Origin of the sequence: Dyella sp. (genome assembly GCF_035508675.1) — a bacterium.
GTDB lineage: Bacteria > Pseudomonadota > Gammaproteobacteria > Xanthomonadales > Rhodanobacteraceae > Dyella_B.
Genome location: NZ_DATJMN010000364.1, coordinates 1 through 50,684 on the forward strand (window position 1 = coordinate 1; position 50,684 = coordinate 50,684).

Consider the following 50,684-nt stretch of genomic DNA (forward strand, 5'->3'; position numbering starts at 1 on the left):
ACGACAAGCTGTACGACCAGGACATCTGGCTCACCAACTCCGTGCAACAGACCAGCAGCCGCGAGATCAGACACCGGCTGATCAGTTGGGACCGCACAAGCATTCAATATCCGCTGCACATGATCTACAGCATCGCCACCACCGTCATCGACGCAGGAGGATGGAACACTGAATATCGGCGCACCAACGTGACGGTTGCGCAGGAGCGCGCGGTCGACGGCGATCATTACCAATTTGGCCGCGGCTACTTCAGCACGCATGCGGACAGCCATTTCTATTCCGTGCGCAAAGGCGGCGACCAGCAGCCCGATCCGCGCTCGATGAGTTCGACCTCACGCGATTACCGCGATAATTTCGGCAGCTGCTATCGCGCGGGAATGACCTCCAACAACGGAACGATCACCGGACTCTCCAAGGGCGAAGGCTGCCGCGATGATCACAACGGGGTGGTGTGGTTCGCACATCCCGATGGGTCGCCCGACAACCTCGATTGGGAGCACTGAGCAACCAGCCCATCGCACCTTGGTCGAATACATGCCCAAGCTGCGATGCGTGCAGGAGAGGGATTGCGTAGGCTGGGATGAAATCCCAGCTTTTTGTGTGCAGGTGATGCTGGGATTTCATCCCAGCCTACGCTGGCTGTTCGCTGATCGCGGCTCCATTCGCATCCGGCAATCGCTGAAACAGCAACTCCCGCAGCCTGCGCGCCAGGTCCGCGTGGCGATACGGTTTGGCGAGTATGGGAAATTCCAGGTTTTCCTCTTCGTTGAGCTGCGCGTAGCCGGTGACGAGCAGTACCTTGAGGCTGGGATCTTGCCCGGTGGCCTGGCGTGCCAGTGCAATGCCATCCATCGTCCCAGGCATCACCACGTCAGACAGCAGCAACGCGTAGCTGTTCTGCTTGAGCATCTGCAGTGCCGATTCCGCATCATTGGCAACGCTGGCCTGATAACCGAGCAATTCCAGTATCTGCTGGGTGGTGGTGGCGACGTCGACGCGGTCTTCCACCAGCAGGATGCGTGGCTGCGCGGCGGGTGCGGGAGTTTCAACCTGATTTTCCCGCAACGGCGCCTCGGTATAGGGCAGCAGCAAGTGGACGGCGGCACCGCTGCCCTCCTTGCTTTCCACATAGACGGTGCCGCCGGATTGGCGCGCGAAGCCGTAGGCCACCGACAAGCCCAGCCCCACGCCCTTGCCTTCGGTCTTGGTGGTGAAGAACGGATCGAGCACGCGGTTGACGATGTCGTGGGGAATGCCGGGGCCGTTGTCGGCCAGGACGATTTCCACGTAACGCCCCGGCTCCACGCTGCGCAGCACGGCTTCCTTGTAGGCCAGTTCGCGGTTGAACGTGCTGATGTCCAGGCGCTGGTCCGCAGCGCCCCGCATCGCGTCGCGCGCGTTGATGGCGATGTTGACGATGATCGGCTCCAGCTGTGCGGGATCGGCAGCGCAATGCCATGGTGTCGGCTGCAAGTGCAGGCTTACCTGGATCTGTTCGCCCAAAGCTTGCGTCAGCACGCTGCTAAGCCGATGCAGCACCTCGTTGATATCGAGCGGCCGGGAGGCGAAGGTTTGCCGCTTGGAAAACACCATCAGCTGCTTGGTGAGCGTGCTGGCGCGATCGATGGCGTGGCGGCAGGTGTCGATCGTGCGTGCGGTGCGCCGCGCGATGTCCTCGTTGGCCGCTACGCTCAGCTCGATCACTTCCAGCGCGGACTGGATCACTTGCAGCAGGTTGTTGTAGTCGTGCGCGACGCCGCCGGTGAGCTTGCCGAGGGCCTCCAGCCGCATCGCCTGCTGCAAGGCTTCCTCGGTTTCCTTGCGTTGCGAGATGTCGCGCTGATAGCCGAAGTAGTACGCCACTCGCCCGCTTTCGTCGCGGACCGGGCAGATGTACAGCAGGTTCCAGAACGTGCTGCCGTCCTTGCGATAGTTGAGCAGCTCGCTCGATACATCGCGCTGCTCCCGCAGGGCATCGGCAATCTCGCGCACCGCTTCCCGGTCGGTATCGGCCCCTTGCAGGAACCGGCAGTTGCGCCCGAGCACTTCTTCACGCGCGTAACCGGTCATGTGCACGAACGCATCGTTGGCGTAGACGATGGCCTGCTCCGGCGACGCGTCGGTCACGATGATGCCCACGCTGCTGGCCTCGATGCCCTTGGCCAGCGTCGCCGCGTCGAGCGGTCGTTTCTTGTTCGAGGAAAACTCCATCCCTGCCACGCCGCTCTTCAGACCTGCGTGCGAGTTCATAGATGCCTCCTGTTCGTGCCTCGTTGTACGCTCGCCAACATCGCGAATGCGTGAAGAGCCGTCAGACTTTTTCGCCACGATGTTTAGACGAAATTTGTAGCTTGCTGTGAAACCGACGCATGGAAACAGCTCACTTTGCACCACGTCGACGCATGCATTGGCGCCTGCTTCACCCTCCCGTGACGGTTTTGCAACGTGGGCCGACACGACAGTGCGATGCTGCGGCGAATGGGTGCGCCGACGCGGCAGTGGGCCGGCGGCATGCCTCTTGCTATTGCACTGCGCCATGCGCGGCGCACTGGACAACTGCTAGGGTGGCCGGATATAGATCGATTTAAACAGGGTGCGCGGCGCTGCTCTTGCGGCGCGGCGCAGCGGGTATCCACATCCTAGTCACGGCTCAGCAGCATGCTTGAATCCATTCGCTTGTCCGCGGGCGCCTCACGGCCTTTCTCGAAACTCGTGCTGCTGTTGCTGTTGCCGCTGGCAGCCTGCCACGTCGCCGCACAGACCACCTCGCAGAGCATCGACAGCGGCTGGCGCTTTCGCCTGCTGCAAGGCGATGCGCAAGCGCCGAGGCATCACGATGCCACGCGCTGGCATACCGCCAGTGTGCCCGGCACGGTGCAAACCGATCTGATGGCGGCAAAGCTGCTGCCCGATCCGTTCTACCGCGACAACGAAGCGCGCGTGCAATGGGTCGGCCTGAGCGACTGGCAGTACGAAACCACCTTTACCGTCGACAAGGCCACGCTCGCGCGCGATCACGTGGAGCTGGTGTTCGACGGCTTGGACACCTTTGCCGACGTCTATCTCAACGGACAGAAACTGGCCGCCGCGGACAACATGTTCCGCCGCTGGCGCGTGCCGGTGAAAGCCACCCTGCATGCAGGCAGCAATACGCTGGAGGTGCGGCTGTATTCGCCGATCAAGCGTGTACTGCCGTGGCTGCTCAAGCAACCCTATGCGCTGCCGGGCGAGTTCGATTCCGCTTTTGGCGACGAACCCAAGGGCAAGCAGACCGCCAATTACGTGCGCAAGGCGGCTTATCAATATGGCTGGGACTGGGGCCCGCGCATCGTCACCGAAGGCATCTGGCAACCGGTGCATCTGGACAGCTGGAATGCCTTGCGCGTGGATGGTTTCCATGTGCAGCAGAACTATGTGGGTGCCGAGGCGGCACACGTCACGGCGCAATGGGACGTACTTGCCGACGCCAGCAAGACGGTACACGTGAGCGTGGATGCGATCGGCCCGGATGGGCAAGTCGCAGCGCACGTGGAGCAGGACGTCACCGTCGATCCTGGCAGCAACACGGTAAGCCTGCCGCTGCGCATTGCCGATCCGAAGCGCTGGTATCCGGCCGGTTACGGTGCGCAGAACATGTACACGTTCAAGGCCAGCATGCGCGATGGCGACCATGAGCTGTACAGCGTGCAGCGCGCGATCGGCCTGCGCAGCATCGAACTGCGGCGCGAAAAGGATGCCTGGGGCAAGAGCTTCGCCTTCGTGATCAACGGCATTCCGGTGTTCGCCAAAGGCGCCGACATGATCCCGTTCGACAGTTTCCCGCCCCGCGCCACCGATGTGCAGATGGAACGCGTGCTGCAATCCGCGCGCGACGCGAACATGAATGTCGTGCGCATCTGGGGCGGTGGCTATTACATGCCCGATGCGTTCTACGAGATGACCGACCGGCTCGGTCTGATGGTGTGGCAGGATTTCATGTTCGGCGGCGCGATTCCGCCGAGCGACGTCGCCTTTGTCGACAACACCAGGCAAGAGGCGATCGAGCAGGTGAAGCGCCTGCGCGACCACCCCAGCATCGTGCTCTGGTGCGGCAATAACGAAGTGCAGACCGGCTGGGATTCATGGGGCGACCGCCTGGCATTGAAAAAGGCCATCTCGGGCGATGAGCGCGAGAAACTGGTGATCGGCATGGTCAACCTGTTCAGCAATACGCTGCGCAACGTGGTCACGCAATACGATCCCAGCGTGCCGTACTGGGCCAGCTCGCCCAGCACGGATTACGACGGCCCGGCGAACGTGCTGTACGACGGCGATTATCACTACTGGAACGTGTGGTCCGGCGAGGCGAAGCCGGTGACGGAATACCTCAATGTCACGCCGCGCTTCCAGTCCGAATATGGCCTGCAATCGTTCCCCGAGATGCGCACCATCCGCGCCTTTGCCGACGCGGGCGATCTGCAGCCGGAATCGCCGGTGATGCGCGCGCACCAGAAGTTCGACAGCGGCAACGGCAACAAGCGCCTGCTGTTGTACATCACGCGCAGCTACGGCGAGCCGAAGGATTTCGAGTCGTTCGTGTATTTAAGCCAGGTGATGCAGGCCGAGGGCATCCAACTGGCTGCCGAGCACCTGCGTGCGTCGCGGCCGCAGGCGATGGGTTCCATGTATTGGCAGCTCAACGACGTGTGGCCGGGGGCATCGTGGTCCAGCATCGATTATTTCGGGCGCTGGAAGGCGTTGCAGTTCCATGCGCGGCGATTCTATGCGCCCTTGCTGGTTGCAGCCTTGCGCAATAACGGTACGACGACGGTGTCGCTGGTCTCCGACAGCACCGCGCCCACCACGCTGCATTGGCGCATGCGCACGATGGATTTTTCGGGCAAGGTGTTGAGCCAACATGAGACGTCTGTCGAGCTGCCCCCCTTGAGCAGCACCAAGGTGGCTACGTATACCGATGCGCAATTGCTCAACGGCGCCGATCCGCACGCGACGTTTGCGGTGTTCGAGCTGGTGGATGGCGACAAAGTAGTGTCGAGGAACCTGGTGTTCTTCGATGAGGCCAAGACGCTGGCATTGCCGACGCCGCAGATTCACACCTCGCTGGCGGCGGATGGCGATGGCTATGCGTTGACCGTATCCAGCGACAAGCTTGCGCGGGATATATGGGTTTCATTCGGCGATCTGGACGCCGATGTTTCCGATAACTCGTTCGATCTGCTGCCGGGGCAAAGCATTACGCTGACGGTGCATGGCAAGGCGGGGCTGGATAAGTTGCGGCACGCGTTGCGGGTGCAGGATCTGGCGGGTGTGATGCAGAAGTCCCCATGAGCTGTGTCCCCTCCCCTGCTCGCAGGGGAGGGTTAGGGTGGGGTGCGAGCGTAGCGAGCAGCAGGAGCCCGCCACGTGCTACTTGCTAGTGGAAGTTGCCGCGGCGTTTGGCTCTACGCTAAAGCCCAAGCGACCCCACCCCGACCCTCCCCTACTTCGCAGGGGAGGGAGCTCATCGCGGTAAATACGCTTCCCGACGCCGGAATGACGGCGCTTTCAAAGGAGACAACGCTACGCCATGTCCACACGCCGCGATTTTCTCAGGCTGATAAGCACCGCCGCCGCCGCAGGCATGGCTGGCGTCGCGCTGCCCGCCATGGCCAACAACGCTTCGAACTACACCAGCAAACGGCCTGCGCCGGCCAAGCGCAAATTCCTCAGCCATGCCGTCGAACAGCAGCTGGCCCGCGTCAAGGCATCCATTGCCGATCCCAAGCTCGCCTGGATGTTCGAGAATTGCTATCCGAATACGCTCGATACCACGGTGGAACTCGGCACGCTGGACGGCAAGCCGGATACCTTCGTGATCACCGGCGACATCGATGCGATGTGGTTGCGCGATTCCTCCGCGCAAGTCGTGCCCTACATGCCGCTGGCGAAACACGACAAGGCGCTGCAGCGTCTGTTTCGCGGCCTGATCCGCCGCCAGGCGCGCTGCATCCGCATCGATCCGTACGCCAATGCCTTCATGCCCGATCCGCACGCCAAGCCGCTGGACTGGTCGGTGCACGACGATACCGACATGAAACCCGGCGTCGGCGAGCGCAAATGGGAAGTGGATTCCTTGTGCTATCCCATCCGCCTAGCCCATGGCTATTGGCAAGCCAGCGGCGATGCCGAGCCGTTCGACGACGACTGGCGCGCGGCCATGCAGCTGGTGCTCAAGACCTTCCGCGAGCAGCAACGCAAGCACGGCCACGGCCCGTATCATTTCCAGCGCACCTCCAAGATACCCACCGAAACGCTGATGCTCGGCGGCTACGGTAATCCCACGCGGCCGAACGGCATGATCCATTCCATGTTCCGGCCCTCCGACGATGCCTGTCTGTATCCACTGTCCGTGCCGTCCAACCTGTTTGCGGTGTTGTCGCTGCGCCAGCTTGCGCAGATGAGCCGCGCCCTGCATAACGATGCCAGGTTTGCGGCGGAATGCGAGACGCTGGCGAGCGAAGTGGAACAGGCCGTGCAGAAGGACGGCCACCTGCACGATGAGCAAGGCCAGGCGTTCTGGGCGTATGAAATCGACGGCTTCGGCAACCAGCTGTTCATGGACGACGCCAATGTCCCGAGCCTGCTCGGCCTGCCCTACCTGGGCTGCTGCGACCGCAACGATCCGGTGTATCGCCGCACGCGTGAGCGGGTGTGGAGCAGCCACAATCCGTATTTCTTCCGCGGCAAGGCCGCCGAAGGCATTGGTGGTCCGCACGAAGGCCTGCGCATGATCTGGCCGATGTCGATCATGATGTACGCGCAGACCAGCCTGGACATGGCGGAAGTTCGCCAATGCTTGACATGGTTGCGCGATACCGATGCGGGCAGCGGCTTCATGCATGAGTCGTTCGATCAGGACGATCCTGCGACGTTCACGCGTAGCTGGTTCGCGTGGGCAAATACCTTGTTTGGCGAGTTGATCATCGATATGCAGCAGAGGTATCCCGCCCTGCTGCGCAGCGAGCTTTGAATAGCGCGCAAATTGGGTGAGGCATAGCCGAGCCCCAACATCGGGAGATACACGACGATGACGGCGCGCGCGGGACGCGCGCTTCACTCGCGTACTTCACGCCGGCTTTCGTCTGCAAGCAGAGGATGGCAACAGCCCGTCGCACCAGCTTGCCAAGGCTGTGATGAGCATCCCAACGGCGGGTAGGTCCCCGATGTTGGGATTTCAGCCCGGCCTATGACGCGACAAGGGTGCGACGTCTTCACGCGGTCTTCACGTGATCGCTATCAGATCGATGCAAAAAGCTGCCAGGCGCCCATGAGCATTCACAACGCCCCTACATCGCTCCCGATAAGGGATAACATCCTCTCCGGCTGGCGTTGCTGCGCCATCCCGCGTAGAGGGACATCACCGTGCGGGTAAAGAGGGGATCAAGCCTGATGAAGCGACCTACTCCGGCCGATGCGGCCAAGTTCGTGGGAGCCGTGCTCCTGTTCGTTGCCCTGCCCTTGTTTGCGCAGTCTTCCGCGGCCGGCGCAGCCGCGCAGATCGACCCGGCGGACAGCGACTACCTGATCGGCACGCTGGTGCTGTTGCTGGTGGTGATGGGCACGTGGCTGGTGCTGCTTTACCGGCGCTTTCTTGCCATGCGCAAGGAAATGGGCGCCAACGTGCGTTTGCTGGATGACTTCTTCCAGCACTCCAACGTGGCGATGAAGGTGAAGGACAAGGACGGCCATATCCTGCGCATCAACGACATGGCCGCCGGCCTGATGGGGCGGCCGGCCAAGGACTTGGTGGGCAAGACAGTGGACGTGGTGGCCACGCCGGAGACGGCGGAGCTGATACGTACGCACGATCACGAAGTGCTCGATGGACAGGGCGTGACGGCCTATGAGGAGCGCCTCAACTATCTTGGCGGTTCCTACGCCTTGCTCACGCGGCGCTTCCCGGTGACCGACGAGCACGGTGCCGTCGCCGGCGTGGGCGTGATCTCGATGGACATCACGCAGCGCATGCACACCGAGCAGGAGCTGCGCATCGCCAAGATGGAGGCCGATTCGGCCAACCGCGCCAAGTCGCTGTTCCTCGCCAACATGAGCCACGAGCTGCGCACGCCGCTCAACAGCATCATTGGCCTGAGCGAGCTGACCTTCGAACAGGCCGAGGAACGCGAGGATCGTGAAACCGCCGAGATCATGCAGCGCGTGGTCAACGCCGGCCGGCATCTGCTCTCGCTGATCAACGACATCCTGGATATTTCCCGCATCGAATCCGGACGCATCGAACTGCACACCGAAGTGGTCCACGTGCAGACCTTGCTCGAAAGCATCATCCATTCGATGCAACCGCTGGCCAGGGCCAATGGCAACAAGCTGCTGCTGGAAGTAGCGCCCGGCGTGGATCTGGCCTGCATCGACGTCACGCGGCTGCGCCAGGTGATCCTCAACCTCATCGGCAACGCCATCAAGTTCACCCGCAACGGCGAGGTGAAGGTGGCGCTTTCCTGCCAGGCGGAACACTTGCAGATTGTCGTGGCCGATACCGGCATCGGCATGACGCCGGACCAATTGCAGCGCATTTTCGAACCGTTCGAGCAAGCCGACCGTTCCATCGCGCGCCGCTTCGGCGGCTCTGGCCTTGGCCTGACCATCTCGCGGCAATTGCTGGGCCTGATGGATGGCAATATCGGCGTAACCAGCGATATTCAATCCGGCAGCGTGTTTACCGTGACCTTGCCGGTCGGCGACGTCAGCAACGCCGAAGCGCGCCCTTTCCTGCCGGCCAACGAAGTCCAGCCGATGCACGGACGCAACCAGGTGGTGCTGGTGGTGGACGACGACGAGGACGCCTGCGAGCTGGTCCGCAATGCACTGGAGCGCGACGGCATCAACGTGGTCAGCGCATCGTCCGGCGAACAGGCGCTGGCCCTCACGCGTTCGTTGCGGCCGGCGGTGATGGTGCTGGACATCCTGCTGGGCGACATGACCGGATGGGACGTGCTCGCCGCCATCCGCGCCGATCCCGAGCACGCCGAGTTGCCGGTCATTCTTTGCACGGTCACCGATCCGGATCAGCGCACCGGCGTGCTTGGCGTGGTGGAGCACCTCACCAAGCCGTTCGACCGCGATCATCTGGGCCATCTGGTGCAACGCTTCGTCGGCAGCGGCAAGAACAGCTCGCTGCTGGTGGTGGACGACGACGATTTCTACCGCGACTCGATCGCCAACGTGCTGCGCCAGGAAGGCCATCAGGTGGACACCGCACCCAACGGCGAGCACGCCCTGGCGATCATGCGCAACCGCCGACCCGATCTGCTGCTGTTGGACATGGTCATGCCCGGCATGGACGGCCTGGCGGTGATCGAGGCAATGCGCACCGATCCGCTATTGGCGCCAGTGCCGATCATGCTGGTGACGGCGGCGGATATTTCGCCGGAAGTGACGCGGAATTTGTATGAACGCGCCGTGCTGCTGGTCCGCAAGGGCGAGACCGATCATGCCGACGTGGTCTATCACGTGCATCGCCTGCTGGACCGCTTGCAGATACCGACGAGCGGCAGCGAGGCGAGGGCAGCCACATGACCACCGTGCTCTACGTCGAGGACGACGAAGACAATGCCTTCATGCTCGGCCGCCGGCTGCAGCGGCACGGCATCCAGATCCGTCACGTCGAGGATGGCGAAAAGGCGCTGATCGCGGCGGTCTGGAAGCGTCCCGACGCCGTGCTGCTGGATATCAACCTGCCCGGCATCAACGGCCTGGAAGTGTTGCAAAAGCTGCGCGCCAATGCGCTCACCAACGACGTGCCGGTGATCGTTCTCTCGGCGCATGTGATGGAGGACGACATCCTGCGCGCCATGCAGGCGGGTGCGAATGCCTTCGTGCCCAAGCCGATCGATTTTCCGAAGCTGCTCGATGCCTTGCAGCGCGTCATTCAGCACGATAATCCAGACTTGGAGGACAGCGCATCGTGAGCCCGGACGCTCGAATACTGATCGTGGACGATGACGAAAACAGCCGATTCATGCTGCGCAAACGGCTCAAGCAGCTGGGTTTTCAGCATGTGGCCGAGGCGCGCGACGGCGAGACCGGGCTGGCCGAAGCGCTGCGCCAGCCGCCCGACATCATGCTGCTGGACGTGATGATGCCCGGTTCCGACGGTGTCACGGTGTTGCGCGCCATGCGCGAGGACGAACAGCTGCGCGGCATCTCCGTGCTGATGATCTCCGCCCACGAGACCTTGGAGATGGCCGCGCAATGTATCGAGCTGGGCGCGGAGGATTACCTGGCCAAGCCGGTGCTGATGCCGTTGTTGCGCGCACGCATTACCGCCGTGCTGGAGCGGCGCCGCTTGCGTGCCGTCGAACATGCTTTCCTGTCGCACTTCGACGCGCAGACCGAACTGCCCAATCGCACCGCGCTGGTGGAACGCACCGAGCGCCTGATCGCCTCCGGCCGACCGCTGGCGCTGGTCGCGGTAGCCTGTAACAACCATGCCAACATCGCGCTCGGCACCGACGAGCATCACGCCGCCGCCTTTTTGCGCACGCTGGCCGCGCACGTGCAGGCCCAGTGGGAACAGGTCGACACCGTTGCGCGCATCGCCGAAGGCATGCTGGGCTGGCTGGTACCCGACGCGCAGGTCGACCAGCAATTGATCTTGAAGGTCCAAGCGGTGCTGGGCATCACCCACACTGCATCGTCGCCAGCACTCAGTTCGATGCATGCCCTGACCGCCAGCATTGCCGTGTGGCCCGCCACCGACGAGGCATGCGTCGAGGCGGCTGAACTGTTGCGGCTGGCGATGAATGAAGCGGCCCGTACCGATCCCTTGGGCGATGAGCGCGTGACGCTGGCCGACCCGGCGCTGCGCACCCGTACCCGCACGGCACTGGTCATTCACCAGGAACTGGAAGAAGGGCTGCAGCGCGGGGAGCTGGAACTGTATTTCCAGCCGATTTTCGCGGTGCAGAATGACCCTCGCCCGGTCGGCGCCGAAGCCCTGTTGCGCTGGAATCATCCGCAACACGGTGTGCTCGTCCCCGGCGATTTCCTGGCGGCGGTCGAGCACACGCCGTTGATGAGCCGTATCGATGTGTGGGTGATGGAACATGCCATTGCCAGTCTCGAGACCTGGAGCCCAGGCCTGCCGCCCACTTTTCGTCTGCATGTGAACGTCACCGCGCGCAGCCTTGCGTCCGGCCGGCTGATGGATATCCTCACCACCGGCCTGCCGGAATCGGTGCGCCGTCATCTGGCTATCGAATTGACCGAGCGCCTGTATGTCTCGGACATGCTCTCGTGCAGCGCCACCTTGCAGTCGTTGCGTACACTCGGCATCCACGTCGCGCTGGACGATTTCGGTACCGGCTTTTCATCGTTGAGCCACGTGAGCTTGCTGCCCTGCGACACCATGAAGATCGATCGCAGTTTCGTCAGCGGCATCGATGTGGACGCACAGACGCGCCGGTTGCTCGAATCCATGATCGGCATGGCCCGCTCGCTCGGCTTGACGGTGATCGTAGAAGGCGTGGAAAACGATGGCCAACTAGCCGTGCTGCGCGAACTCGGCTGTTCATTCGTGCAGGGGTTCCTGCTCGGGCAACCGCGGCCGGAGCTGGATTTTTTGACGCATCTGCATTGATGCCGCGTCAGTGCCACAGCACGACATGGAGCCGCCGTGCCGCCAAGCGCTTACGATGCGCCCGGGTACACTCGATGGATAAGCCAAGCCCACTACCAGCACAGAAGTGACACGCGGCGGTACTCCTGGCATCCTGGGGGGCGCAGGCTAGCAGCCTTTTCTGCTGCCGCGGAAGGCTGGAAGTACCAGCCTGCTGGCGTTGCAACCGGCCATGGTCGGCGCGTGCTGGACGCTCGCTGTTTATAAGGTGCTGCCTGTTATGAGTATGCCAAGCATCAGCAGTACGCCGTCACCATGGGTGAATGGCCTGGCTGCAAGCCGCCACGGCCACTACAAAACGCCGCCATCATCGGCGCCCGCCGTCTCGACGGCCACTCCTGCCACAGCCGCGGAACCGTTGGCTTCGGCTATTGCGGCGGCGTTGACGCAACTTGGGCTGATCCCTGATATCCGGGATGGCACCGCCACAACGAACGGTACGTCGCTCGCGCTCGATCCGCCGCAACCGCGGGCAGCGCAACAGATTCAACAATATAGGAACACGACGCCGGCATTCTCGGGCCTGGCTCAGGCGCTGAGCGCCAGTTCGAGCCATGCGCCAGCAACCTCCGGTGAGGCCAGCGGCCTGGCAACGGTGTTTCAAAGTCTCTGGACGTCGCTTGGGTCTTCATCCGGCATAGCTACCGGCACTTCAAGCAACGCCATTCCAAGTTTGCCATCGTTCCTGAACACGCTGGCGCGCAACCTTAGCGAGAGCGGCGTTACCGGCTTACGTGGCGTATTTGTCGACACGGTGGCTTGATGGCGCACGTCATCGGGGGCTCCGGTGAGGCGGCCAAACCATAGCCGCACGGCAAAACGGAATCGCATCCCTGACGGGTTTGTTCGTAGCGCGCCATGAATAGGAAAGCCGCTCCTGCGGCAGACAGCCGCACAGAAGTTATTTTGCATTGCCGCAAAATATCGAGAAAATCCTTTTATATCAGTCAATTAATCTCGACAAAGAAAAATTTGGATCGAGGCAAATTTTTCGTTTACAGTCGTTCGGTAGCTTTGGCCTGAGCGGCCAAGTGCTTGGCATATAAAAGTGAGTGCGTTTTGCACGCGATCGGGGCCGTTACCCCGCAAGCTTTGCGCTGACGCCTTCGCTTCCACGACAACGAGAAAACGGGGAGTAGCAGCATGGTGTCACGTCGAAGGTTCCTGCAGAGCTTGGGGGCGGTGGCGGCCCTGGGTGGTCCGTTGCCTGCGCTGGCGCGATTGGCGCAGGGTACGGCTGCGGCCACGCGCGCGACGGGTACCACCGCGAAAACCGGTGGTGTGTCGCGATATGTCGATGTATTCGTCGGCACTGGCGGGCATGGGCATACGTATCCCGGCGCGTCGATGCCGTTCGGCATGGTGCAGCTGAGCCCCGATACGAACGACGCCGGCTGGGATGCGTCGTCCGGTTACCACCAGGGCGACGGGTCGATCATGGGCTTCTCGCACACGCACTTGAGCGGAACCGGTGCGGCGGACATGCTCGACGTGCTGGTCATGCCCGCGCAAGGCGAGGTGTTGTTGCAGCCGGGCGCACGTGGCTTGCCCGACGTGAACTATCACTCGCGCTTCGATGGCGCCGCCGGCAGCGGGCCGCAGCTGACGGAACATAGCAAGGCGCATCCGGGACATGGTTATCGCTCGCGCTTTACCTCGGAGCACGCGCGGCCTGGCTATTACAGCGTGCATCTGACCGACCACGATATCCGCGCGGAACTGACCGCGACCATGCGTGCGGGCTTGCATCGCTACACCTTCCACGGCACCGGCAGCGGGCATCTGCTGGTGGATTGGGCGCACGGTTTCCACGACGATTACAAAGTGCCCTGCAAGGTGACCGATGCGCAGCTCAAGCTGGTCGGCAACGACACGCTGGTCGGCAGCCGTCGCGTACATCAGTGGGCGGATGGACGCTACATCCACTTCGCAATGAAAGTGTCGCGGCCGTTTTCGCAAGCCACGCTCTATTCGGAAGACGTGGCCGCTCCCAGCGGCACCGGCGAGATCAAGGGCACGCACCTGAAGGCGGCGTTGCATATCGATGATGTGGCCAAGGAACCGGTGCTGGTGAAAGTCGGCATTTCCGGCGTGGACATCGAGGGTGCGTTGCGCAACCTGGATACGGAAGTGCCCGCGTGGGAATTCGACCAGGTAGCACAGGCGGCGGCCGATGCGTGGGAGCAGGAGCTGAGCCGCATCCGCGTGGAAGCGTCGTCGGAACGCACGCTGCGCGTGTTCTACAGCTCGCTGTATCACACCATGCTGGCGCCGACGTTGTTCAGCGACGTGGATGGGCGCTATCGCGGCATGGACCTGGCCATCCATCAACTGCCGCAGGGGCAGAACAACTACAGCACGTATTCGCTGTGGGATACGTACCGCGCGCTGCATCCGCTCTACACGCTGTACCAGCCCGAGCGCGTGCCGGATTTCCTCAATTGCCTGGTGCGCATGGCGGAAGAAAGCCCGCAAGGCCCCGCGGTGTGGCCGCTGCAGGGCGTGGAAACGGGCTGCATGATCGGCTATCACTCGGCCGTAGTGCTGGCCGAAGCGCAGGCGAAAGGCTTCACCGGCATCGATTACGCACGGGCGTGGCCGATCTATCGCAAGCGTGCGATGGAAGATGACTACCGCGGCCTGCCCTACTACCGCAAGCTCGGCTACATCCCCAGCGATAAGGAACCGGAAGCAGTCAGCAAGACGCTGGAATACGCCTACGACGACTGGGCGGTATCGCACATGGCCGATGCCGCCGGCGAAAAGCAGCTTGCCGAGGCACTGCGCCAGCGCTCGCGCAACTATCGCCACGTGTTCGACACCAAGCTCAACTTCATGCGCCCGCGCGGCGAGAATGGCGAATGGCTGGAGCCGTTCGATCCGCGCGGCATGGGTCATTCGAAGGAATGGCGCGATTTCACCGAATCGAACGCCTGGCAGGCCACCTTTCTCAACCAGCACGACCTGTACGCGTACATGGGCCTGTTCGGCGGCCCAGACGTGTTCGAGCGCAAGCTGGACGAATTGTTCACCACCAGCTCCAAGCTGCCGCCGGATGCGCCGCCGGATATTGCCGGCATGGTGGGCCAATACGCGCACGGCAACGAGCCCAGCCATCACATGGCTTATCTGTATGCGTACACCGGCTCGCACTACAAGACGCAGTCGCGCGTGCGCATGCTGACGGAAACCATGTATCCGCCCGATCCGGATGGCCTTGCCGGCAACGAAGACTGCGGCCAGATGAGCGCGTGGTACATCCTGAGCGCGCTGGGCTTGTATGCGGTCGATCCGGTGAGCACGAACTATGTGTTCGGCAGTCCGGTGCTGGATTACGCCGAGATCAAGCTGGGTGGCGATCGCAAGCTGGTGATTCGCACGTTCAACAACGGATCGGATCGTCCATACATCCAGTCGGTGACCTGGAACGGCAAGCCTTGGACGAAAAGCTGGATCAGCTATGCGGAGCTGACGGCGGGCGGCGTGCTGGAATTCCACATGTCGGATACGCCGAACATGGCGTTCGGCGCGAAGCTGGAAGATCGGCCGCCGGCGTTTGGCATGGCGGCGAGCGAGGTGGTGGCGATCGATGCTGCCTGATCGCGGTTAGGCAGGTTTGATGTGACGAGCCCGGTGCGATTCGCGGTCGCATCGGGCTTTTTTCTTGATGCCCCGCATCTGAAGAAAATTTCATGCATTCCTTGATCCGTCGCCCCGGCGAATCTTTGCAGACTTGGATCTAAGACATTTGGACGTCCAATTGTCTGCGCAGGCCAGTTGCTTGATGTTTGGGGCCATCGACAAGCGAATGCGCTTTCGGGGGCGAACTTCGCGTCCGTCAAACACACCAAGTTCCTGCATCGCGTGTGGGGCGATGCACGGTGACGTGATCCCAGCATGTCATCATCGGGGCTGTTTCCTGCACTCCCTCCCGAAAGAGGAAATAGTCCCTTGAAGCCCCGGCAACCTGTCCCCGGTTGCCGGGGCTTCATTCTTTTCTGTATTCGCCACGCGACTGCAACGCGCGATGGCATGCCTATTGTCGATGCGGGCCAACAATTTGTGATCGCAGGCCAAACATGTAAAGCGTGAGCGCCGCACGTCATGGCGCGCGGTAATGTGAAAAAAGCATTCGCATCGCCGAACCGTTTTTCTGCACCTCCCGCTGGGCTTTGCCCGGCGTGGACCGTTATTGCTCTTTGTTGGGGAGAAACCAATGCATCGTCACGAAAACAAAAATCTTCAGTACAAGAAGATTGCCTGGGCGGTCACGCTCGCCTTCGGTATGGGGAGCGGCGCCGTGCTGGCGCAAAGCACGTCGGGTTCCATCTACGGCACCGCCGATCCGGGTGCGCAGGTATCGGTGATCAACGAAGGCAGCGGCACCACGCGCACGACGATCGTGGGCAGGGATGGCCGTTACCAGTTCAACTCGCTGCTGCCCGGCAAATACCAGGTGAATCTGCTGGAGAATGGCAAAACCGGCAATCAGGAAGTGACCGTGTTGGCCGGCCAGGGCGCCAACGTGAACCTGGCCACCGCGGCTGCGGCCAGGAACCTCAGCACGATCAGCGTCACCGCCAATGCGATGGCGGCGATCGACGTGTCATCGGTGCAGACCAATACGGTGATCACCGCCGAGCAGATGAAGGCGCTGCCGATCGAGAAAAACGTGACGGCGGTGGCGCTGCTGACACCGGGCGCGGTGAAGGGCGATGCCTATTTCGGCAACCTCGCCTCGTTCGGCGGTTCGTCCGTGGCCGAAAACGCGTACTACGTGAACGGCTTCAACGTCACCAATCAGTTCGATTCGCTGAGCTTCTCGCAGGTGCCGTTCGAAGCGATCGACCAGGAATCGGTGCAGGATGGCGGCTACGGCGCGGAATACGGCAACGCGACCGGCGGCGTGATTTCGGTGAACACCAAGCGCGGCACCAACGAATGGAAAGGCGGCGTGGACATCACCTGGAATCCCGCCGAGACGATGGCCAGCGAGCCCAACGTTTATTTGAACAACGGCAACATGTCGTATTCGGCGCGCGGCAACAAGAACGCGTCGATCGGCAATAACAGCAGTTGGAACCCGATCGACTTCACCTCGCGCTGGAATGCATGGGTCGGTGGTCCGTTGATCAAGGACAAGCTGTTCGTGTTCGCCCTGGTCAGCCAGACCAAGACGGATTCGGATTACTACAACCCGATCACGCAAGCAGGCAGTGGCGGCTACCAGCAGCAGACCGAGAAAGATCCGTATTGGTTGCTGAAGCTGGACTGGAACATCAACGACAGCAACATTCTCGAATACACCGGCTTCAACGATACGCGCAACTACAGCACGAATGTCTACAACTCGGGCTTCACCGCCGACAACACGCCGTATCACTATGATTACCAGGGCACGGTGACCACCAAGTACGGCGGCCAGAACAACATCCTGAAGTACACCAGCTACATCACCGATGATTTCACGCTGACCGCGCAATACGGCGAAAACAAGAACAAGCGTTACAACAGTGCGGTGGCCGCAGATGGTACGGTGGAAAGCTACGATGGCGTGATCACCAACGAGGCCTCCGGTTGTCCGGTGATCATCGATGACCGCAATCCGGTGCTGGCAGGCACGGTCTCGCCGTACAGCCACTGCAACTTCGTACCGGGCAGCTTTCTTACCGCCTACGACAGCCAGGACAGCCGCAAGTCGTTCCGCCTGGACCTGGAATGGAAGCTCGGCGATCACGACATCACCGCCGGCTGGTCGCGCGACGTCACCACCTCGATGTACGGCCAGGCGTACGAAGGGGGCGCCTTGTGGGAATACCTGCCGGACAGCTCCAGCTCCGGCGCCGCGGCGGACGAGAACTACGTCGAGAAGGTGGTCTACAACACTGGCGCCAAAGTCAGCATGACGCAGCGCGCCGAGTACCTGCAGGACAACTGGCACGTCACGGATAACTTCCTGGCGCGCATCGGCGTGCGCAACGACCAGTTCAACAACAAGAATGCGCTCGGCCAGACGTTCGTGCGGCAGGATCACAACCTGCAGCCGCGCCTTGGCTTCGCCTGGGACGTGCATGGCGATTCCACGCTGAAAATCTACGGCAGCGCGGGTGATTATTCGCTGCCGATCGATGCCGGCGTGGCCATTCGCGGCGCCGCCGCCTCCCTCTACAGCTACCAGACCTTCACCTATACGAGCGTGGACCCGACCACGGGCGCACCGCTCGGTTTGACCGCGACCAGCCCGGTGGGCTATGCCAATGCCGAAAGCGGCGTGGCGCCGGCGGCCTCTTCATATACGCCACAGGGCCTGAAACCATTCAAGCAGCGCGAGTTCATCCTCGGCGCACAGCAGCAGTGGAACGACTGGACCCTGGGCGTGAAGGGCATCGTGCGCCACGTGCTTACCGGCCTGGATGACGAATGCGATTTCCGTCCGATCGCCAAGTATGCCGACTCGGTCTACGGCTTTGATTACTCCACCACATCGCTGAGCCCGGTGTTGAACAGTGGCGACGCGGTCGCTTCCACCCTCAACGGCTGCTTCATCAACAACCCGGGCAGTGGTGCCACGCTGTATCTGCCGCTGGATCCGAACAACCCGAACAAGCTGTACAAGGTGGTGCTGAGCGGCAACGACATCGGCGAGCCGGCGTACAAGCGCAATTACTATGCAATGGAACTGACCGCCGAGCGCAATTTCAACAACAAGTTCTACCTCAATGTGTCGTACACGCTGGCGCGTTCGTACGGCAATACCGAGGGACTGGTGGATTCCAACATCGGCCAGGCCGATACCGGCACCTCCGAGCTGTTCGACTATCCGGAGATCATGCTCGGCAACAATGGCAACCAGACCAACGATCATCGCCACACGCTGAAGGCTTACGGCGCTTGGCGCATTACGGATCAGTGGCAGGTCGGCGCCAACCTGATCGGCCAGACCGGACGTCCCGAGAACTGCTACGGCGATGCACCGATCGATGCGGAAATCGGCGGCTACGGTTCCACCGGCGGCTCGCCGTACCTGTATTGCTACATCGATGGGGTTGGCCAGTATGTGGCGCGCGGTTCGGCCGGCACCACGCCGACGCTGTGGCAGCTCGATCTTAGCGGCTCCTACCATCCGCGTTGGCTGAAGGGCCTGACCCTGCGCGCCACGGTGTTCAACGTGTTCAACAAGCACACGGTGCTGACGGTGAACGAGGACCAGAATGCCAACAGCGGAGCGTCGCTGTATACCAGCACGACGTATCTGACGGCGACCGGTTATCAGGCGCCGCGGTATCTGCAATTGAATGCGGAGTATGACTTCTGACGGTGCTTGTGCCCTCCCTGCTGTTGGCGGGGAGGGCCTTTGCATGGCGAGCCTCGCAGGAAGCTTGCGTAGGTTGGCGGCGATCCGCTCCCTCCCCTGCGACAGTAGGGGAGGGTTGGAGTGGGGTTGCATGTGCTTTAGCACGCAGCCGACTGTCACCACGACTTTGATAACAGGAAATACGCGATAGCCACGTCGGGTCCGTACAGCTCGCTGCGCTCGCACCCCACCCTAGCCCTCCCCTACTTCGCAGGGGAGGGGACGTATCCTGGCGAGCGAGAGGTGCACGCTATCGAGGCGTATAGGTTGGTGGTGAGCGTATGCGAACCCCAACGTCGCCATGCACATGGATCACGGTGTTGGGGTTCGCTGCGCTCACCGCCAACGAAAGATCACGCTACGTCCTTAAGTTCGGAGCATTGACCCTAGCCCTCCCCTACTTCGCAGGGGAGGGGACGCGTCCTGGCAAGCACGCGTTACGCGTTCAAGTACCCGTCGACAACAACCGCGCCCGATACCTGCTCGGCGACTCGCCCGTCCAACGGCGAAACGCCCGCGTGAGGTTGGCCGGATCGGCATAACCCATGCGCACGGCGATTTCGTCCATGCGCAATACGGGATTCAATACGTCGCGCAACACCGCGTCCTTGCGCGCATCGTCCACCAGGCCGCGAAAGTTGAGGCCGAGGCGTTGCAGTTTGCGCTTGAGCGTGCGGCTGGACATGCACAGCATCCGCGCAGCCACCTCGATGCTGGGATAGCCCGTGCGCTCGTGGCCTTGCAGCAGATCCATCACGCGCACGACCAGATCGTCGGAACGGCGCAGGCGCACGCGTTCGCGTTCGCACTGGGCTTTGATGTAGCGCAGCGTGGAGGCGTTGGCGCTGGCCAACGGGGTGTCCAGATCGGCGAGCGGCAGGCGGATCAGGCTGAGGTTGGTGTCGAAACGCGTGGCGACCACCCGCTTGCGGTAGCGAGCGTAATGCAGCGGTTCGGGACCGCGGTGCCAGACTTCCATGTTGGGCAGCAGGCGTTGCGCGAGTTGTTCGCACAGGCGCGTGGTCATGCTCATGATGCGATCGACCGCGCAGAAGCGCATCGGCGCGCGCGCGGCCAGGTCGTGCACGATCAGTTCGGCAAAACCATCGCGCTCGGTAAGGCGCAGATTGAAGGTGGTGGTGCGCAAGTCGAGAAAGCTGGCCCAAAGCTCGAGTGCGTCGCGCAAGGTGGCGCAGCTCATCAAGCCGTAGCCGAGCATGCCGTGCCAGGTGACGGTGCTGTGCAAGCCGATCTGGTAACCGATGCCGGGGTCGTTGGTGAGCCGCACCGCGCTGGTGAGCAGGAGTGCATCCTGCTGCGTGCTCAGGCGGCCGCTATCTTCCAGTTGCTCCGGGCGGATGCCGGTGCCGGCCAGCGCCTGGTCCCGGGAAATGCCCTGCTGCTCCAGCAGCTGCAGCAAGGCCACGGCGTAATCGACGTGAACGTCGTCTTTGTACAGCTTGTGCATACGGCTACCTCACCCGCTTGAATTGTCTGTCCGCACCGCAAGCGGCGCTACGTAGGCCAAGCTTTGGGCAGGACTGTGCAGGAAATTTGGAGATTCCATGGAATCATCCGCCTGCGCTTGAAACGGTCGGGCCAAACGGCGCTAATGGCGGCAGGGACCACACCCACACGATCTTTCACCATGCGCCCTGGGCTCACCGCCAAGCTATTTCTTGCGATGCTCGCCGTCGCCGTGTTCGCCGTGCTGGCGATGGGCGTGGCTGCGCGCTTGAGTTTCAATCGCGGTTTTCTCGGCTATCTCGCCACCCAGGAGACCGAGCGCATGCAGAGCGTGGCCGCGTCGCTGGCCACGGCGTACCGCACGCACGGCAGCTGGGATTTCCTGCGCAACAATCCGCACGCGTGGCTGGACGCGATGCGTCCGGGTCATTTTTCCGGCCTGCCGCCGCCGCACGCATTCGGCGACTCCAACCCGCCCGACCAACCGCCGCCCGATGATGGCGATGGACAGCCGTCGCCAGGCGGGCACGATCATGGTCCGCCCGACCCCCAGGAACCGCCGCCCGGCTTGATGCACATGGATGCCCCCGGTTCGGTCTCCATGCTCACCGGCACCGATTTCCGCTTTGCCTTGCTGGATGCGCAGAACCAGCTGCTGTTCGGCAATGCCGCAGCAGTCACCGCTGCGCATGCGGTGAAACAGGCGATCGTGGTGAATGGCCGCACGGTTGGCTGGCTGATGATGCTGCCCTTGCGCGACGTCACCGCCACCGGCGACCTGCGTTTTCAGCACGGGCAATATCAGGCCAGCTGGATCATCGGCGGTTCGGCGCTGCTACTGGCTGCCCTGCTGGCGATCTGGCTGGCGCGTACGCTGCTGACGCCGGTGCACCGCATCGCCAAGGCCACGCACGCGCTGGCGGAAGGCAATTACGCTACGCGTGTGGAAACCACTTCGCACGACGAGTTGGGCCAGCTGGCGCGCGATTTCAACCAGCTGGCCGTGGCGCTGGAAAAAACCCAGCGCGCGCGGCGCCAATTCGTGGCCGATATCTCACACGAACTGCGCACGCCGCTGGCGATCATGCGCGGCGAACTCGAAGCGCTGGAGGATGGCGTACGCCGCTTCGACAAGGATGCGATCGTGTCCCTGCAAAGCGAAGTGGGCATGCTGAGCAAGCTGATCGACGATCTGTACCAGCTCACGCTGGCCGACGTCGGCACCATGCTTTACCGCAAGGTGGAGGTGGACCTGCCCAAGCTGCTGGAAGGCATCGCCGATACGTTCCGCGACCGCTTCCGCCGCGCCGAGGTCAGCTTGCAATGGAACCTGCCGTCGACACCCGTGCTGGTGAATGCCGACGAAGGCCGCTTGCAGCAGCTGTTCGTGAACCTGTTCGAAAACAGCGCGCGCTACACCGATGCCGGCGGCGTGCTGCGCGTCAGCTGCCGGGTGATGGCCGATAGTGCGGTGGTCGATCTGATGGATTCGGCGCCGGGCGTGGACGAGACTAGCTTGCCGCGCCTGTTCGAGCGCTTCTACCGCGAGGAAGGCTCGCGCAATCGCGCCAGCGGCGGCGCCGGCCTGGGACTGGCGATCTCGCGCGCCATCGTGGAAGCGCATCACGGCGCGATCGACGCGCATCCTTCGCCGCTCGGCGGCCTGTGGCTAACGGTGCGTCTTCCGTTGGAGAAGGCGTGACATGCACAGCACACCGACGGACAACCGAATACCCACGCTCGCGCATATCCTGATCGTGGAGGACGAACCCAAGCTGGCCGCACTGGTGGGCGATTACCTGCGTGCCGGCGGCTACGACGCCAGCTGGGTAGCCGATGGCCGCGAAGCGATTCCCGCCATCAAGGCAAAGCTGCCAGACCTGGTGCTGCTCGACCTGATGCTGCCGGGACGCGACGGCCTGGACATCTGCCGCGAGCTGCGCAGCTTCAGCGACGTGCCGGTGATCATGCTCACCGCGCGCGTGGAAGAGATCGATCGCTTGCTGGGTCTGGAGTTGGGCGCGGACGATTACATCTGCAAACCCTTCAGTCCGCGCGAAGTGGTGGCACGGGTGAAGACCATCCTGCGGCGCGTGCGCCACAGCGGTGAACAACCTGGCAACCCGGCGCTGCGCATCGATGAAGCCACGCATAGCGCGGCGTTCCATGGCGTGCCGCTGGAACTCACGCCGGTGGAATTCCGTTTGCTGAAGACGCTGGCTGCCAACCCCGGCCGCGTGTTTTCGCGCGATCGGCTGCTGGACAATCTGTATCTGGATCATCGCGTGGTGACGGACCGCACCGTCGACAGCCATATCAAGAACCTGCGTCGCAAATTGGAACAGGCAGCACCTGGACAGGATCCGATCCGCTCGATCTATGGAGTAGGCTACAAGCTGGAAATCGAGTGACGGTTGGCGCGGTTCGCGCTGTTGGATCCCCGCACGAGGTGTACATGATGCGCAGCGACGTGCTGATCATCGGAGCAGGTCCGACCGGGCTGTGGCTGCGCGATGCGCAGGCCAGACCGGAAGCCGTAGACGTTTATTTTACGAGTCGCGGCATTAGGGCAACACTGAATAAGTATCGCCGTCGTCATGATGTCTGGAAGGCTCGCAGGGTGTGCCGCGTGGCGCCGGGAAGACTGGCCGTCTTGCCAAGCCGCGCGGCGCAGCATGCGGGCCTTCCAGACATCACCCCATCATTTAGCATGTGGGGCCCGCCCTGTCTGTCCACATGCCTTCGGTCCGTCGTCTCGACAGACAGCCAGTCTGCCTTCCTCGCTCCTCAAAGCCGGGCACATCCATGTGCCCTCCCCGCGTACGCCGACGGCCCTGCGGCCTGCGAACAGACAGGGCGGGTGACGACGGCGATACTTATTCAGTGTTGCCTTAAGCTCGGACCCGCGCGCGCGGTCCTTTCCGCCCCACCCGGTAACGTTGCGCACACAGGGGATCTCCATGAATCCTGAAGAATCCATGCGCACCAAGCGGTCCGCATCGGCAAGCGACGATGCCATCGGCACCTCCACCAAGATCGCCAGTGTCGCGGTAGCGATCGGCGGCTGGGCCGCGGGCATGTATGCAGGCTTCAACCTGCTGCCGCCGCTGGTGGCCACGACAGTGGTGTGGCTGGCCGGCCGGAAGCTTTTCAGCGCGTCGAAGCAGATCATGCTGCCCGCGTTCTGCGTGCAGGCCGGGCACCTGGTGTGGTTCGTGCTGATAACGGTGATGGGCCGCCAGCTGGCCAGCCCCAACCTGATCGACATCGTATGGCTGGCGATCGGGCTGGCGTGGCTGGCGCTGCGTCCGGGCAAGGCGGCGCTATGCGTGCTGGCGGTGTATCAACTGCTGGCGCTGCCCTACAACCTGCTGCAGTTTACGCAGGCGGATTTCGGTACGCCGGCAAACAAGGTCTTGCTCGTCCACATCATCTGGCGTTGCCTGGCGCTGTTCTACATGGCGCGCATGTTTTACCGGATGGGCAAGCCGGCTGGGGTGGACGAACGGAAAGCGCCCTGAGAAATTGCCTAGCGTGACGCCGAGTGCATGCACCGATTACAGAGTGGCCAGCACGCGGCCGACAGCGGCCAACACGGCACTGCGGCCAACGCTGTCCAGCGCAGCGTTGTCGTAATACACCGCTGCCAGCAAGGGCTTGCGCGCTGGCGGCCACAGGATGGCGACGTCGTTCTTCAGCGTATCGCCGCTGCCGGTCTTTTCACCGATGCGCCACGTGGCGGGCACGCCCACACGCAGCAGTTGCTTGCCGGTGACGGTGCCGAGCATCCACTCGGTCAACTGCGTGCGCGATGCGGCGGACAATGCATCGCCCAGCAGCAGCGCATGCAGGTTGGCGAGCATGGCGTTGGGCGTGGTGGTGTCGCTGACGCCGTCGGGGCTGGGGCGATTGAGTTCCGGCTCGATGTGATCCAGGCGGGTGATGCCATCACCAAGCTGGCGTGCAAGCTCGGTCACTACGTGAGGGCCGCCGAGATGCTTCATCAATACATTGGCGGCGGTGTTGTCGCTTAGCGTGATGGCGGCGTGACAGAGTTCGGCAATGCTCATGCCGGGCGCACCGACGTGCTGGCTGGTGACGGGCGCGTATTCCAGCAGCACGTCCTTGCCAAAGGTGAGTCGCGTATCCAGCCGTGCGGTGCCGCGATCCACGCGCTTGAGCACGGCAGCGGCCAACAGCATCTTGAAGGTGCTGCAGAGCAGGAAACGTTCGTCGGCACGATGGCCTGCGCGGCGCCCGTTGCCGGTATCCCATATCGCCACGCCAAGGCGTCCGCCGTAGTGCTGTTCCAGCGTTGCAAGACGCGCATCCGCGTCTTGCGCAGCGGCCCGCAGCAGCGAGGGACGCAACGCCAGCGCCGCGGCACTCATCGCCATGCCTTTGAGCAAATCCCGACGATCCATGGGTGAAGTCCTTGTACGAGGATGTGGTCGGCCATGCTAAACGCGAGGCCGGTCGATACGCGGCACGACTTGGGGCGAAATCATGGCAACGACGCTGGCATTGGCTTGGCGTATTGCGGCGCCATTGGCTCTTGCGCGGCGCATGGCCGCCGTTTGAATGGATACACCCATGCTGACGAGGAAGCGTGTATGCGTATGACCGATGCTGGTTGCGTGGTATTTGCCCTGGCCTTCGTGGCGCTGGGCCTACTGGGCGTGTTCGCGCAGGATTTCGCGTCGGTATGGCAGCCGGTTGCGCAGGATCTGCCTGGGCGCGCATGGCTGGCGGTGGTTTCCGGCGCGGTCATGGCGGTAGGCGGCCTGGGCCTGCTGTTGCTGCGCACGCGGGTGCCGGCCGCACTGGTGATGATGGCGTACACCCTGGTGTGGCTGCTGGCCCTGCATGTGCCGCGCGTGATCCAGGCGCCGATGCATGAAGTGAGCTGGGGCGGTTGCGCTGAAATCGTTACGCTGGTTGCGGCGTGCTGGGTGCTGTATGCATCCACCGCCCGCGCGCGCGACCGGCCTTACTTCGCCGTGCTGGCCGGTGCGAAGGCGATCCGCATGGCGCGCATTGCTTTCGCGCTGGCGCTGCCGCTGATCGGGCTGGAGCACTTGGTGTATGCCAAGGAAACCGCCGCCATGGTGCCAGGCTGGTTGCCTTACCCGATGGGCTGGGCGTATCTCACCGGCATCGCACATATCGCCGCGGGATTGGCGATTGCGCTGGACGTACTACCGCGGCTGGCCGCCACGCTTGAAGCGTGGATGATGGGCACATTTACCGTATTCGTATGGGGCCCCATGGTGCTGGCGACGCCGTCACAACGGTTTGCCTGGACCGGATTGCTGATTTCGACGGTGATTACGGCGGCGACATGGATCGTGGCAGCGTCGTATCGAGCGGTGCCGTGGTGGTCATTCGGCCGAGTGCGGAGAGAGGCTTTGGGTTCGCTCTCTCCGCCTCGCGCCTGACAGCCGTTTTCGCATGGCAACGTTGGGGTTGGCTTGCGCTCACCGCCAACCTACGTGCTGCGTCTTTAAGCGTTACGCCCTGTTTCGAACAGGAACCACACGCGCCGCTCCGCCTCGTCGATCCAGTTTTCCAGCAGGCTGGCCGTGGCGACGTCGTTGTATTCGTCACATAGCTCATGCGTCTTGCGCATGTATTCGGCCAGGCGCGCGTTGTCCTCGCGCAGTTCCGCCAGCATGTCGGCAGGGGTGACGAAATCCGCATCGTTGTCGGCCAGGCGCTGGTGCCGGGCAATGTCGCCGATGGAGCGCAAGGTGGTGCCGCCGAGCTTGCGCACGCGTTCGGCGATCGGGTCGGTGATGGCGTCGATCTCCTCGGCTTGCTCGTCCAGCAGCAGGTGGTAATCGCGGAAGTGCGGACCGCTCATGTGCCAATGGAAATTCTTGGTCTTCAGATAAAGCGCGAACGCATCGGCCAGCAGGGTGTTGAGTTCGGCCGAGATATCGCGGCGTGCGTCGTCGCCCAGTGCGCTGGGGGTTTTCAGCGGCGCCTTGCGCAGTTGCTTGGCTTTGGCGACCTTGTCGGCCTTGTTGGCTTTGGGCATGGCGGTTCTCTCCTTGCAGGGGGTGGTGAAACGAGAGATGGGGGCGGCTGGGCTGTGACCATAGGCCAGCCGCGCGGCGCAAGCAACCGGCGCCGGCACGGGTGATGATGCCGATGTCATGTTCCTTGGCTAGACTGCACAAACCTTTGGGGGGAAGAGCCTGGCAAGCGATGACGGAAGCCGCCACGAACCCGTTGAAGAAGTCCGCACTGCTTGGCATCGGCGCCCTCGGCGTGGTGTTCGGGGATATCGGCACCAGCCCGCTGTACACCTTCAAGACCGTGCTGGACATGACCGGCGGAAATACGCCGCAGACCATTTTCGGCGTGATCTCGCTGCTGGTCTGGACACTGATCATCGTCACCTCGGTGAAATACGCCGGCTTCGCCATGCGCATCGACAACGACGGCGAAGGCGGCATCCTGGCCCTGATGGCGCTGCTGGGCGTGAAGCGCAACAAGCGGCCGGTGATCGTCGCCGCGGGCTTGTTCGGCGCCGCACTCATTTACGGCGACGGTGCGATCACGCCGGCCATTTCGGTGTTGTCGGCAGTGGAAGGGCTGAACATCGCCGCGCCATCGCTACAGCATTACGTGCTACCGCTGACGGTACTGATCCTGTTGGGCTTGTTTGCGTTTCAGCCAGTGGGCACGGCGCGCATCGGGCGCACGTTCGGGCCGATCATGGCGCTGTGGTTTCTCACCATGGCGGTGCTGGGCGTATGGGGCATCACCAAGCACCCGGGCATTCTCTGGGCACTCAATCCTTATTACGCGCTGCATTACCTGCTGCACGGCGGCAGCGGCAGTTTCATGGTGCTCGGCGGCGTGTTCCTGTGCGTGACCGGTGCGGAAGCGCTGTATGCGGACATGGGCCATTTCGGCGCCGGGCCGATCAAGCTGGCGTGGTCGGCGCTGGTGTTTCCCAGCCTGGTGCTCAATTACGCCGGCCAGGGCGCGATCGTGCTGGCCGGCGCAGCGACGAGCGGCAACATTTTCTATCGCCTGTGCCCGGCGGCGCTGACCTTGCCGCTGATCGTGCTGTCGACGGTGGCCACCATCATCGCCAGCCAGTCGATCATCACCGGCGCCTTTTCGATGACGCGGCAAGCGATCCAGCTGGGCTGGATGCCGCGCCTGAAGGTGTCGCAAACCTCGCAGGAAGGCTACGGCCAGATCTATGTGGGCGCGGTGAACTGGCTGCTGATGCTGGTGACGATCGGCTTGGCGCTGGGCTTTCGCAAGTCCGACAACCTGGCGGGCGCTTACGGTATCGCGGTGTCAGCCACCATGTTGATGACCACCGCGCTGCTGCTGATCGCCATGCGCGAAATCTGGAAATGGCCGCTGGCCGGGTGCGTGGCAGTGGCGGCCGCGTTCTTCGTGGTCGATGCGTCATTCTTCGCTTCGAACATGATGAAGCTGTTCGATGGCGGCTACGTGCCGCTGCTGCTCGCGGCGCTGGTGTACCTGGTGATGTACATCTGGCATCGCGGCCTGGTGGCGATGACCGCCCGCATCAACGAATACCCGGTGCCGGTCGACGTGTTCCTGGACGAGCTCGCACCCAATGGGGTGGCCCGCGTGCCGGGCACGGCGGTGTTTCTGACGCGCGCCAAAGCCACCACGCCGCCAGTGATGCAGTGGTACGTGAAACACAGCAAGTCCTTGCACAAGCGCGTGCTGGCGGTAACGCTGGAGATTGCCTCCACACCGTGGGTGGCGCCGAAAAACCGCCTGGGCATGGCCGAGATCGGGCCGAATTTCTGGTCGATCACCGCCACCTACGGCTTCATGGAGCGGCCCGACATGCCGGCCTTGATGGCGCAAATTGCCATGCATGGCTGCCCTATTCATCCCAACGAACTGACCTATTTCGTCGGGATGGAAAAAATCGTCGCGCGCGAAGACGGTCATGGCATACCGCGCTGGATACGCAGCGTGTTCGCCATGCTGCTTAGAAACGGCGCCCGCGTCACCGATTACCTGCGCATTCCCGCGAACCAGGTCGTTGATATCGGCCGGCAAATTTCGATCTAAGTCGTTTTTCTTCACAAAGCTAAACGCTATGCCTGTACGCACGCAGGCGTGGCTGGCAGCTTGTTGTTTTCTTCCGTGGCATGTTCCTTGCCTCCATACCCCCATCGGCAGCCCTTTAAAAACAAGCATATGCACTAGCCGATGCTGCGGACAAAGCGCCTGGGGAAAGGAGGAGCACAGCCATGTCGACCATAACGAATTGCAATGCGCGATAGCGCCGGTTGCGGTGGCGACGCGGTGGCGTGCACGAAGCATGCAGGGGTGAAGCTCGGTGCCAGGACTCTATGATGCATTTGAATGTCGAGACGCTAGCGCTGATCAATGGTGGCGAGGCCCTGGTCTTGTCGTTGATGCTGTGGTTCGGCACGCGCAGCGGCAGCAATCATGCCGTGCAGGGCCTGCGCCTGCGCGCGACGGCATTGCTGATCGAAGCGTTCGGCGATTTCATACTGGCGTCTGACTTCAAGCTTTCGCCGCTGACTGTTCTGCTGGCGGGCAACACGTTCAATCTCACTGCGCAGGTGCTGACCATCGTGGCATTGCGGATGGTGCTGCAGCGCAAGCTGCGCTGGCGCGAGGCGATCGCGCTGGGTGTGGCCGCCTGGCTGGTAGTGACCTATCTCGCCACCGTGCATCCGGATTATCGGCTGCGCGTGTTGGGCGGCTCGATCTTTTTGCTCGGCATGGCGATGCTCAATGTCACAGCGCTATGGGAGGGCCGCCGCCAGCACGATGCGCGTGCGCAGCACCTGTTGCTGTGGGCTTACCTGCTGGCGATTGCCCTGGTGGTGTGGCGCAACGTGTCGCTGTGGCTGCTGGCGATGCCGCCGCAAGGCATCGGTACGCCCACCACCGTGAACCTGGTGTACGTGCTGCTGCTCGGCATGCAGCCGCTGATGGCCAGCGTCGGCTTTCTGTTGCTGTACAACGAAATCCTGCAACGCGAGCTGCATGACCTGGCGCGCATCGATCCGCTCACCGGCGTGACCAATCGCCTGGGACTGCTGGAAGCCTCAGACGTCCTGCTCGCGCGAGCGCGCAGCAAAAAAGAACCGATCGGCGTGCTGCTGATCGATGCGGATCACTTCAAGAGCATCAACGACCGTTTCGGCCACGACGACGGCGATCGCGTGCTGCTGGAACTGGTCTACAACATCCGGCGCATGTTGCGCGCGGGCGATCTGGTCGGGCGCGTAGGCGGCGAGGAATTTCTGGTGCTGTCGCCATCGGTGAAAGAGGCAGACCTGCTTGCACTGGCCGAACGCATCCGCAACGCCGTCGAGCGCACGCCGTTCCATATCGCGGGACAAGCGTATGCGCTGACCGTTTCGATCGGCGCGGCGATTGCCGACCCGAGCGAACCCGACATGATGGGCGCACGCCGCCGCGCGGATGCTGCGCTGTATGAAGCCAAGCGCGCGGGGCGCAATTGCGTGATGATTTCAGGCGGGTGATGCGCGGCGGGGATAAGGACCATTTTGCGACGCTATCGTCAGCCCGACCGTCACAGCCCTACGTATAATATCGTTTGACGTATTACGCTCGGCGTAATATTGTCGCCAGCATGGCCATCCAATCATTCGCCTGCAAACACACGCAAGCGCTGTTCGAAGGTGGCCATCCACGCAAGTTCCGCGCGTTCGAGGACGCTGCGATCCGCAAGCTCTCCCAATTGGATGCAGCCTTGACCCTGGACTTTCTGCGCTCGCCGCCCGGGAACATGCTTGAGGCCCTTAAGGGCGACCGCCAAGGACAACACAGCATCCGTATCAACGGACAATTTCGCGTTTGCTTCCGATGGACGAAAGCTGGGCCGACGCAGGTCGAAATCGTGGATTACCACTAACCCAGGAATCGCCACTATGACCAAACCCATCAATCGTATGCGTCCGGTGCATCCCGGTGAAATCCTGCGCGAGGATTTCCTTGCGCCTCTGGGCATGAGCGTCAATGCGCTTGCCTTGGCGCTTGGTGTGCCATCCACGCGCATACATGAAATCGTCAAAGAGCGGCGTGCCGTTACGGCCGATACCGCCGAGCGACTTGCACGTTACTTTGGCGGAGACGCCGCAAGCTGGCTGGCCATGCAGGCTACCTACGACCTCAAGACCCTGCCCACCCATGACGACATCATGCGGCGCGTCATTCCGCGGGCGTCTCACGGCTAATGCTTGACGCACCCTGTGGCGCTTCTTGGGGGGTTTACGCCGATATCGGCATTTGCAGTCCAGCACACGCCTGACGCAAGCTCGCCTGCAGTTGCTGCAAGGCCGTAAGCATGGTCGCCGGTTCGCGCAGGGATCGGCGTGCGTGGCCCAATGCTTGGTGCACGGCTGCCGGAGCGCTGCCCTGTTCGATCAACCTGGCAGCTGGCTCACGGCAATCGAGCAGCACGTCGATGCAGTCCGCGGGACGATCCGGCCGGAGGTAGCGCGCTATGGGGCGAGTGGCCCGAAAGGCCGGCGCGATTTGCTCCACCGCGTGCAGCGCCGTGAGGAAGGTCGCTGGCGTACGTGTGGGTTGCTGGCGGTCCAGCGCGCTCGCGAGCGCAGCCAGTGCATCGGCGATGCGTCTGCGCAGCACGCCGGTGGAGCGCACCGGCAAGACGAACCAGGCCACCGCCACGCCGATGATGGCGCCGATGGCGATTTCTTCCACCCGCGACCACAGCATGCGCGACGCGGACACGCCTTCGAAATCCTGCAGCAGCGCCAGCACCACGGTGACGAACAGTGCCCACCACACATAGCTGATCGGACGCAGCCACACGCCGAGAAAAACGCAGGCGAGCATCAGAACCACCATCACGTGGCGGTCGATGCCCAGGTGAATGCTGACCACGCCCGCCATCACCGTTCCCGCCGCGGCACCCAGCACGCGCAGCACGCTCTTGTGCGCGACGTCCAGCCGGCCCCGGTTGCCGCTGTTGACGATGAAGGCAGTCAGCACCACCCAGGCCCAATGCGCCGGAAACACCAGGTAGCCGAGCGCAAACGACAGGCCGAGCGCCACCGCCATCTGGATCGCCATGCGGGTGGAGGCGACGGGTCGCAGCGAGCTTTCCACCGGCGCCGCGGGCGCGGCAAGCGGCAGCGTGACCGGTTTGAGCAGCCGCAGCGCCTGCGCCAGCGCATGCACGACATTGACCCAGAACAGCGCCAGCAGGGCGATCACGATCGGCAACAGCCAAGGCGGAATCAAGCCAGGATGCCGCGGCGGGATGTAAGGCGTAGTCAACAGCACGACGAACGGCAAGGCGATCAGCGAACCAGCGCGGCGCGCCATCGGACCGAAGCGCCGCAGCCAGATCGACACGAACATGCCTGCCGTGAAAACCGCGGCGCCGACGATGGGAAAGCGCAGCAACAGCATGCCAACGCCGGCCGCGGCCAAGCCGACCGCCGGCAGCACGAAGACCGCTTCGATGCGGCCACGCCGGTCCCGGTCGAGCTGGCTGCGCGAGAGCGACAGGCACAGCACCACGGCAAGCACGCCGGCACCGGGTTCCGGGCTGATGGTCAACACGCATAGCAAGGTCGCGATCGCGGCCAACATGGTTGCGACCGCCTCCACCAGCGCGCGGCCGAGCAGCGAATGCGGGGGAGCAGTGCGGTTGACGACGTGCATCGCAGATCCTTGTCCTTAGCGCCGACGATAGCGTTGGATGATGGCGTGCGCCCCGCGTCCGGCGCAAACTTTTGCGCGCGCATCCGGCCCGGCCGCTACGTCAACAACCCGCAGCGTTATCCGTTATGGCAGCCTGACGGTCTTCACGCTGCGCCGCCCCCGGAAGCCGGAGCATGGGTAGCTACGGGGCACTACAGGAACGCACTGCAACGAGGCAACAACAACAATGAGCCTGTTGTACGACCTGTCCGCCAACGCGGTGCGCCGCCTTTACGATGCGCGCATCGATACGCCGCCGGTGCTCGATGCTGCGCGGTATTTTCCGGACGCCGCCCGTTTTGCCGAGGCGTGGCCCGCGCTGCGCGAGGAGGCACTGGCGGTGGCGGCGCGCATGCAGACCATTCCGCGCTTCCATGAAGTGATGCCGGCGCAGACGCCGATCTCGGCCCATGACGGCAAGGATTGGCGTGTGTACATCCTGAAGGTCTATGGCACCAACGTCGACAAGCATCTGGCGACCTGCCCGACGTTGGCGCAACTGCTGGCCAGCAGCCCGGACGTGCTTTCCGCCACGCTGTCGTTCCTGGCGCCGCGCAAGCATATTCCGCGGCATCGCGGGCCGTTTCGCGGCGTATTGCGTTATCAGCTGGGGCTGTCGGTGCCGCGGGATGCACAAGGGCAACCGGCGGCGGTGTTGTCGCTCGACGATCGCGAGTATCGCATTGGCGATGGCGAGCACTTGCTGTGGGACGACACTTATCCGCACGAAGTGTGGAATCACAGCGACGAGATGCGCGCCGCCTTGCTGCTGGACGTACGGCGCCGGCATATGCCGATGGACATGCGTCTGCTGTCCCATGCGCTGATTGCCTCCGTCGGCATGGTGGCGCGCTGGCGCGGTATCGACTGAGCACTGCAGCAAGCTCCGATCGTTGCGTAAGCAAGGGCACGACGGCGAACGGCGAAGAAACCGGTTATTGTCGCGGCGGCCAGACCGTTGGGCGTCTGGCAAGGAGCAGCAATCTATGCGCACACGCGTGGGCGACATGCGGGATTTCGATGTTGGCGGCATCCAGACCTTGGTCTTCGCTGGTGGCGGCAATCGCTGCTGGTGGCAGGCCGGTGCATTGGCGCACCTGCTGGAACAGGGCGCGCGCCTGCCTAGGCAACTGGTTGGCACCAGCGCCGGCGCCGCGGTGGCCGCTTCGTTTCTTGCCGATGGCGTCGACACGGCGTTGCAGGCCTGCCTGCGTTTGTTTGCAGCCAACCCGAAGGTGTTCGACTGGCGCGGCCTGCCAAAGCTCAAGCTGCGGTTTGCGCATCAACAGGTGTATCCCGCCTGGGTCGATGCCTTCTTGAACGCCGGTACATTCACCACGCTGCGCCAGGCATCCTCGCGCCTTACCGTCGCGCTCACGCGGCCGGCGCGCTACCTGGGCGTACGCGGTTCGGTGGTGGCGGGAACCTTCGCCTACCTGGTCGACAAATACCTGTGGAACAGCATCCACCCACAGTTGCCGGCGTGGCTGGGCCTGCGCCAGGATTTCATGGTGCTGAACGACTGCAACCAGGTTGAAGCGGCGCAGACCGTGCTCATCGCGGCAGCATCGGCGCCGCCCATCATGTCGGCCCAGCCGGTTGGCGGCAGACATGCCATCGACGGCGGCTATACGGATAACGCGCCGATTCCCCCGCAATCCGAGGCGGAACGTGCGGCGACGCTGGTGTTGTTGACGCGCCACTATCCCAAGCTGCCGCCGCTTTTCCGCTGGCAGGGGCGCACGTATTGGCAACCGAGCGGGCGCATTCCTGTTTCCACCTGGGATTGCACGCCAAGAGCGACGGTGCAGGCGGCGTACGACCTCGGCCGGCACGATGCGATGCGGGTGTTGCGCGCCGGTTTGATTCGATAACGCTTCGCCCTTGCACGAAACATCCATGCCGGCCGTGCCATAAGGTGGACGCGTCACCGTTTCGCGTCCTGGCATCGGCATGGATCAGCATCACGTCTCGCAACACGGCATCGCACGCGTCACCACGGCGAGCAGCTTCGGCTTCGCCCTGGTGCAGCTGGATGTGACCATCGTCAACGTGGCGCTGCCGCACATCGCCGGCGATCTGCATGCGGGCGTCGCCGGCCTGCAATGGGTGGTGGATGCCTATGCGCTCGCCTTTGCGGTATTGCTGCTGAGCATGGGTTATCTCGGCGACCGCCTGGGCGCGCGCCGGGTTTATCTGGGCGGCATGCTGCTGTTTGCGCTCGCTTCGGTGTTTTGCGGATCTTCGAGCGATGCGGTCATGTTGATCGTCGGGCGCACGCTGCAAGGCATGGGGGCGGCGGCGATGCTGCCGTGTTCACTGGCCTTGCTCAACCATGCGACGGCGCACGAGCATGCATTGCGCGCACGGGCCGTCGGCTGGTGGACGGCGGCGGGCGCCATCGCGATTGCGGCCGGTCCGATCATCGGCGGTCTGCTGATGAGCGTGACCAGCTGGCGCAGCATCTTCTTCGTCAACCTGCCGATCTGCGCGCTGGGTGCATGGCTGACCTGGCGCGTGCCGGAGACCGAACGCAAGGCACGCGATGGGCGCTTCGATGGGCGCGGGCAGGTGTTGGCGATCCTTGCACTGACCGGGCTGACCATGGCGGTGATCGAAGCCAAGCCGCTGGGCTGGACGCATCCGCTGGTGCTCGCCTGCATCGGCGTGGCAGCGCTGGCGGCACCGTTGTTCGTGTGGACGGAAGCGCGCAGCGCGGCGCCGATGTTGCCGCTGCGGTTCTTCAAGGCGCCGGGTTTCAGCGTGGCGGTGACGTACGGGGTGATCGTGAATCTCACCTATTACGGCATCGTGTTCCTGCTCAGTCTGTATCTGCAACGCGTGCACGGCTATAGCGCGCTGCGCACGGGCCTGGCGTACTTGCCGCTGACCGCGACGTTCTTCGGCGTGAATATCTTCAGCGGCTGGCTGGTCGGGCGCACCGGTGCGCGCCTGCCGATGGTGCTGGGTGCGCTGATCGATGCCGCCGGTTTCGGCCTGCTGCTATTGCTGGGTGCAGACAGCCCCTATCTGTTGATGCTGCCGGCGTTCGCATTGCTGCCGACCGGCATGGGCCTGGGCGTGCCGGCGATGACCACGACCGTGCTGTCCGCGGTGGAAAAGCAGGCCTCCGGTACGGCCTCCGGCGTACTCAACGCGGCGCGGCAAGCCGCCGGCGCGATCGGCGTGGCGCTGTTCGGATCGCTGGCCGGCAACAGCAATGACATGATCGTGCACGGCTTGCATCGTTCGGCGTGGATCGCCTTGATCATGTTGGTGCTGGCGGGCGTGCTGGCCTTGCGTGGCATTGCGGCACGCGCGGGGATCCGTCGCTAATACCTTGGTGGTGAGTGTATGCGCATCCCAAGCTTGCCATGCAGATGGCGGTGTTGGGGTTCGGCGGTGCCTCACCCCAATCTACGCGTTACGCGGGGTAGTCGAGCTTGGGATACCAGTCGGTGCCGCGTCCTTCCGGCGTCATGTCGAACACGGTCCAGATCGGCATGGGATCGGGCGCTCCGCGCGGGTCCTGGCCGGGGTCGGCTGTCTCGAAGCCCATTTCGGCGGCCCAGAACAAACGGGGGGTGCCATCGCGCCGCGTGAACACGCTGAACGCGGGAGTATCGCTGCCGTCTTCCTCGACAGCGTGATAGTCGCGGCTGAAGTGGCCGTTGAGGTCGGCGTACAGCTTAAGATGGCGCCAGCCGCGTTCGCGCTTGAACGCCACCAGGCGCTCGATCGGCGAACGCGCCACCACCGCCAGCGCAATGCGCTGCTGCATGTCGCGCGCTTCGCCTTCCCATGCGCTCAGCAGCGAGGTGCACATCGGGCACGGCTGTTCGCGCTGCGGGCCGAACATGTAGCTGTAGACCACCAGGGTCTGCTTGTCGCCGAACAGGCCGTTGAAATCAGTAGGGCCGTTTTCGCCCTGGAAACGGTAGTCGCCGATGACTTCGCCGCCCGGCGGCAGCATGCGCCGCAGCTGGGCGACGCGTTCGATGTGGCGGCGCAATTCGATTTCCTCGCGCAACAGTTCATTGCGGGCGCGGCGGTATGCGGCGCTTTCGTTGGGCTGGCTGGTGGTGTTGCGTTTGACCAGTTCGGCGGCGGGGACGAGGGTGGGGTTCTGGGTCATGGTCGCTTCTCCGGATGAGGGGCCCTTCGTGGGGACGACGAACGGGCGCCGCAGAAATCGACAGGGGCAGCCGGTCCGCGAAAAAGAGCATGACCTCACCGCGACAAGCCGGCGAAACGGGCCATTGCGCCTGGCTACGGCTCGCTCAATTGCGCCTTCAGGAAATCGATGAACAGCCGCACTCGCGCCGGCAGCAGGCGGGTTTCGGTCACCGCGTGCACCTGCACCGGCGCAAGATGCCAGTCGGGCAGCACGCGAACGAGGCGCCCCGACTGGACATCGTCCAGCGCGAGTACATGGTTCAGCACCGCAAGCCCGACGCTTTGTATCGCCAGCGCGCGGCTCAGCGCGACGCTGTTCATCGCAAAGCGTGTCCCGATCGTCACGCTGACCGATTCGCCGCCGCGATAGAACGTCCCCTCGGCGCGCCCCAACCTCCCGGCGCCTTCCACGACGCAGACCACGTGCTGGTCGAGATCCTTGGGGTGCGTGAGCGGGGCCGCGCTGCGCAGATAGGCGGGCGATGCGTACAGATAGCGCGGCAGCAGCGCGATCGGCCGCGCGATGAGCGTGGACGGCGTGGTGGGCGGCGGACCGATGCGGATCGCCAGATCGAAGGGCTCCGCGTGCAGATCGATCGGGCGCGGCGACAGATCGAACTCGAACGCGATCAGCGGATACGCCTTGGCGAAGTCCGCAATGATCGGCGCGAGATAACCGGTGGCGAGGTCCGCGGGCATCGACACCCGTAGCGTGCCGGTCGGGCGTTCGGCCACGTCGAGGAGCGACTCGTGCGCGATCCGCGCCTCCTCCACGATGCTCTGGCAGCGCTTGAAATACACCTCACCCGCTTCCGTCAGCTCGACCTTGCGCGTGGAGCGATTCAGCAGCCGCAGACCGATCTTCTTCTCCAACGCCGCAATGTGACGCGACAGCGTCGAGTTCGGCATGTCCAGGGCGTCCGCCGCGCGGCGAAAACTCTTGGTACGTGCGACCTCGACGAACAGGTGCATGTGGCTGAGCAGTTCCACGTCATTGCTCCATGGGTGGATCAGTGATTTCAATTCTAAGCCTTTATCCCACTTATGAATCAGTTCATCGTGTCGCCACTCCACTCTTTCGAGGAATCGACATGAACCCGCTCAACGAAACCGTTCGCATTGGCCGCTATACGCTGCGCAACCGGCTGGTGATGGCGCCGATGACGCGCTCGCGTGCCGACGACACCACTGGCGTACCTTCCGCGCTCGCCGCGCAGTACTACGCGCAACGCGCGGACGCCGGCTTGATCATCACCGAAGGGGCGTTCCCGTCGCCGATGGGCAAAGGCTACGTTCGCACGCCGGGCATCCACTCCGCCGCGCAGATCGAGGGATGGAGGCGCATCACCGATGCCGTCCACGCGCGGGGCGGGCTGATCTTCCTGCAGTTGATGCACACCGGACGCATCTCGCATCCGAGCATGCTGCCGGGTGGGGCGACACCGGTCGCGCCGTCGGCGATCGCCGCCGCTGGCCAGACATACACCGCGACTGGGCTGCAGGACTTCGTCGTGCCGCGCGCGCTCGATACCGAGGAGATCGCTGCCATCGTCGACGAGTACCGGCTGGCCGCGCGTCACGCCTTGCAGGCCGGATTCGACGGCGTGGAACTGCATGCGGCCTCTGGTTATCTGCCGGAACAGTTCCTGTCGTCGGGGACCAATCAGCGCACCGATCGCTACGGTGGATCGCTGGAGAATCGCGCACGCTTCATCCTTGAAGTGCTGGACGCGATGATCGGCGAAGCGGGCAGCGATCGCGTCGGCATCAAGATCTCGCCGGAAATGGGCTTCAACAGCGTGACCGACGCGGCACCGCAGGAAACCTACCCGTACCTCGTGCAGCGGATCAGCACGTTGCAGCTGGCGTATCTGCATCTCGCTCGGACCGGCAGCGCATTTGACTACCGCGCGCTGGTGCGGCCGCTGTTCAACGGCGCACTGCTGCTCGGCGGGGGACTGGACCGGGAGAGCGCCGCGTCGCTGATCGCGGGCCGCGGTGCCGACGCCGCCGTGTTCGGCAGCCTGTATCTCGCCAATCCCGACCTTTTCCAACGCTTCGTCGCCGGCGCGCCGCTCAATACACCGCAACGCGAAACCTTCTATACCGACGGCCCCCAAGGCTATGTCGACTACCCGGTCCTGGAGCAAACCCGATGAGTCCCGTATCTGGATAGCTCCGTGTTCTTGAAACCATATCCTGGCCGCTCTTCGAAAGCATAATCTGGAAACTTTGCTTACTCATTGATTTTATTAACTTTGCTGACCCAAGAGTGCCTTAGCGATCGGCAGCTGACTTCGGCACCTAGGGTTTGACCACAAGCGGCAGATGGACTGCACCAGTCCGGCATCTAGATTTTGTGCCACCGTCACCAACTGCACCTCAATTTGCACCAGCGTTTTCAAAGCGCTTGAACTGAGCTCCTGGCGCGTTCTTGAGAAAGCTGGCGCAGATCGTTGGTGCAGTTTTATTACTTTGGGGCAGATCTTCATGCGTATGGTTGCCCGTGGCACAACTTGCCTTCGGTAGCTGGGTTTGACCACAAACTGCCGATGGATTGCACCAACCCAGCATCTAGGTCTGCACCAAAGTAATAAAACTGCGCCGGCGTTTCGAAAATGCCGTTCCATTGCTCTGGTGCACACCTTCATGTTGCGCCCTCGAAGCTTGCCCACTAATCGGTGCCTCGATGAGGTAGGTGTGCTAGGCTTCAAGCACCGACGGTGGATAGTCGGTAGAGCCTAGTACCGTGCAGGAACTTCACTTGAAGTCGGCCTGCCGGACGTCAAAAGATCCCCGTGGGTCTGTGACGGACCATCAGTGACACCCATAGCCCTCTGTGGCATTCAATCCGTGCGTCTTAGGTGCCGTCTAGTTTTTAGGCGGTTCAAAGTGCCGTGTGTCCACCCGCACGCCCGCTCTTTGACAGGCTTGAATATGAAGTCCAGCAAGAGAAAGAAGATGTTGCGTAAGGAGTCTAGCCGCGTGTGGTTGGTGCGGCTGAGAGCTGAGGTATCCGTACCAGAGAAGGCAATCGCGAGCTTTCAGAAGGCATGCATACACCTTCATAAGGCGAGTAAGAACCTTCTGATTTCCTTGGTGATCGCGCTGGTGTTACATCACTTCGGAAACAAGTAGCGCCGAAAAAAGCCGAGGGAGCGTATTAAGGCTCCCTCGGTTCCTCGCCAGCGGCCAGTTCGGTAAGTCGAGAAGCGCGCTTGCTACAAGGAAGGTTCCGCAGCTGCGAAGACGGCTCAGTCTTCGCCCATTCCCCAAGCCACGCCATCGTGCGAACGAAAAGGCGCCTGGTCTGGTCTGTGAACTGGTTAAACGAAAAGTAAATCCAATAAACCCGCCGCCGCGTTCTGTATCCTCAATGCTTCCCTCGATCGCTGGTATTCGCACAGATCTACCTGAGAGCCGGCTGGCATCTGCAAATCACGCTTCAAGGTTCTGTATGCGGCTAGTCGTCAACTACGTCAGCCGCGGAAAGGTAATGTACTAATTCGAGGTGGTTTCGCAGAAGTCGACAGTCAGCGTCATGTTGGCCCCATCCATCCGCGCAAGAAATTTTCTTGCTCCAGCGTCTCAATGGCTCCAGACCGCACTATACGTACACGCGCCTTAGCGGTATCGCTTGACGCTGCCGAACGGTACAAGTGGATCGATCGCCATCGATATCATTGATGTTACGCCGGTGGTCCGGCTACCTGCATTGCACAAACTATGGTGCGTGGGTCCGCAGAAATTTATCGTCTCCATCGGAGATCTTCCCGGCCTGCGGTTCAAAACTCATCTTGAATTGACTCTGATCGAGGTGATTCCTATCAGCTGAAGGGTTATCGGAGCGCAGTTCGTAGAAGGCGATTTGTGCAATGCGGAGACCGGGGTAAAGTTTGATCGGAATCTCGCCGAAGTTGGCGAGTTCCAGCGTCACAATACCTTGATAGCCAGGGTTGATGATCGTCGCTGTGGCAATGTTCAATCCCTCTCTTGCCCACGAGGATCGTGCTGTAACCACCCCTTGTAGGTCCGCAGGGATATTTACCCATTCAAGGGTTGGTACAAGCAAAAGGCTGCCAGGGTGTAGAAGGAAAGCGTGCCCAAATGGAACATCAAAGCGCTCGTGCTTTTGCTCGCGCCGCTCTGTTGATGCATGCACGTCGTTGTTCGCAAGCTGGACAGCAGGGTCGACCGTAGACTGTCCACCTGCACGAGCAACCAAGGCGACGGTGCCCATGCGCAGATCAACCGATGAATCGCCGAGTTGGATTTCAGAGAGGATTGGCGAGATAACGAGGTTATCCGGCAACTTTAGGCGGCCGAGGATGGAACTGCGGGACAAAGCAGCCATGATGTCTATGGCGCCAAAGAGATGTCGACAGCGATCTGCTGCATGATTGCGTGCTCGCAGAGTTGATTGATTTTATCCACTGGCATAGTGGGTTGTGATGCCTTCGTTATCCATCCGCTGAAGAGGATGTGCCGAAAATCCACATTTTCACAATTTAGAGAACCGTCGTTCGCTATGCGAAACCCCACGGGCGGTATCTTGCGTTTCAGCATCGGGACAAGATGCTCAAGGCGCTCGAATGTTGGGATAGGGTATTCCGCTGGAGGATAGCGACTTAGTAGGGCTTTCATACCGTTAAGTGCACGCCGGAGTTGATCTTCGGTAAAAATGCTGTACCACGGATCTGTGCTTCGGAAGTCCTCAAGATGAGCCCAAAAGGCGTCAATGTCAGCGCGTAGCGGATGCGAAACCGGCGGTCGTGCGTCGTGACCAAGAATCTTGGCACCGTCCAATAAGTAATTAAGTCGCCATGCAGTCGGCGGGTGTTGAGCACCGAACCCGGTCATCGCAGGATTCATGCTGGACAACAGCTCACATTCCGATGCGACAAAGGACGGCCCGAAAATCACCAAGCCGACCAGATCGCACAAAATTTCTTCGCACCAGGCCCTCCAATCTGCAAAACCCTGAAATAACGTGGTGGCCTGCATTTGAGGGTCACATGCGCCAAGAAATGTTTTTTCCTTGGACGGAGCTGAGTGAGAGTAGATATGGGCCGCAGTGGCGGCAGGTGAAGCGAACACACCTTCCCTGATGTGTGTTTCAACTTGCTGCCGCATCTCTGAACCGTGCTTGGAGCAGCGCCAGATCGCGTGCCCGAGCTCGTGCCCCAAAATCGAGTGCAGCAGGACAAAATGTTTCAGAGATTTTGGGAAAACGATCGTTAGAAGCCGCTTCTTCGTGTAAGACGGCCGGCGATCTTCTGGGTGGATCCTATAAGTATGCAGGCCACCATCAGCCAGGACATAGATCTCATTGGGAGTGTTTGACCCCGCGAGCGTGTCCTCTGTGCAGATTGCAGATGCGATGCGCTTGAGCTCGTGTACAAAAGGCCATGAATGCTCGCTAATCGAGGAGCGCTCTAGACGGCAAATGAGGTCCGCGAGCTCGTTGAGATGAATTACCTCATGGCCGAGCGCGTCGGCATCAGTCGTGGCGCCGATGGCTCTCTCAAGACTGGCGAGGCGCTCGCTACATTCATCATAGAAAATGCGGCTTTCGGCATATTCGTACTTGTAACGGAGCGTTTTGTCGAGAAGGTCGCGGAGGTTTTTGCACTCTTGCAGCAAGAATTCCTGTGCGACAACCATATCGGTCGAGTCAGATCGAAGCTGCGAATGTCGTGAAAAACCCACGGACAGAGTTGGCCAGCGGATCTGCGATACGGCCTTCGCGCGATAACTGCCGTAAGCCGTCTTCGAGCCGCTGGACTGCTACATCTTTCGTTTCCGATGGGAATGCCGCCTGTCGAGCTTTCTCAAGCGCATCTAGAATTTGGGTATGCCAAGAGCTCTTTTGCGCGCGCATGAGCGGTAGCGGGGAACCGAATCCCTCAAGCGCGAGCACTCCGCTGCGCTCTTCGTCCTCGAAAGCGTCGTAGCGATACATCTCAAGGATACGAAAGAGGTTCTCAAGAGGAACCTGCGCATCCGGATTCTTCACTGTAGTCGGATCGTCCATGTAGGACATAGCAAGCCCCGCGAAGCGCTTGGCAAGGCTAGAACTATGGTCAACTTCGTATCTGGACGTGATGCTCATGAATTTGCTCCTGGCGGCTGCTTTCCGTAGGTGCTGACTCAAGGATTCGCGGATTCTCGGGTGGGAGGGTCACGATAAAACTGTCACCCGACGGTGGCAAGGCGCCGCTGGGCGATCGGTTCCCAGATCTTGGCCTTTTCGGCCTTGGCTGCAGCGGCGGTTTTTGACTTTAACGTGAAGCTCTCAGTACGTGCGTCGTAGTCAACCTGACTGTCGATTTCGTCTCGCACTTCGGCGAGATCGATGACCAGCGAGAGAGTCATCTGTCCATCTCTCAATTGACGCATCGTTCCGTTTGCGGTCACGACACAGAGCTCATCACCCTGAACGACAAGATGGCGCGCGATTCTTTGCCCAGGAGAAATCTTTCCAAACTCTTTCCGGAACGCAACCAATGCCGACTTCAAATTTCGGATTTTGCCGCGCCCAGCGCAGATCGCGTGTAGGGCTCGTAGTAAAACAAGATCTTCATAGCTGTACTCTCGACGTTTGCCACGTCGGCGCTCTTCCATCGGCGGCAAACTGGCTTCGAAGATTTTCTCGCGAGCCAAATAGTCGAGCATGTATTTCGAGAAACCAGTCAGCACCACGACTTCGTGGATCGTAAATGCTTTTTTAACATATGGCTTCCCCATGATGTTTGTAGTCTAGTGCTGGACTATAGACTAGTCAATAACGAGTAAATCAGCGTCAGCGAAGCTAGGCTGCTTATTCCCTCACTAGACCTCCACCAGCAAATTAACTGGCACAATGTGTCGAGGTTGACCGGCGCGTGATCGTCAACTCGACCGCCAGAAGTGAGCGGTCAAAGCGGTCACAATCGAACGCTGCCAAGATGGCACTCAAGGAGGGGGGATGAATCGCAGTCACATTTTCGAACTATGTTCGTATCGTCTAGCGACACTGGCCACACAGGTCGAAATGCTGGGCAAGCTCAATATTCTTAACCTGCATCTTCACTGCGAAGATTTCTACGCCAACTTACTCAACCTTATCTACGGCCACCAGCTCACGAATGTCAACGCGCTGGTTCAGAACGCCGACGGTATCGATTTGATTGATCACGATGCCAAGCTGCTTCTCCAGGTCTCCGCGACTGCGACTAAGCAGAAAGTCAATGCGTCGCTCTGCAAAGACTTGTCTAAATACAAGGGCCACGGCTTCCGCTTCATGTCGATCTCCAAAGATGCGTCGCATCTTCGCTCGGAGACATATATCAATCCGCATGCTTTAATTTTTGAGCCGGCGGAGCACATCCACGACATCGGCTCGCTCCTGAAAGCCATTCAGCACATGCCTCTTACCCAACAGAGGATAGTGTATGACTTTTTTCGAAAGGAACTGCGTGAGCCGGATGACGATGAGCGCCTGAAAGAAACCAACGTAGCCGGCGTCATCAATATTCTTGCCAAAGAAAACCTCGCGGGCGTCTTACTCCCTGAACCAGTGACGGCATTCAATGTAGACGAAAAAATTGAGTTCAATAACCTGACAGCGGCTGCCGAGGTGATTGAAGACTACAAATTGCATCATGCGCGCGTCGACAAAATCTACGCGGAATTCGACAGCCTCGGCGCCAACAAGAGCAAGTCGGTGCTAGATGCATTTCGTATGACCTATCTTAAGCTACGGCTCCAATACAGCGGCGACGAACTGTACTTTCAGGTTGTTGAAAATGTCACTTCAATCATTGAAAAGAGCACCAACTATCAACCCATTCCTGATGAAGAACTGCAACTGTGCGTGAACGTTCTCGCGGTGGACGCGTTTATCCGGTGCAAGATCTTCGAGAATCCAGTGGAAGCCGTTCATGTTGCTGCCTGACAATGTCCATCCCGAGAATACGCTGATGTACAACGGTGCCCTCATTATCAAGACCTTAAAGCGCATGCGCGCGGCCACCTTGCTAGACTTGTTCGTTGAAACGAGAGCGGAGACCGATATTGGCATGCCGCTTTTTGTTCTGTCTCTCGATTGGCTCTACTTAGCCGAATGCATCACGCTCGACGATCAAGGGATGATCGCTCTATGTTCCTAAAGCATCTAACGATTGAAAACGTCGGCGGCATTATTCGGGAGATTCCATTTCACTTGGGTCTTAACCTTATCGTGGACGAAACTCCTACCGAAGATGCACAGACCACGGGCAATAACGTCGGCAAAACGACGGTCTTGAAGCTCATCGATATGTGCCTGGGTACTGACCCTCGGCGTATCTACACCGACTTGGAAAACGCCAAGGCGGAATATACGGAGGTCAGGCGCTTCCTCGTGGAGACCAAGGTGCTTGTCCGGCTCAGCCTGTGTGAGTCGTTCGAGCAAGCATCCGATCGCGACATCGTCATTGAGCGCAATTTTCTCCCACGCAAGGAGTTGGTTCGCCGCATCAATGGCATTGCGTATACCGCGGAAGAATTTGAAGCGTACTTTACGAACCACCTGTTTCCTGGGCACTACGGCAATAAGCCGACGTTTCCTCAAATCATTTCGCACAACATTCGCTACAAAGAGCCAAGTGTCAGCAACACCCTTAAGACCCTTAATGCCTATACGCGGGATGAAGAGTACGAGGCACTCTATCTTTTCCTGCTGGGCGTCGACTTCGATCGCGGCAATGAAAAGCAAGAGTTGATGACGAAACTTCGCACCGAGTCCGCATTTAAGCAGCGACTCGAAGCGAAAGCCACCCGGTCGCAATACGAGGTTTCGTTGAACATTGTCTTGGACGAAATCCAAGCGTTGGAACGCCGCAAGAATGCGTTCAAGCACTCGTCAAACCTTGATTCGAAAATTGCCGCACTCGGTGATGCCAAATACCAAAAGAGCGTTGCTGCCGCTGAACTTGCGCGCATTCAACTCCGCCATGAGCTGGTATCCGAAGCAGTCAGCGACGTACGCGCACAGCGTTCCGGTGTTGACGTCGATGAACTTCAGCAGCTGTATCAAGACGTATCTAGCCGTCTCTCAGACGTCACTCGCTCCTTTTCTGATCTGGTCTCGTTCCACAACAAGATGATCGACGAGAAAGTGCGTTATCTAGCCAAGGATCTTCCTCAGCTTGAGGAAGCCATGAATGCAAAAAAAACTCAGATTGCCTCTTTAGCAACGCTCGAAAGGCGGTATGCCAACGAGATCACCGAAAGTGGTGCACTCGAAGATATGGAGATGATCGTCAATGCGCTCAACGATCGACATCGTCAACGAGGTGAATTTTCGAAAGTGATCGAACAGATCCTCGAGTCGGAGAAAGCGATTGACGAGATCGAAGGAAAACTAGCCGATATCGATGAACTTCTATTTTCTGAAGACGCGAGCGCGAAAATTCATCAGCAAGTCACGAAATTCAATCGTTTTTTTTCCTCAATATCCGACGAGCTTTATGGCGAAAAGTATGCGCTAACGTTCGATCGCGCCAAGACTCAAACGGGCCAACAGCTCTACAAGTTCCGCTGCTTTAATACGAACAACTTCAGTTCGGGGAAAAAGCAAGGCGAGATCACGTGCTTCGATATTGCCTATACGTTGTTTGCGGACGATCAGGGAATACCGTGCTATCACTTTCTATTGAACGACAAGAAAGAACTAATGCACGACAACCAATTGGCGCGCATCGGAAGCTTGGTCGAGCGCACCGCAAACCAGATCCAGTTCGTGGCTTCGATTCTTCGCGATAAGCTTCCGCCTGAGCTTAACGATGAAAGGTTTGTCGTCGTAAAGCTTTCACAGAACGACAAGTTGTTCAGAATCGAAAGTGGCGGGAGGGCTCCGGGCACAAGCGACGAATCGGGAGCCGGCAATAATCGCAGCTAGCGGATGGTCCACGGCTGCCGCTTGTCACTGGAGCTGTCTAACCTCCTCATAGGGTTCCGTAGAGCGCGTCCAGCAGACAAGAGCTGTTGGACGACATCTAGCACTGTGGCCTCCTAGGCAACGCAGGTCACTCCTCCAGCCTGCGATAGGGTCAAGTGGTCGCGACGGGGTTAGAGAAGATGCGACACCGTTAGACGACACCGACTTGGGTGTAGCCCTTATTCCCAATCTATACCTGTCTATCGTGCCTATGCATGCGGTGACGGTAAGAAACAGTCGATTTAGCGGGCTAAAGAGCCCACTCCGAGTGCGATCCCTGAGACCTGAGCCTTAAGGATGGCCAATTTATGGTTGAACGCATAGTACCGGCTGCTGCTCTCGCCGGTTTCCGGATCGGCGGCCAATTTATGCATTCGCGAAATCATAAATTGGTCATTCCGGACTGAATTTGCTTTCCCGAAAATCTGGCTGGCGAGGACCCCGCAGACGGGACTTGCACTTCGATACAACTTCGATATATCGTTTTCTCCACCAATTCGATATATCGGAGTAAGCGCATGCACAGGCATTTCTATCGCTTCATGCACCGCCATCATGGCGGCGGCTGCGAGGGCTGGCGTGAAGGCGGCGGGTCCAGGGACGAGGCGTACGGCTTCCACGGCCGGCGCGGCCGGCATGGTGGCTTCGGCCACCACGGCGAGTTCGGCGACTGGAACGATCTGGAAGGCGGCGGCGGCCGTCGCGGCGGCGGGCGCATGCTGGGCCACGGCGACCTGAAGCTGCTGCTGCTGGCCCTGATCGAGCAACAGCCGCGGCACGGCTACGAGCTGATCCGCACCATCGAGGAGATGTTCCTCGGCCAGTACTCGCCCAGCCCCGGCGCCATCTACCCCACGCTGACCATGCTGGAGGAATTGGGCTACGCCTCGGTGGAGAACGAACAAGGCGGCCGCAAGCTCTACGCCATCACCGACGAAGGCCGCGCCTACCTGGACACCCAACGCCCGGCAGTGGAAGCCATCATCGAGCGCACGCGCGAAAGTGCGCGGCTGTTCGCCAAGCTGTCGGTACCGATGTCGGTGCGCCAGGCCATGCATGCACTCAAGCATGCGGTGCTGATGCGTGGCAGCGATTGGAAGGCCGAGGCGCAGCGCGTGGTGGAGATCCTCGAACGCGCGGCCACGGAGATCGCCTCCGGCCGCAAGCCGGGTGACAAGTGAGCGCGCATGACCCGACACCAACACCGCACGATCCGGCACTCGATCGGGATCCGCCAGCTGGAAGTACTGAGCGCCCAGCGCATGACGCCGCACATGCAGCGGATTACCTTACAGGGCGAATCATTGCGCGGCTTCGTGAGCGCTTCGCCCGACGACCACGTAAAGCTGCTGTTCCCGAATGAAGACGGGGCGCTGGTGTTTCCCACGCCAGGGCCGAATGGGCCGGAGTTTCCGCCGGGCGTGAAGCCGTCGCCGATGCGCGACTACACCCCGCGCGAACACGACGCCACGCACCACGCATTGACCATCGATTTCGTGCTGCACGGCGACGGCCCCGCCTCGACCTGGGCAGAAAACGCCAGGCCCGGACAGCAGATCGGCGTGGCGGGACCGCGCGGGTCTTTCGTGGTGGCCGAGGATTTCGACCATTACGTGCTGGTCGGCGATGAAACCGCCCTGCCCGCCATCGCCCGCCGCCTGGATGAAATGCCTGCCGGTGTACGCGTGGTGGCGCTGATCGAGATTCCCGAACGCGCCGATCGGCAGCCGCTGCGTTCGCAGGCCGACGTCGAGGTGATCTGGCTGGAACGCGATGGCGCCGATGCGGCCAGCAGCGATTTGCTGGAAAGCGCCTTGCGCGAACGGCCGGCGTTGCCGGGCGATACGTTCTATTGGATCGCCGCCGAATCGCGCCGTGTGCGGACGATGCGGCGTTATCTGGCGGAGGAACGCGGCGTGCCGAAGGAATGGATTCGTGCGACGGGCTACTGGAAGGCGGACGGAAGCGAGGATGAGGCAGCTTGACGTGCTTGGACATACTCGCGCACTGCGCGTAGGTTGGGGTTCGGCTGCGCCTCGCCGCCAACCTACGCGAGCAGTTGCGGCTAGCGTGAAGCCCCCGGCTTCACCCACGTCTCGAACAACTCGTTGATCCGCCGGTACTCGTCGTACCACGCATCGGCATGCTCGAATTCATGCCGCTCCAGCGGGTACACCGAGATCCAGAAGTTCTTCTTGTGCAGCTCGATGAAGCGCTGATACAGGCGCAGCGAATCGCTTGCCATGACGTTGTCGTCGATCAGGCCATGGTTGATCAGCAGCGGATCGCGCAGGTTGGCGGCGTAGGTGATCGGCGAGCTGATCTTGTACGCCTCCGGATCGAGCTGCGGCGTGTTGAGGATGCCAGAGGTATACGGGTCGTTGTAGGTCTCCCAGTCGGCCGGCGGACGCTGTGCCGCACCGGCGGCGAATTCGCCCGGCGCGCGCAGCAGGGCCATCTCGGTCATGAAGCCGCCGTAGCTGCCACCGTAGATGCCCACGCGCTTGGGATCGACGCCGTGGTTTTTCACCAGCCAGGCCTTGCCGTCGAGCAGGTCTTCCAGTTCGGGATGGCCCATCTGGCGGTAGATCGCCGTGCGCCATGCGCTGCCATAGCCTTCGGAAGCGCGATAGTCCATGTCCAGCACCACGTAGCCTTCCTGCACCAGCAGGTTGTTGAACAGCTGTTCGTGCTGATAGTACGTGGCGGCTTCTTTCACGTCCTGCAGGTAGCCGGCGCCGTGTACGAACAGCACGGCGGGGCGCGATGACGGCGCATCGCCTTCGTTCGCCGGGCCGTAGTACTTGGCGTAGATCACGCCGGCGCCATGCGAGGAAGGCACTTGCACGATCTTCGGTTCAATCCAGTGGTACGCGGTGAACGCGGGTTTCATGGTGTGGGTGAGTTCGCGCGGCGCGCCGCCGTCCACGCTTTGCACGGCGAGCTGCGGCAGCACGTAGGCAGAGGAATGCAGCACGGCAAGCTGCTGGTCGTCCGGCGACAGGGTGAACTGGTCCATGCCGCCGTACTGGGTGATGCGGCTGAGCTCGCCGCCGTTCGACGGCACGCGGTAGACGTCGTAACTGTACGGCGCGAGTTTATTGGTGCGCACGTAAAACCATTTGCCGTCGTTGGAGAGCTGCGGCTGGCTCACTTCGAACTTGCCGGCGGTCAGCGCCTTGGCCGTGCCATCCACCGGCTTTACGTAGAGCTGCGAATAGCCGCTTTCCTCGCTGAGATACCACAGCGTGCGGTTGTCCTTGAGCCAGCCCAGGTCGTTGAACTGCCAGTTGATCCACGCATCGTTGTGCAAGTGGTGCTGCGGCACCAGCGCGTGACGCACAAAATCGACGCTGGCGATCCAGCGATCCTTGTTGTCGATGGAGAGCAATTCCACTGCGGCCTGGCGGCCATCGTCGGTCCACACGATGCCGGCGCTGCCGCTGTCCATGGTGTACAGCGTGACCGGCCGCACGTCGGGCGCTTTGAGGGCCTTGGCTGCGTCATCCTTGCCCGCCTTCTGCAGCTCGGCGACGGTTTTTGCGCGAATGGCTTTCAGCGGATCGTCCTTGATGCCGGGCAGCCCGTCCGTCGCCAGCGGGTACGATTTGTGCGCACCCAGATCGAGCAGCAACACCGACTGCGGCGCGGGATCGTTGCGACCGACATATTGGCGCGCCGGCTGGGTTTCGGTGTAGCCGGAATCGGTAACGTAGTGGATCACGTCCGGCGCCTTGCCGTCGTCGTGATGCGCCGGTTGCGTCACCACCAGCATCCAGCGGCCATCGGGCGATAGTTCGGTATCCAACAGCTGCGCTTTGTCACCGAGATAGAACGGTTGTGGCGCGCGCGTGGGGTCGACGGCCGCCAAGGCCTGCTCGTTCGCATGCAGCGCGTCCTTGTCCTGCTTGTTTTCACGCAGATCCTTGAACAGGTCGAGCTGCTGCTGGCCGAGCGCGTCGGGCTGCTTGTCGTTCGGATCGTCGGTGAACTTCAACACGGCAGCCGGCGCGGTCACGCCGCTGGCGATGTCGTAGACATACCAGTTGTTGCTTTCGCGGAATTGCAGCGCACGGCCATCGGCGGAAAAGCGCGGCGAGGATTCCGGCAAGGTGCTGCGCGTCACTTGCGTGCGGCGGCCGCTGCGCAAGTCCACCAGGAACACGTCGCCGTGAAAGACATACGCGCCGTAGCGATGCGCGCGGTCGTACACGGCGGGGCCCTCGGCCTGCGCGGTGGCGGCCGCATCGAGCTTGCCGCCCGCGCCGCTGGCGGGGTCGACACGATACAGGTCGTGCACCGGGCTG

37 protein-coding genes and 1 pseudogene are annotated in these 50,684 nt (G+C 61.6%); 26 read left to right on the forward strand and 12 right to left on the reverse strand.

What is annotated here, in order from left to right; translation table 11 throughout:
* Nucleotides 1-503 (forward strand): annotated as a pseudogene (locus VMA74_RS19375) (hypothetical protein); the annotation flags it as partial.
* Nucleotides 504-630: 127 nt separating this feature from the next.
* Here VMA74_RS19375 and VMA74_RS19380 read toward each other — a convergent pair.
* Nucleotides 631-2,250 (reverse strand): PAS domain-containing protein, encoded by a 1,620-nt coding sequence (locus VMA74_RS19380; RefSeq protein ID WP_325369989.1) that lies wholly within the window; start codon nt 2,248-2,250, stop codon nt 631-633.
* A 408-nt stretch (nt 2,251-2,658) separates the two neighbouring features.
* Here VMA74_RS19380 and VMA74_RS19385 point away from each other — a divergent pair, with 408 nt between their 5' ends.
* From VMA74_RS19385 to VMA74_RS19420, 8 genes are all read left to right on the forward strand, one after another.
* Entirely contained in the window at nt 2,659-5,328 is a 2,670-nt protein-coding gene (locus VMA74_RS19385) for a beta-mannosidase (RefSeq protein WP_325369991.1), read from the forward strand.
* Between the two features lie 238 nt (nt 5,329-5,566).
* Nucleotides 5,567-7,009, forward strand: a complete 1,443-nt coding sequence (locus tag VMA74_RS19390; RefSeq protein WP_325369993.1) for a glycoside hydrolase family 125 protein — start codon at nt 5,567-5,569, stop codon at nt 7,007-7,009.
* Nucleotides 7,010-7,428: 419 nt separating this feature from the next.
* Nucleotides 7,429-9,573, forward strand: a complete 2,145-nt coding sequence (locus tag VMA74_RS19395; RefSeq protein WP_325369995.1) for a response regulator — start codon at nt 7,429-7,431, stop codon at nt 9,571-9,573.
* On the forward strand, nt 9,570-9,965 hold the full coding sequence (locus tag VMA74_RS19400) for a response regulator (protein ID WP_325369997.1): 396 nt from the start codon (nt 9,570-9,572) through the stop codon (nt 9,963-9,965). Before VMA74_RS19395 ends, VMA74_RS19400 begins: the two co-directional genes overlap by 4 nt.
* Nucleotides 9,962-11,635: a putative bifunctional diguanylate cyclase/phosphodiesterase gene (locus tag VMA74_RS19405; RefSeq protein WP_325369999.1), complete on the forward strand. Its 1,674-nt coding sequence runs from the start codon at nt 9,962-9,964 to the stop codon at nt 11,633-11,635. The genes VMA74_RS19400 and VMA74_RS19405 overlap by 4 nt, the downstream gene beginning before the upstream one ends.
* A 211-nt stretch (nt 11,636-11,846) precedes the next feature.
* A complete protein-coding gene (locus VMA74_RS19410; RefSeq protein WP_325370000.1) occupies nt 11,847-12,437 on the forward strand; it encodes a hypothetical protein in 591 nt (196 codons plus the stop codon).
* A 380-nt stretch (nt 12,438-12,817) separates the two neighbouring features.
* A complete protein-coding gene (locus VMA74_RS19415) occupies nt 12,818-15,274 on the forward strand; it encodes a GH92 family glycosyl hydrolase (protein WP_325370002.1) in 2,457 nt (818 codons plus the stop codon).
* 616 nt (nt 15,275-15,890) lie between these two features.
* On the forward strand, nt 15,891-18,989 hold the full coding sequence (locus VMA74_RS19420) for a TonB-dependent receptor (protein ID WP_325370004.1): 3,099 nt from the start codon (nt 15,891-15,893) through the stop codon (nt 18,987-18,989).
* Between the two features lie 484 nt (nt 18,990-19,473).
* Here VMA74_RS19420 and VMA74_RS19425 read toward each other — a convergent pair whose 3' ends face one another.
* Entirely contained in the window at nt 19,474-20,496 is a 1,023-nt protein-coding gene (locus tag VMA74_RS19425; RefSeq protein WP_325370006.1) for an AraC family transcriptional regulator, read from the reverse strand.
* Between the two features lie 180 nt (nt 20,497-20,676).
* On the opposite strand from VMA74_RS19425, the gene baeS reads away from it, so the two are divergent.
* The 3 genes from baeS to VMA74_RS19440 all read left to right on the forward strand — a co-directional run bounded on the left by baeS (nt 20,677) and on the right by VMA74_RS19440 (nt 24,016).
* Complete coding sequence (gene baeS, locus VMA74_RS19430) at nt 20,677-22,197, forward strand: sensor histidine kinase efflux regulator BaeS (protein ID WP_325370008.1); 1,521 nt, start codon at nt 20,677-20,679, stop codon at nt 22,195-22,197.
* 1 nt (nt 22,198) lies between these two features.
* Nucleotides 22,199-22,906, forward strand: a complete 708-nt coding sequence (locus VMA74_RS19435; protein ID WP_325370010.1) for a response regulator — start codon at nt 22,199-22,201, stop codon at nt 22,904-22,906.
* Between the two features lie 549 nt (nt 22,907-23,455).
* The gene (locus tag VMA74_RS19440) at nt 23,456-24,016 is read left to right on the forward strand and encodes a hypothetical protein (RefSeq protein WP_325370012.1); all 561 of its coding nucleotides are present in this window, start codon (nt 23,456-23,458) and stop codon (nt 24,014-24,016) included.
* 36 nt (nt 24,017-24,052) lie between these two features.
* Here VMA74_RS19440 and bla read toward each other — a convergent pair whose 3' ends face one another.
* Entirely contained in the window at nt 24,053-24,919 is an 867-nt protein-coding gene (gene bla, locus VMA74_RS19445; RefSeq protein WP_325370014.1) for a class A beta-lactamase, read from the reverse strand.
* Nucleotides 24,920-25,108: 189 nt separating this feature from the next.
* Between bla and VMA74_RS19450 the strand changes: the two genes are divergently transcribed.
* Nucleotides 25,109-25,933: a DoxX family membrane protein gene (locus tag VMA74_RS19450; RefSeq protein WP_325370016.1), complete on the forward strand. Its 825-nt coding sequence runs from the start codon at nt 25,109-25,111 to the stop codon at nt 25,931-25,933.
* Nucleotides 25,934-25,998: 65 nt separating this feature from the next.
* Here VMA74_RS19450 and VMA74_RS19455 read toward each other — a convergent pair whose 3' ends face one another.
* Nucleotides 25,999-26,535, reverse strand: coding sequence for a DNA starvation/stationary phase protection protein (locus VMA74_RS19455; protein WP_325370018.1), 537 nt, complete (start codon nt 26,533-26,535; stop codon nt 25,999-26,001).
* A gap of 170 nt (nt 26,536-26,705) precedes the next feature.
* On the opposite strand from VMA74_RS19455, the gene VMA74_RS19460 reads away from it, so the two are divergent.
* The 4 genes from VMA74_RS19460 (at nt 26,706) to VMA74_RS19475 (ending at nt 30,742) form a co-directional block, all read left to right on the forward strand.
* Nucleotides 26,706-28,574 (forward strand): potassium transporter Kup, encoded by a 1,869-nt coding sequence (locus VMA74_RS19460; protein WP_325370020.1) that lies wholly within the window; start codon nt 26,706-26,708, stop codon nt 28,572-28,574.
* A 287-nt stretch (nt 28,575-28,861) separates the two neighbouring features.
* Nucleotides 28,862-30,028 carry a GGDEF domain-containing protein gene (locus VMA74_RS19465; protein WP_325370022.1) on the forward strand — a complete coding sequence of 389 codons (1,167 nt, stop codon included), beginning with the start codon at nt 28,862-28,864 and terminating at the stop codon, nt 30,026-30,028.
* A 110-nt stretch (nt 30,029-30,138) separates the two neighbouring features.
* Nucleotides 30,139-30,420, forward strand: a complete 282-nt coding sequence (locus tag VMA74_RS19470) for a type II toxin-antitoxin system RelE/ParE family toxin (RefSeq protein ID WP_325370024.1) — start codon at nt 30,139-30,141, stop codon at nt 30,418-30,420.
* A gap of 16 nt (nt 30,421-30,436) precedes the next feature.
* Nucleotides 30,437-30,742 (forward strand): HigA family addiction module antitoxin, encoded by a 306-nt coding sequence (locus VMA74_RS19475; protein WP_325370026.1) that lies wholly within the window; start codon nt 30,437-30,439, stop codon nt 30,740-30,742.
* Between the two features lie 34 nt (nt 30,743-30,776).
* Here VMA74_RS19475 and VMA74_RS19480 read toward each other — a convergent pair whose 3' ends face one another.
* The gene (locus VMA74_RS19480; RefSeq protein WP_325370028.1) at nt 30,777-32,201 is read right to left on the reverse strand and encodes an FUSC family protein; all 1,425 of its coding nucleotides are present in this window, start codon (nt 32,199-32,201) and stop codon (nt 30,777-30,779) included.
* Nucleotides 32,202-32,427: 226 nt separating this feature from the next.
* Here VMA74_RS19480 and VMA74_RS19485 point away from each other — a divergent pair, with 226 nt between their 5' ends.
* The 3 genes from VMA74_RS19485 (at nt 32,428) to VMA74_RS19495 (ending at nt 35,576) form a co-directional block, all read left to right on the forward strand.
* On the forward strand, nt 32,428-33,111 hold the full coding sequence (locus VMA74_RS19485) for an aspartyl/asparaginyl beta-hydroxylase domain-containing protein (RefSeq protein ID WP_325370030.1): 684 nt from the start codon (nt 32,428-32,430) through the stop codon (nt 33,109-33,111).
* Nucleotides 33,112-33,226: 115 nt separating this feature from the next.
* Nucleotides 33,227-34,114 carry a patatin-like phospholipase family protein gene (locus tag VMA74_RS19490; RefSeq protein ID WP_325370032.1) on the forward strand — a complete coding sequence of 296 codons (888 nt, stop codon included), beginning with the start codon at nt 33,227-33,229 and terminating at the stop codon, nt 34,112-34,114.
* Nucleotides 34,115-34,193: 79 nt separating this feature from the next.
* Nucleotides 34,194-35,576, forward strand: coding sequence for an MFS transporter (locus tag VMA74_RS19495; RefSeq protein WP_325370034.1), 1,383 nt, complete (start codon nt 34,194-34,196; stop codon nt 35,574-35,576).
* An 88-nt stretch (nt 35,577-35,664) separates the two neighbouring features.
* Here VMA74_RS19495 and VMA74_RS19500 read toward each other — a convergent pair whose 3' ends face one another.
* Both VMA74_RS19500 and VMA74_RS19505 read right to left on the reverse strand, forming a co-directional pair.
* Nucleotides 35,665-36,375, reverse strand: coding sequence for a DUF899 family protein (locus VMA74_RS19500; RefSeq protein WP_325370035.1), 711 nt, complete (start codon nt 36,373-36,375; stop codon nt 35,665-35,667).
* A gap of 134 nt (nt 36,376-36,509) precedes the next feature.
* Complete coding sequence (locus VMA74_RS19505) at nt 36,510-37,406, reverse strand: LysR family transcriptional regulator (RefSeq protein WP_325370037.1); 897 nt, start codon at nt 37,404-37,406, stop codon at nt 36,510-36,512.
* A gap of 101 nt (nt 37,407-37,507) precedes the next feature.
* On the opposite strand from VMA74_RS19505, the gene VMA74_RS19510 reads away from it, so the two are divergent.
* Nucleotides 37,508-38,575 carry an alkene reductase gene (locus VMA74_RS19510; protein WP_325370039.1) on the forward strand — a complete coding sequence of 356 codons (1,068 nt, stop codon included), beginning with the start codon at nt 37,508-37,510 and terminating at the stop codon, nt 38,573-38,575.
* A gap of 1,565 nt (nt 38,576-40,140) precedes the next feature.
* Here VMA74_RS19510 and dcd read toward each other — a convergent pair.
* The 4 genes from dcd to VMA74_RS19530 all read right to left on the reverse strand — a co-directional run bounded on the left by dcd (nt 40,141) and on the right by VMA74_RS19530 (nt 43,163).
* Nucleotides 40,141-40,770 (reverse strand): dCTP deaminase, encoded by a 630-nt coding sequence (gene dcd / locus VMA74_RS19515; RefSeq protein WP_325370041.1) that lies wholly within the window; start codon nt 40,768-40,770, stop codon nt 40,141-40,143.
* A gap of 5 nt (nt 40,771-40,775) precedes the next feature.
* Entirely contained in the window at nt 40,776-42,080 is a 1,305-nt protein-coding gene (locus VMA74_RS19520) for a hypothetical protein (protein WP_325370043.1), read from the reverse strand.
* Between the two features lie 10 nt (nt 42,081-42,090).
* Nucleotides 42,091-42,528, reverse strand: coding sequence for a hypothetical protein (locus VMA74_RS19525; RefSeq protein ID WP_325370045.1), 438 nt, complete (start codon nt 42,526-42,528; stop codon nt 42,091-42,093).
* Between the two features lie 83 nt (nt 42,529-42,611).
* Complete coding sequence (locus tag VMA74_RS19530; RefSeq protein ID WP_325370047.1) at nt 42,612-43,163, reverse strand: hypothetical protein; 552 nt, start codon at nt 43,161-43,163, stop codon at nt 42,612-42,614.
* Between the two features lie 220 nt (nt 43,164-43,383).
* Here VMA74_RS19530 and VMA74_RS19535 point away from each other — a divergent pair, with 220 nt between their 5' ends.
* The 5 genes from VMA74_RS19535 (at nt 43,384) to VMA74_RS19555 (ending at nt 48,362) form a co-directional block, all read left to right on the forward strand.
* Entirely contained in the window at nt 43,384-44,352 is a 969-nt protein-coding gene (locus VMA74_RS19535; RefSeq protein WP_325370049.1) for an ABC-three component system protein, read from the forward strand.
* A complete protein-coding gene (locus VMA74_RS19540) occupies nt 44,339-44,566 on the forward strand; it encodes an ABC-three component system middle component 6 (protein WP_325370051.1) in 228 nt (75 codons plus the stop codon). The genes VMA74_RS19535 and VMA74_RS19540 overlap by 14 nt, the downstream gene beginning before the upstream one ends.
* Entirely contained in the window at nt 44,557-46,338 is a 1,782-nt protein-coding gene (locus VMA74_RS19545; RefSeq protein WP_325370053.1) for a DUF2326 domain-containing protein, read from the forward strand. The genes VMA74_RS19540 and VMA74_RS19545 overlap by 10 nt, the downstream gene beginning before the upstream one ends.
* 557 nt (nt 46,339-46,895) lie before the next feature.
* The gene (locus VMA74_RS19550) at nt 46,896-47,558 is read left to right on the forward strand and encodes a PadR family transcriptional regulator (protein WP_325370055.1); all 663 of its coding nucleotides are present in this window, start codon (nt 46,896-46,898) and stop codon (nt 47,556-47,558) included.
* 6 nt (nt 47,559-47,564) lie between these two features.
* Nucleotides 47,565-48,362: a siderophore-interacting protein gene (locus VMA74_RS19555; protein ID WP_325370056.1), complete on the forward strand. Its 798-nt coding sequence runs from the start codon at nt 47,565-47,567 to the stop codon at nt 48,360-48,362.
* 80 nt (nt 48,363-48,442) lie between these two features.
* On the opposite strand, the gene VMA74_RS19560 is transcribed toward VMA74_RS19555, so the two are convergent.
* Nucleotides 48,443-50,684: S9 family peptidase (locus VMA74_RS19560; protein ID WP_325370058.1), on the reverse strand; the 2,242-nt coding region annotated here is incomplete at its 5' end.

What these genes read in the sequence shown, in the direction of transcription:
- VMA74_RS19380 (WP_325369989.1), bottom strand. Translation starts at nt 2,250, where the DNA reads ATGAACTCGCACGCAGGTCTGAAGAGCGGCGTGGCAGGGATGGAGTTT.
- VMA74_RS19385 (WP_325369991.1), top strand. Translation starts at nt 2,659, where the DNA reads ATGCTTGAATCCATTCGCTTGTCCGCGGGCGCCTCACGGCCTTTCTCG.
- VMA74_RS19390 (WP_325369993.1), top strand. Translation starts at nt 5,567, where the DNA reads ATGTCCACACGCCGCGATTTTCTCAGGCTGATAAGCACCGCCGCCGCC.
- VMA74_RS19395 (WP_325369995.1), top strand. Translation starts at nt 7,429, where the DNA reads ATGAAGCGACCTACTCCGGCCGATGCGGCCAAGTTCGTGGGAGCCGTG.
- VMA74_RS19400 (WP_325369997.1), top strand. Translation starts at nt 9,570, where the DNA reads ATGACCACCGTGCTCTACGTCGAGGACGACGAAGACAATGCCTTCATG.
- VMA74_RS19410 (WP_325370000.1), top strand. Translation starts at nt 11,847, where the DNA reads ATGGTCGGCGCGTGCTGGACGCTCGCTGTTTATAAGGTGCTGCCTGTT.
- VMA74_RS19415 (WP_325370002.1), top strand. Translation starts at nt 12,818, where the DNA reads ATGGTGTCACGTCGAAGGTTCCTGCAGAGCTTGGGGGCGGTGGCGGCC.
- VMA74_RS19420 (WP_325370004.1), top strand. Translation starts at nt 15,891, where the DNA reads ATGCATCGTCACGAAAACAAAAATCTTCAGTACAAGAAGATTGCCTGG.
- VMA74_RS19425 (WP_325370006.1), bottom strand. Translation starts at nt 20,496, where the DNA reads ATGCACAAGCTGTACAAAGACGACGTTCACGTCGATTACGCCGTGGCC.
- baeS (WP_325370008.1), top strand. Translation starts at nt 20,677, where the DNA reads ATGCGCCCTGGGCTCACCGCCAAGCTATTTCTTGCGATGCTCGCCGTC.
- VMA74_RS19435 (WP_325370010.1), top strand. Translation starts at nt 22,199, where the DNA reads ATGCACAGCACACCGACGGACAACCGAATACCCACGCTCGCGCATATC.
- VMA74_RS19440 (WP_325370012.1), top strand. Translation starts at nt 23,456, where the DNA reads ATGAATCCTGAAGAATCCATGCGCACCAAGCGGTCCGCATCGGCAAGC.
- bla (WP_325370014.1), bottom strand. Translation starts at nt 24,919, where the DNA reads ATGGATCGTCGGGATTTGCTCAAAGGCATGGCGATGAGTGCCGCGGCG.
- VMA74_RS19450 (WP_325370016.1), top strand. Translation starts at nt 25,109, where the DNA reads ATGCGTATGACCGATGCTGGTTGCGTGGTATTTGCCCTGGCCTTCGTG.
- VMA74_RS19455 (WP_325370018.1), bottom strand. Translation starts at nt 26,535, where the DNA reads ATGCCCAAAGCCAACAAGGCCGACAAGGTCGCCAAAGCCAAGCAACTG.
- VMA74_RS19460 (WP_325370020.1), top strand. Translation starts at nt 26,706, where the DNA reads ATGACGGAAGCCGCCACGAACCCGTTGAAGAAGTCCGCACTGCTTGGC.
- VMA74_RS19465 (WP_325370022.1), top strand. Translation starts at nt 28,862, where the DNA reads ATGCATTTGAATGTCGAGACGCTAGCGCTGATCAATGGTGGCGAGGCC.
- VMA74_RS19470 (WP_325370024.1), top strand. Translation starts at nt 30,139, where the DNA reads ATGGCCATCCAATCATTCGCCTGCAAACACACGCAAGCGCTGTTCGAA.
- VMA74_RS19475 (WP_325370026.1), top strand. Translation starts at nt 30,437, where the DNA reads ATGACCAAACCCATCAATCGTATGCGTCCGGTGCATCCCGGTGAAATC.
- VMA74_RS19480 (WP_325370028.1), bottom strand. Translation starts at nt 32,201, where the DNA reads ATGCACGTCGTCAACCGCACTGCTCCCCCGCATTCGCTGCTCGGCCGC.
- VMA74_RS19485 (WP_325370030.1), top strand. Translation starts at nt 32,428, where the DNA reads ATGAGCCTGTTGTACGACCTGTCCGCCAACGCGGTGCGCCGCCTTTAC.
- VMA74_RS19490 (WP_325370032.1), top strand. Translation starts at nt 33,227, where the DNA reads ATGCGCACACGCGTGGGCGACATGCGGGATTTCGATGTTGGCGGCATC.
- VMA74_RS19495 (WP_325370034.1), top strand. Translation starts at nt 34,194, where the DNA reads ATGGATCAGCATCACGTCTCGCAACACGGCATCGCACGCGTCACCACG.
- VMA74_RS19500 (WP_325370035.1), bottom strand. Translation starts at nt 36,375, where the DNA reads ATGACCCAGAACCCCACCCTCGTCCCCGCCGCCGAACTGGTCAAACGC.
- VMA74_RS19510 (WP_325370039.1), top strand. Translation starts at nt 37,508, where the DNA reads ATGAACCCGCTCAACGAAACCGTTCGCATTGGCCGCTATACGCTGCGC.
- dcd (WP_325370041.1), bottom strand. Translation starts at nt 40,770, where the DNA reads ATGGCTGCTTTGTCCCGCAGTTCCATCCTCGGCCGCCTAAAGTTGCCG.
- VMA74_RS19520 (WP_325370043.1), bottom strand. Translation starts at nt 42,080, where the DNA reads ATGGTTGTCGCACAGGAATTCTTGCTGCAAGAGTGCAAAAACCTCCGC.
- VMA74_RS19525 (WP_325370045.1), bottom strand. Translation starts at nt 42,528, where the DNA reads ATGAGCATCACGTCCAGATACGAAGTTGACCATAGTTCTAGCCTTGCC.
- VMA74_RS19530 (WP_325370047.1), bottom strand. Translation starts at nt 43,163, where the DNA reads ATGGGGAAGCCATATGTTAAAAAAGCATTTACGATCCACGAAGTCGTG.
- VMA74_RS19535 (WP_325370049.1), top strand. Translation starts at nt 43,384, where the DNA reads ATGAATCGCAGTCACATTTTCGAACTATGTTCGTATCGTCTAGCGACA.
- VMA74_RS19540 (WP_325370051.1), top strand. Translation starts at nt 44,339, where the DNA reads ATGTTGCTGCCTGACAATGTCCATCCCGAGAATACGCTGATGTACAAC.
- VMA74_RS19545 (WP_325370053.1), top strand. Translation starts at nt 44,557, where the DNA reads ATGTTCCTAAAGCATCTAACGATTGAAAACGTCGGCGGCATTATTCGG.
- VMA74_RS19550 (WP_325370055.1), top strand. Translation starts at nt 46,896, where the DNA reads ATGCACAGGCATTTCTATCGCTTCATGCACCGCCATCATGGCGGCGGC.
- VMA74_RS19555 (WP_325370056.1), top strand. Translation starts at nt 47,565, where the DNA reads ATGACCCGACACCAACACCGCACGATCCGGCACTCGATCGGGATCCGC.